The organism is Cytobacillus sp., assembly GCF_964223445.1.
Taxonomy (GTDB): domain Bacteria; phylum Bacillota; class Bacilli; order Bacillales; family Cytobacillaceae; genus Cytobacillus.
Genome location: NZ_CAXQGS010000124.1, coordinates 1 through 57,671 on the forward strand (window position 1 = coordinate 1; position 57,671 = coordinate 57,671).

General features: G+C 42.2%; 50 protein-coding genes (1 of these 50 running past the window's edge). 11 read left to right on the forward strand and 39 right to left on the reverse strand.

What is annotated here, in order from left to right:
- The 18 genes from ACEQ1T_RS20725 to ACEQ1T_RS20810 form a co-directional block, all read right to left on the reverse strand.
- Window positions 1–291, reverse strand: a 291-nt coding sequence (locus ACEQ1T_RS20725; RefSeq protein ID WP_372530254.1) for an MBL fold metallo-hydrolase, incomplete at its 3' end; no start/stop codon positions are given.
- Between the two features lie 109 nt (window positions 292–400).
- Window positions 401–2,011 (reverse strand): glycoside hydrolase family 43 protein, encoded by a 1,611-nt coding sequence (locus ACEQ1T_RS20730; RefSeq protein ID WP_206836951.1) that lies wholly within the window; start codon window positions 2,009–2,011, stop codon window positions 401–403.
- Between the two features lie 28 nt (window positions 2,012–2,039).
- A complete protein-coding gene (locus ACEQ1T_RS20735) occupies window positions 2,040–2,702 on the reverse strand; it encodes a YesL family protein (RefSeq protein WP_370224548.1) in 663 nt (220 codons plus the stop codon).
- A gap of 27 nt (window positions 2,703–2,729) precedes the next feature.
- Window positions 2,730–3,629: a carbohydrate ABC transporter permease gene (locus ACEQ1T_RS20740; protein WP_370224550.1), complete on the reverse strand. Its 900-nt coding sequence runs from the start codon at window positions 3,627–3,629 to the stop codon at window positions 2,730–2,732.
- Between the two features lie 18 nt (window positions 3,630–3,647).
- Complete coding sequence (locus ACEQ1T_RS20745; RefSeq protein WP_370224551.1) at window positions 3,648–4,523, reverse strand: carbohydrate ABC transporter permease; 876 nt, start codon at window positions 4,521–4,523, stop codon at window positions 3,648–3,650.
- 76 nt (window positions 4,524–4,599) lie between these two features.
- Window positions 4,600–5,913, reverse strand: coding sequence for an extracellular solute-binding protein (locus tag ACEQ1T_RS20750; protein WP_370224552.1), 1,314 nt, complete (start codon window positions 5,911–5,913; stop codon window positions 4,600–4,602).
- Between the two features lie 100 nt (window positions 5,914–6,013).
- Window positions 6,014–6,805 carry a response regulator gene (locus ACEQ1T_RS20755; RefSeq protein WP_370224553.1) on the reverse strand — a complete coding sequence of 264 codons (792 nt, stop codon included), beginning with the start codon at window positions 6,803–6,805 and terminating at the stop codon, window positions 6,014–6,016.
- Window positions 6,774–8,558, reverse strand: coding sequence for a sensor histidine kinase (locus ACEQ1T_RS20760; protein WP_370224555.1), 1,785 nt, complete (start codon window positions 8,556–8,558; stop codon window positions 6,774–6,776). The genes ACEQ1T_RS20755 and ACEQ1T_RS20760 overlap by 32 nt, the downstream gene beginning before the upstream one ends.
- 196 nt (window positions 8,559–8,754) lie before the next feature.
- On the reverse strand, window positions 8,755–9,228 hold the full coding sequence (locus tag ACEQ1T_RS20765; RefSeq protein ID WP_206836929.1) for a RidA family protein: 474 nt from the start codon (window positions 9,226–9,228) through the stop codon (window positions 8,755–8,757).
- A 307-nt stretch (window positions 9,229–9,535) separates the two neighbouring features.
- The gene (locus ACEQ1T_RS20770; RefSeq protein ID WP_206836926.1) at window positions 9,536–9,886 is read right to left on the reverse strand and encodes a 2Fe-2S iron-sulfur cluster-binding protein; all 351 of its coding nucleotides are present in this window, start codon (window positions 9,884–9,886) and stop codon (window positions 9,536–9,538) included.
- A 93-nt stretch (window positions 9,887–9,979) separates the two neighbouring features.
- A complete protein-coding gene (locus tag ACEQ1T_RS20775; protein ID WP_206836923.1) occupies window positions 9,980–10,666 on the reverse strand; it encodes a GntR family transcriptional regulator in 687 nt (228 codons plus the stop codon).
- Window positions 10,667–10,690: 24 nt separating this feature from the next.
- Window positions 10,691–11,221, reverse strand: a complete 531-nt coding sequence (locus ACEQ1T_RS20780; RefSeq protein WP_206836920.1) for a chromate transporter — start codon at window positions 11,219–11,221, stop codon at window positions 10,691–10,693.
- Entirely contained in the window at window positions 11,218–11,814 is a 597-nt protein-coding gene (locus ACEQ1T_RS20785; protein ID WP_370224556.1) for a chromate transporter, read from the reverse strand. Before ACEQ1T_RS20785 ends, ACEQ1T_RS20780 begins: the two co-directional genes overlap by 4 nt.
- 84 nt (window positions 11,815–11,898) lie before the next feature.
- Entirely contained in the window at window positions 11,899–12,297 is a 399-nt protein-coding gene (locus tag ACEQ1T_RS20790) for a heme-binding protein (protein WP_370224557.1), read from the reverse strand.
- 99 nt (window positions 12,298–12,396) lie between these two features.
- The gene (locus tag ACEQ1T_RS20795; protein WP_370224558.1) at window positions 12,397–13,869 is read right to left on the reverse strand and encodes an aldehyde dehydrogenase family protein; all 1,473 of its coding nucleotides are present in this window, start codon (window positions 13,867–13,869) and stop codon (window positions 12,397–12,399) included.
- 112 nt (window positions 13,870–13,981) lie between these two features.
- Window positions 13,982–14,713 carry a TenA family transcriptional regulator gene (locus ACEQ1T_RS20800; RefSeq protein ID WP_206836908.1) on the reverse strand — a complete coding sequence of 244 codons (732 nt, stop codon included), beginning with the start codon at window positions 14,711–14,713 and terminating at the stop codon, window positions 13,982–13,984.
- 225 nt (window positions 14,714–14,938) lie between these two features.
- Window positions 14,939–15,709 carry a creatininase family protein gene (locus ACEQ1T_RS20805; protein WP_206836905.1) on the reverse strand — a complete coding sequence of 257 codons (771 nt, stop codon included), beginning with the start codon at window positions 15,707–15,709 and terminating at the stop codon, window positions 14,939–14,941.
- Between the two features lie 61 nt (window positions 15,710–15,770).
- Complete coding sequence (locus ACEQ1T_RS20810) at window positions 15,771–16,103, reverse strand: 2Fe-2S iron-sulfur cluster-binding protein (protein WP_206836903.1); 333 nt, start codon at window positions 16,101–16,103, stop codon at window positions 15,771–15,773.
- A gap of 623 nt (window positions 16,104–16,726) precedes the next feature.
- Between ACEQ1T_RS20810 and ACEQ1T_RS20815 the strand changes: the two genes are divergently transcribed.
- Window positions 16,727–17,062, forward strand: coding sequence for a hypothetical protein (locus ACEQ1T_RS20815; protein ID WP_370224559.1), 336 nt, complete (start codon window positions 16,727–16,729; stop codon window positions 17,060–17,062).
- Between the two features lie 558 nt (window positions 17,063–17,620).
- A complete protein-coding gene (locus tag ACEQ1T_RS20820) occupies window positions 17,621–19,003 on the forward strand; it encodes a hypothetical protein (RefSeq protein WP_370224560.1) in 1,383 nt (460 codons plus the stop codon).
- A 25-nt stretch (window positions 19,004–19,028) separates the two neighbouring features.
- Here ACEQ1T_RS20820 and ACEQ1T_RS20825 read toward each other — a convergent pair whose 3' ends face one another.
- Together ACEQ1T_RS20825 and ACEQ1T_RS20830 are read right to left on the reverse strand one after the other, a co-directional pair.
- Window positions 19,029–19,709 (reverse strand): NAD(P)-binding domain-containing protein, encoded by a 681-nt coding sequence (locus ACEQ1T_RS20825; RefSeq protein ID WP_206836895.1) that lies wholly within the window; start codon window positions 19,707–19,709, stop codon window positions 19,029–19,031.
- A gap of 95 nt (window positions 19,710–19,804) precedes the next feature.
- A complete protein-coding gene (locus ACEQ1T_RS20830; protein WP_206836892.1) occupies window positions 19,805–21,250 on the reverse strand; it encodes a hypothetical protein in 1,446 nt (481 codons plus the stop codon).
- Window positions 21,251–21,805: 555 nt separating this feature from the next.
- Between ACEQ1T_RS20830 and nadX the strand changes: the two genes are divergently transcribed.
- The gene (gene nadX / locus ACEQ1T_RS20835; RefSeq protein WP_370224562.1) at window positions 21,806–22,612 is read left to right on the forward strand and encodes an aspartate dehydrogenase; all 807 of its coding nucleotides are present in this window, start codon (window positions 21,806–21,808) and stop codon (window positions 22,610–22,612) included.
- A 29-nt stretch (window positions 22,613–22,641) separates the two neighbouring features.
- Here the strand turns inward: nadX and ACEQ1T_RS20840 are convergent, their stop codons facing one another.
- Together ACEQ1T_RS20840 and yyaC are read right to left on the reverse strand one after the other, a co-directional pair.
- Window positions 22,642–23,316, reverse strand: coding sequence for a GntR family transcriptional regulator (locus ACEQ1T_RS20840; protein ID WP_206836886.1), 675 nt, complete (start codon window positions 23,314–23,316; stop codon window positions 22,642–22,644).
- Window positions 23,317–23,407: 91 nt separating this feature from the next.
- Complete coding sequence (gene yyaC, locus ACEQ1T_RS20845) at window positions 23,408–24,028, reverse strand: spore protease YyaC (protein ID WP_370224563.1); 621 nt, start codon at window positions 24,026–24,028, stop codon at window positions 23,408–23,410.
- Between the two features lie 353 nt (window positions 24,029–24,381).
- Between yyaC and ACEQ1T_RS20850 the strand changes: the two genes are divergently transcribed.
- Window positions 24,382–25,287, forward strand: a complete 906-nt coding sequence (locus ACEQ1T_RS20850) for a DMT family transporter (protein WP_206837672.1) — start codon at window positions 24,382–24,384, stop codon at window positions 25,285–25,287.
- Between the two features lie 34 nt (window positions 25,288–25,321).
- Here the strand turns inward: ACEQ1T_RS20850 and ACEQ1T_RS20855 are convergent, their stop codons facing one another.
- The 4 genes from ACEQ1T_RS20855 to ACEQ1T_RS20870 all read right to left on the reverse strand — a co-directional run bounded on the left by ACEQ1T_RS20855 (window position 25,322) and on the right by ACEQ1T_RS20870 (window position 34,152).
- Window positions 25,322–26,569 carry a helix-turn-helix domain-containing protein gene (locus ACEQ1T_RS20855; RefSeq protein WP_370224564.1) on the reverse strand — a complete coding sequence of 416 codons (1,248 nt, stop codon included), beginning with the start codon at window positions 26,567–26,569 and terminating at the stop codon, window positions 25,322–25,324.
- A gap of 110 nt (window positions 26,570–26,679) precedes the next feature.
- Window positions 26,680–30,864, reverse strand: a complete 4,185-nt coding sequence (locus tag ACEQ1T_RS20860; RefSeq protein ID WP_370224565.1) for a S8 family serine peptidase — start codon at window positions 30,862–30,864, stop codon at window positions 26,680–26,682.
- 630 nt (window positions 30,865–31,494) lie between these two features.
- Entirely contained in the window at window positions 31,495–32,439 is a 945-nt protein-coding gene (locus tag ACEQ1T_RS20865) for an alpha/beta hydrolase (RefSeq protein ID WP_370224567.1), read from the reverse strand.
- A gap of 66 nt (window positions 32,440–32,505) precedes the next feature.
- Window positions 32,506–34,152, reverse strand: a complete 1,647-nt coding sequence (locus ACEQ1T_RS20870; protein ID WP_370224568.1) for a flavin-containing monooxygenase — start codon at window positions 34,150–34,152, stop codon at window positions 32,506–32,508.
- A 172-nt stretch (window positions 34,153–34,324) separates the two neighbouring features.
- On the opposite strand from ACEQ1T_RS20870, the gene ACEQ1T_RS20875 reads away from it, so the two are divergent.
- Entirely contained in the window at window positions 34,325–35,020 is a 696-nt protein-coding gene (locus tag ACEQ1T_RS20875) for a response regulator transcription factor (protein ID WP_206836871.1), read from the forward strand.
- Window positions 35,021–35,084: 64 nt separating this feature from the next.
- Here the strand turns inward: ACEQ1T_RS20875 and ACEQ1T_RS20880 are convergent, their stop codons facing one another.
- From ACEQ1T_RS20880 to ACEQ1T_RS20900, 5 genes are all read right to left on the reverse strand, one after another.
- On the reverse strand, window positions 35,085–36,359 hold the full coding sequence (locus ACEQ1T_RS20880; protein WP_370224569.1) for a serine dehydratase subunit alpha family protein: 1,275 nt from the start codon (window positions 36,357–36,359) through the stop codon (window positions 35,085–35,087).
- A gap of 138 nt (window positions 36,360–36,497) precedes the next feature.
- A complete protein-coding gene (locus ACEQ1T_RS20885; protein ID WP_206836864.1) occupies window positions 36,498–36,845 on the reverse strand; it encodes a hypothetical protein in 348 nt (115 codons plus the stop codon).
- Window positions 36,846–36,953: 108 nt separating this feature from the next.
- Window positions 36,954–37,814, reverse strand: a complete 861-nt coding sequence (locus ACEQ1T_RS20890; protein WP_206836861.1) for a carbohydrate ABC transporter permease — start codon at window positions 37,812–37,814, stop codon at window positions 36,954–36,956.
- A 23-nt stretch (window positions 37,815–37,837) separates the two neighbouring features.
- A complete protein-coding gene (locus ACEQ1T_RS20895; protein WP_370224571.1) occupies window positions 37,838–38,725 on the reverse strand; it encodes a carbohydrate ABC transporter permease in 888 nt (295 codons plus the stop codon).
- 87 nt (window positions 38,726–38,812) lie between these two features.
- The gene (locus ACEQ1T_RS20900; protein ID WP_206836856.1) at window positions 38,813–40,081 is read right to left on the reverse strand and encodes a sugar ABC transporter substrate-binding protein; all 1,269 of its coding nucleotides are present in this window, start codon (window positions 40,079–40,081) and stop codon (window positions 38,813–38,815) included.
- Between the two features lie 465 nt (window positions 40,082–40,546).
- Here ACEQ1T_RS20900 and bglX point away from each other — a divergent pair, with 465 nt between their 5' ends.
- The 4 genes from bglX (at window position 40,547) to ACEQ1T_RS20920 (ending at window position 48,851) form a co-directional block, all read left to right on the forward strand.
- The gene (gene bglX, locus ACEQ1T_RS20905) at window positions 40,547–42,718 is read left to right on the forward strand and encodes a beta-glucosidase BglX (protein ID WP_370224584.1); all 2,172 of its coding nucleotides are present in this window, start codon (window positions 40,547–40,549) and stop codon (window positions 42,716–42,718) included.
- Between the two features lie 91 nt (window positions 42,719–42,809).
- Entirely contained in the window at window positions 42,810–46,148 is a 3,339-nt protein-coding gene (locus ACEQ1T_RS20910) for a GH36-type glycosyl hydrolase domain-containing protein (protein ID WP_370224573.1), read from the forward strand.
- A gap of 53 nt (window positions 46,149–46,201) precedes the next feature.
- On the forward strand, window positions 46,202–47,818 hold the full coding sequence (locus tag ACEQ1T_RS20915) for an alpha-glucosidase (RefSeq protein WP_370224574.1): 1,617 nt from the start codon (window positions 46,202–46,204) through the stop codon (window positions 47,816–47,818).
- A 67-nt stretch (window positions 47,819–47,885) separates the two neighbouring features.
- Window positions 47,886–48,851 (forward strand): LacI family DNA-binding transcriptional regulator, encoded by a 966-nt coding sequence (locus tag ACEQ1T_RS20920; protein ID WP_206836848.1) that lies wholly within the window; start codon window positions 47,886–47,888, stop codon window positions 48,849–48,851.
- A 70-nt stretch (window positions 48,852–48,921) separates the two neighbouring features.
- On the opposite strand, the gene opuFB is transcribed toward ACEQ1T_RS20920, so the two are convergent.
- From opuFB to ACEQ1T_RS20940, 4 genes are all read right to left on the reverse strand, one after another.
- Window positions 48,922–50,439 carry an osmoprotectant update ABC transporter permease/substrate-binding subunit OpuFB gene (opuFB, locus tag ACEQ1T_RS20925; protein WP_370224576.1) on the reverse strand — a complete coding sequence of 506 codons (1,518 nt, stop codon included), beginning with the start codon at window positions 50,437–50,439 and terminating at the stop codon, window positions 48,922–48,924.
- On the reverse strand, window positions 50,436–51,389 hold the full coding sequence (locus ACEQ1T_RS20930; RefSeq protein WP_206836843.1) for an ABC transporter ATP-binding protein: 954 nt from the start codon (window positions 51,387–51,389) through the stop codon (window positions 50,436–50,438). Before ACEQ1T_RS20930 ends, opuFB begins: the two co-directional genes overlap by 4 nt.
- Window positions 51,390–51,565: 176 nt before the next feature.
- The gene (locus ACEQ1T_RS20935) at window positions 51,566–51,862 is read right to left on the reverse strand and encodes a hypothetical protein (RefSeq protein ID WP_206836841.1); all 297 of its coding nucleotides are present in this window, start codon (window positions 51,860–51,862) and stop codon (window positions 51,566–51,568) included.
- Between the two features lie 138 nt (window positions 51,863–52,000).
- Window positions 52,001–53,206, reverse strand: a complete 1,206-nt coding sequence (locus ACEQ1T_RS20940; protein ID WP_206836838.1) for an NADP-dependent malic enzyme — start codon at window positions 53,204–53,206, stop codon at window positions 52,001–52,003.
- A 143-nt stretch (window positions 53,207–53,349) separates the two neighbouring features.
- Between ACEQ1T_RS20940 and ACEQ1T_RS20945 the strand changes: the two genes are divergently transcribed.
- Window positions 53,350–54,243, forward strand: coding sequence for a LysR family transcriptional regulator (locus tag ACEQ1T_RS20945; protein ID WP_206836835.1), 894 nt, complete (start codon window positions 53,350–53,352; stop codon window positions 54,241–54,243).
- Between the two features lie 48 nt (window positions 54,244–54,291).
- On the opposite strand, the gene ACEQ1T_RS20950 is transcribed toward ACEQ1T_RS20945, so the two are convergent.
- Window positions 54,292–54,996, reverse strand: a complete 705-nt coding sequence (locus tag ACEQ1T_RS20950; RefSeq protein WP_370224578.1) for a gamma-glutamyl-gamma-aminobutyrate hydrolase family protein — start codon at window positions 54,994–54,996, stop codon at window positions 54,292–54,294.
- A 150-nt stretch (window positions 54,997–55,146) separates the two neighbouring features.
- Window positions 55,147–56,796 (reverse strand): catalase, encoded by a 1,650-nt coding sequence (locus tag ACEQ1T_RS20955; RefSeq protein WP_370224579.1) that lies wholly within the window; start codon window positions 56,794–56,796, stop codon window positions 55,147–55,149.
- Window positions 56,797–57,032: 236 nt separating this feature from the next.
- Between ACEQ1T_RS20955 and ACEQ1T_RS20960 the strand changes: the two genes are divergently transcribed.
- Window positions 57,033–57,158, forward strand: coding sequence for a hypothetical protein (locus ACEQ1T_RS20960; protein WP_258549827.1), 126 nt, complete (start codon window positions 57,033–57,035; stop codon window positions 57,156–57,158).
- 335 nt (window positions 57,159–57,493) lie between these two features.
- Here ACEQ1T_RS20960 and ACEQ1T_RS20965 read toward each other — a convergent pair whose 3' ends face one another.
- Both ACEQ1T_RS20965 and ACEQ1T_RS20970 read right to left on the reverse strand, forming a co-directional pair.
- A complete protein-coding gene (locus tag ACEQ1T_RS20965; protein WP_280516057.1) occupies window positions 57,494–57,616 on the reverse strand; it encodes a hypothetical protein in 123 nt (40 codons plus the stop codon).
- A protein-coding gene (locus ACEQ1T_RS20970; protein ID WP_206836826.1) for a glucose-1-dehydrogenase crosses the window boundary here: on the reverse strand, window positions 57,613–57,671 show its end. 727 nt of this gene lie beyond the right edge of the window; 59 of the gene's 786 nt are visible here — the last part of the coding sequence; the start codon falls outside the window, past its right edge; the stop codon is at window positions 57,613–57,615. Before ACEQ1T_RS20970 ends, ACEQ1T_RS20965 begins: the two co-directional genes overlap by 4 nt.

Below are 57,671 nucleotides of genomic sequence, written 5' to 3' on the forward strand. Positions count from 1 at the left end.
GATACTGGTAGGTGACTGGAGTTCAGACGTGTGCTCTTCCGATCTAATATCCAGTGCAGGCAGGCCGAAAATATGATCCCAGTGCCAATGAGTCAGAACCACCATCGTGGGTGAAGGTATTCGCTGCTTCTCCAGCTCGCTTAAAAACAATTGGGCATGAGCTTCAGAATTGCCTGCATCAATCATCATAGTCATTCGATCTCCAACCACTGCCCCTAAAATGGGACGGTCTGTTTCGGAAACAGGAGTTTGATACCAAACCCTGCGATTAAGTTTTTCAAATGTTTGCATAAAATCCTCCCTATGTTTCTTCGTACATTAATTCGGTAAAAATGAAAAGATTCCTTTTTCTCTATTATATAGAAAAAAGCTGCTCAATACCTGAGCAGCCCAATTTACATTAAGATTCGCCTCTATATACAAAATAATCAAAATCAGCAAACTGATTTTGGCCGGAAGTGTCCTGACATTGCATGCCGACGAATGCGCCTGTAAAAAACCCGCCGCCCTTTATGTAATCATCCGATAACTTATGGGATTGGAAAGGAACTGCAAGTTTGGTCCAATTCTCACCGTCGAATGAATAAGAATAATTATATTCATGTATATGGACATTAACACGCAGGTAAACATATTTCACTTCTGCCGGGATTTCTATTTCATTCCCTTTTAACGGCTGAGAGAATGTCAAATTATCGCATGAAACTAATTCAAGGATTCGTCCTTTATCTTCATTCCAGCTGACCTGGCAGGATGTCCAGTTTTCAGTATTATAATAATTGACGAGCCCGGCAGATTGCTGGAAGGTTTGGGGCTCAAATGCCACCTTAGTTTCAGCAGTAAAAGAAAAGTGCTGCCATCTCCTCGCTATGAAAGCCTGTGTAAATTTGGATGTTAAGCTTTCTTTCCCATATAACCGAAGATGGCCCGGGTTATCCTTCAATGAAACAATATGGTCTCCAAGTGGAATCCTTAAATTCTGGAAATGAAGGTTTAAAGTTTCACTATCAAAATCGTCTTTTTCTGGAAAATCTCTTTCCCACTTTGCTTCCTTAATCTTTGGACCTTCTATTTCAAGGGAAGGCTCGTTCCCGCCAGTTACATAAGGCCAGTCATTCTTCCATTCCAGCCTTTGTATGGCCGTCTCTCTTCCTAGAGGACAATAACCGCGCGGGTCAAGTAAGGGATGACCCTCTCTCGTTAAGGGGCGTCCTGTAAGATGGACAAGAAACCATTCACCTGTGTGAGTTTGTACCATTGAGGCGTGACCGGCCTTTTGCAGAGGGTTCCTCGGTGACCCGAAAGATGAAATAAGCGGATTTTCAGGGTGTACTTCATATGGCCCCCTTATATTTTTTGATCTCGCAATGGTGGCCTGGTGATCATATTTTGTTCCGCCCTCAGCAGTCAGCAAATAATAATAACCATTGATTTTATACAAATGCGGAGCTTCTGTCAGTTTGATATCAGTCCCCTTGAAGATTACCTCCGCTTTCCCTGTCAGCCTTTGCTTCCGTTCGTCATATTCCTGCAAAGCGATTCCGTAAAAATTGTGATGGCCGGCACGGTGATCCCACACCATGTTGACCAAATATTTTTTCCCGTCCTCATCGTGGAACATAGAAGGGTCAAACCCTGAACTATTTAAATAAACAGGATCAGACCATGCCCCTTCAACGCTATCACATACTGAAAGGTAATTATGGCAATCCTTCCACTGGCCATCCACCACTTTTACATCCGTATAAATAAGCCAGAACTGACCATCATGATAGGATAAAGCAGGTGCCCAAACCCCGCCTGAATCCGGATTTCCTGTCATATTCAGCTGGCTTATCCGGTTTAATGGCCTTGCAGCCAGACGCCAATTTTTCAGATCCTTAGAATGATAGATTCCAACACCTGGAAACCACTCAAAAGTGGAAACAGCAATATAATAATCTTCTCCCACCCGGCATATGCTCGGATCAGGATTAAATCCTGTTAAAATCGGATTGCGTATGAGTGCCATTTGTCCACACCTTTCATTTTATAATTGCTTAAATATGTCTGCTTAAGCCCGAATACCTGAACGGTTCAGGCTGCCGGTGATTTTGCCTCGCTTCAATTTTCCTAAAACTGGACATTCCCCCATACATCAGAATCCAAGTAATGGAAACAGCGCTAAAGAAGGGAATAAATGCAGGACTGTTCAGCAGCAGAAAAATAATCGATCCGGCAGAGGCTGCTAAAATTAGGGTAAGAGGCAGGTTCAGGATTCCAAACAGACATGAATTTTTTATATATTCGGTTACTCTTAAATCGTAATGTACATAAACCGGAAAAAGATACATCAGAGTAATGAAATAGAGAGCAGATATAATCAGCAGCGGTACAAATAATAGCAGCTGCAGACCCCCTTCTAATCCATTTACAAAAAGTAAATCCAAAAGAATGATCCCCGCGCAGATGACAAGTATGAAACCAAGCAAATTAGATTTAGCGAATTCCTTTTTATAGATTGATAGGAAGGTATCCCAAACAGGCACTTCTGTCTGTTTCATCTGCCACTTGCGTACGATAGTGAAAAGGGATGCGGTTGCCGGCATAAAGCCAAATACAATTAACCCCGCCACCGTAAATAAAAGCCAGAGCAAGTTAACATAAGCAAGCTTCATGATCCATTCGCATATTGTAAATAGCTTGCCCAGAGTATTATGCATTTTTATGACCTCCTCTGCTTTTAATCATTAGCCTTTAACCGAGCCAGATGCTATCCCCTCAACGATGCGATTGCTTAATATCAGAAAGGCGATTAATATTGGCAGGATGCTTATGACCAGCGTGGCACCGATAGCCCCCCAATCCGTAGTATACTGGCCAATGAAATTCTGGATTCCAACAGTGAGTGTCTTAAAGCTATCCGAACTGATAAATGTATTCACAAAAACAAATTCATTCCAGTTATAGATCATATTAATAATCGCAGCCGTTGCCATTACCGGCATCGTCATAGGCAGTGTTATTTTAAAGAAAATGTGATGAATGGATGCCCCATCCATAACTGCAGCTTCTTCTACCTCCCTTGGCAAAGCTTCATAAAAGCCCAATAAAATCATAATGGTGATTGGAAGGTTAAAAGCTGTGTAAGTTAGAATAATGGATAGCGGATTATCAATCAGATTGATAGTGGTAAAAGTGCTGAATAAAGGAATCAATGTTGAATGGACCGGTATCATTAAACCGACCATAAACAGTCCCAGCACCAGTCTGCTGCCTTTCCAATGCATTCTTGTAATGGCAAAAGTGACCATGCTGGCTAAAACAACAGTCAGAATGACAGCTGCAAGGGTGTACGTTACACTATTTATAAAATAGAGGCTGATGTTTCCTTCCGTCCAAACCTTTGCGTAATTTTCCCATTTAGGGCTTTCAGGCAATGAGAATGGAGACCTATTGAATACTTCCTGGTTGTTTTTCAAGGAAAAAAGAAATAGCCAGATAATCGGGAAAATCTGAAACACGGCGACAAGAACCAGGAACACATACATAATGCCATATGCTATACGGTTCATGATCGGTTTTGAGACAAGCTTTGTGACAAGTCCATTTCCTAAACGCGGAGTGCCATCAGGTTTTACTGTTTCCATACCTTTTCCTCCCTTCCATTAATAGATATCTTCATTAGCAGCTGTAAATCTGCGGATGATGTAGGTAACAACAAGACAAATGACCAGCAGAAAAAATCCGATGGCACTTGCATATCCAAAGTCAAAGCCTTTAAATGCTTTTTGATACATATAAGACGCCATTACTTCGCTTGCTCCATTCGGACCGCCTCCAGTCATGACATAGATCAGGTCAAAGTATTTCAGCGAGCCTACGGCTGCCAAAACAATTGTTACTTTAATTACATTTAGAATCAAAGGAAGCTTTATTTTAAGGGCAATCTGCCAGGGAGAAGCCCCGTCAATTCTTGCTGCTTCAACAAGTGTTTCTGGAATATTTTTTAATGCTGCATAATAAATGAGAATGTAAAAACCGGCGTATTGCCATATAATTGGTATAATGATGGCATAGAGTGCGAGATTGGCGTCCGCAAGCCATGCAGGCGGATCTTCAATACCAATAGTCATTAACACTGTGTTCAGCATGCCATTTGAAGGGTGGTATATCTTCATCCAAAGCTGTGCAATTGCGACTGATGCCAGCAGCATGGGGATCAGGTATATCTTCCTTAATAAATCTGCACCTTTGATTTTTGAGGCGAGGATAATCGAAATGAACAAGTAACCAATCAGACTTAATGCTGAAAACAGGGCCAGCAAAAAGGAATGCAATGCACTTTTCCAAAAGAGTGCATCTTTCATCAATACCTTGTAATTCTTTAAGCCGATGAAGTCCATTTCTCCAATGCCATTCCATTTCATTAAACCATAGTAGCCTGTCTGCACAATCGGCACATAGATCAGCGCAAGGACCAGGAAAAGGGCAGGTGTGATGTACAGTGCAATGACTTTTTTATTGGACAGCACTTTATTCATTTCATTTCAGCTCCTTCCTGTTAAAATTAGAAAGGATATACCCCATCAGCAGATATATCCTTTTCCGGGAATGCTGTTAATTTCCTTCCTCAGCTTTAAGAGCCTCTTCATGCTGTTTGGCATAATCAGCTGGTTTTACTTCATTGCCGAACAGTGATTGGATAAGGTTTAAATGTGTTTCTGCAACCGAAGCACTCATTTGGACATCAGCAAATAAGGTTAAGCTGCTGGCTTTATTTAACTCGTTTAAGACATCAATATACAGGTCCGGAAGATCCACTTTACCGGTATCAACCTTCGTCGCAGGAATTACACCCGCTTTTTCAACAGATTGCTCTCCCCACTTTTCAACAAAGAACTTTACAAATTCTTTTGATTCATCTTTAACCTTTGAATTCTCAGCTACGAATAACCCTACTCCCGGGCCGCCCACCCAGCTGTCGATATTTCCTTTGCCGCCTTCAACGGTCGGGAATTTAAAGAATCCAACGCTATCCCTGAAATCCTGGGGAATTTCTTCATTCGTCGTAAAATTAGGGAGCTCCCAGGTTCCCATAAGATACATTGCCGCATTGCCGTTCAGGAACTCAGCCTTTCCTTCGTCATTTGAAAGTCCATTATAGCCTTTATTAAATGCGTTCTCTTTGACAAGGTTTTGAATTTCTTCAGCTGCTGATACCAGTGCCAGATCTTCGAACGAACCGGAGCGGTCAATGGCTTTATTAAGAACTTCAGCCCCGCCAATTCGGTCTGCCAGATACATGTACCACAAGGACCCTGTCCAGCGGTCCTTATTTCCAAGTGCAATCGGGGCAACACCGTTGTCTGTCAATGTCTTAACAATGTCTTCAAATTCACTGTAAGTTTGGGGGACATCAAGATTATATTTCTCAAAAATTTCCTTATTGTAGTAAATAGGTGCAATGTTCAGCTCAAGAGGCAACCCATAGGTTTTTCCATCGAGAGCGTAGGCTTCCGTAGTCCCACTGACAAAAGACTCCTTCAAACCATCATTTAATACATCATCCAGCTCTGCAAATAGATTGCCCTTTACAAATGGAGTCATATATCCCGCTGCCCAGGTAAACCCTACATCCGGCAATTCATTAGAAGATGAAAGGACCTTGATTTTATTTTTGTACTGTTCATTTTCCAGAACTTCGACTTCAATTTTCACATCTTCATGCTCAGCTTCATATTGATCAATAATGTCTGTGACAATCTGATTTTGCTGCTTGGAGCTTCCTGCCGGCCACAAGTGCATGAATTTAATAGTTTTTTTGGAACCGTTATCACCGCTGGCAGTATCGGTGTTTCCGCTGCATCCTGCCAGTGCTGCTGCCAGGATAAGCACTCCAATAAGTAATAATGAATGCGCTTTCTTAAACATTTCCCAACCCCCTATTTCTCGATTATTCTAACAATTCTAATGATAACACCACTAAAAAATCGCGGTAAGGTAACCGCGATTGGGAAAAATTCCACTATTTTTAGATAGGAGTTTCATCAAGTTCGGTCATCTTCCGGTATTTTCCTGGGGTCACACCTTCCGAATCCTTAAAAAGCTTAATAAAGTACTTGGATGTTTGATACCCAGCTTGCCTGGCCACTTCATCTATCGGCAAAACCGTGGTTATGAGCAGCTTTTTCGCCAATTGCAGCCTTTTCCTTGTCAAATATTCACTAAAGGTAATGCTTGTCTGCTCTTTAAACATTACACTGAAATAACTGGCATTCAGGTGCACGGCATCAGCGACTTCTTTAAGAGAAATTTGTTCCGGAAGGTTTTCGTTCACATAAGCAATGGCCTGTTTGACAGATGAATTTACATACTCTTTTTTTGCTTCCAGTTCTAACAGGCCCTGGTCTGCGACTTTCTCCAAATAATCTGCCCTGGCCATATGTTCTTCCGTTTCAAGTGCCTCTTCAATAGCCTTTATAAGACTTTCCTTCCGCAGTGGTTTGACCAGATAGTTGAGAACACCGAGCCGGATGGCTTCCTGGGCATATTCAAAATCAGGATAGCCTGAAATAATCATGACAGCCGGCTTGTATCCTTGGTTTCTAATGTTTTTCAGCAGTGCCAATCCAGTCATTTCTGGCATGCATATATCTGTAATAAGCAGGTTCACTTTGGCCCTCCTGAATAACTCTAAAGCTTCATGCCCATCAGCTGCGCTTAGAATCTCACATCTCCCTGCTGACCATCCTTCTAGTGTCTTTTTCAGCCCCTGTCTTGTTGTTTCTTCATCATCCACAATTAAGATTATCTTTGTATTCACATTTATTTCCCTCCCCCGCAGGTATCTCGAATACAACTTTAGTGCCTGAACCCAACTCACTTTCCAGATGAAGTCCGCCAAGAGAATAGGCATCATAATAAAGGCTAAGCCTTTTGTTAACGTTTGTCAGCGCCATCCCGATCCCTTTAAATGAAGAAACATTCTCTTTTTTTATCTCTTCGTTTAACTGATGAAGCTCGGTCTGATCAATACCCGGGCCGTTATCCTGCACCGTAATTTTGATTGAGTCCCCACCGGCTGATTCTTCTAATTTGATAAGGACAGTTCCTTGTATTCTCTTATTTTCAATTCCATGCTGTATAGCATTTTCAACTAATGGCTGTAAAATCAGTTTTGGTATTTTCACACCAAGGAGCTTGGGCGGTGCAGCAATTTTCCATAACAGTCTTTCGCCAAGCCGCATTTTCATTAGGCGCATATACCGTTCAATATGATCAAGTTCATCATGTATGGTAACCCATTCAGCTGAGCTGCGATTCCCGATTGTATATCGGAAAAGTTCCGACATTGAAATAACAATCTCAGCCAATTCCTCTTCCTCTTTCTCCTCCAGGGACCAGTAAAGTGCGTTTAAAGTATTGTAAAGAAAATGCGGATCAATTTGGGCCTGCAGTGCCTTCAGTTCAGTTCGGGACCGGAGCAATTCTTTTTCATATACAACTTGTATTAAGTGGTTGGTCCTTTCAACCATTTTATTGTAGGTGTTATTTAATTCAATAAATTCAAGTGAGGAATTACTCTCAGGATTCAGTTTTAATTCATCCATTCTGGCATTTTTCATCGTTTTAGTCAGTTTCTTAATCGGTCTGGTGATCATGGTGGCAAGCACTATGGAGGAAATGACAAATAAAAAGAATCCAATGGAAACTGCTAAAATGATTACAGCACGAACTTTTGAAACGCCCTGCAGCAAAAAACTCATCGGCTTCAGGATGACAAAAGTCCAGCCTGTCAGAGCTGACTTTTCGGTAACAGCCATATATTCCTGATTCTGGATCATAATCGATTTTTCCTCTTGCTGGATAATGCTTTTTATGTCAAGTCCATAATCATAGGTAATAGGGGTTAAGTCACGATCAAGAAGCATCATATAATCATTATTTCCGTTTTCTTCCTTATTTCCCTGTACCTGAAAATAACTGTTGGAAATACGTACGACAAGATAACCGCCATTCGTGAACCAGCGATCCATCAGACTGACTCTCCGTATGGCAGCAGAATAGCTGCTGTTCCCCTGATCCTTCCCTGTCCAAACAAGCTTCCCCTTTTCCTTGTCAGCCGCTTTTACCCACTTTGACTCGACGACTTTAAAAATATTTTTCCCATCGAATGGATAAATCCTTTTGCCTTCTGCATTATACAGTTCAATTGATGATATTCCATCTGAGTATGCATATGTATTATTGATGATTTTTATCAGGGATTCCAATTTTCCATAATCCATGCTTTCCCCTTCAAGCATCTTTAGCAGCATCTGCTGAACAGTACTATTTGTCATGAGCTGATTAGTCAGAGTATCAATTTGTTTATAAAGCGTTTCCATTCTTCCGTTGGCTTCTGCAGCGGTTTGCTGAACCTGGCGTTCTGCATTTTGCCTGAAAAAGCCGCCTAATTGGTCATAGACAACGATTGAAACAAATGACAGGACAAACAGCATGACGCTTAAAAACACTGCTAGAATCTGGTTCCGGAGTGTATTGAATTTTTTAAAATAAGAAAGAAAGCTCTTCATATGAATCACCTATTCTCAGGTTATCTTATATATTTATTTAAATATAGCAGATTTAAAGCTGGATAACATGAAAACCCTTACATATATTTATTTGAGCTTACATCCTCCTTTATCCTTTTTGAAAACATACTAGAATTTTATTTATGGAGCATAAATAGAAAAACTGCTCAATACATGAGCAGCCCTTGTTTGGAAGTTATTCTATTTCAACGATCATTTCAATTTCTACAGGGGCTCCGCCTGGAAGGGATGCTAGCCCCACTGCTTTGCGGGCATGTCCATTTTCCTTGCCGAAAATGTCATGAAGCAAATCTGATGCAGCATTAATGACCATAGGATGATAATTAAAGTCGCTTGTTGAGGCAACGTATCCATCCATTTTGATGATTCTTTTTACTTTATTTAAATCTCCAATGATTCCTTGAAGGGCTGCCAGCAAATTCAGCGTACAAATACGTGCCGCATCCTTTGCTTCTTCGATCGAGATGTTTGCCCCGACAATACCTGCATACTTTTGCGCACCATCTACTCTTGGTGTTTGTCCGGATAAAAAGACTATATTGCCAGAGATAACGCCCGGTTCAAAAGGCATTCCGATATCAGCTAAGACAGGGAGCTGGATATTCAGCTCTTCCATTCTTTCTTCTATTCCCTTTTTTACCCCTTTCATGGCTATGCCTCCTGGGAAACACTTTGTTTTAATGAAGAATATAGTTGTTTAGTGAATTTAAATGAGCGGTGAGTATAATAGACTTTGGCGAAAGCATGATTTTCACAAAGTGAGCATTTGATTTCATATGGAGCTTTTCGAATATGAGGAGTTTTTAATATTTGCATGGCTTCTTTCAAGTGTGTACTGCAAACCCACATAATTTCACCTTCTTCTATTTTATTGGGATTCTATATACTTTACATTCTGTAACGGGCTAACGCCGTTGGTTTCGTTTCGTCCATTACAGAATGCAGTATCTGTAATCTCATTTTCCTGTTGTAACGGTTTGCTTTAATTTATCCGGCTTTCTCTTTTTCACCTGATCTGTCACTTCATCGTCCCATGAAATGGTGATATCCCCGTTTGTAACAAATGTCTGGCAGCCTAAACGATAGCCTTTCTCCAGCCACTCTTCACCCAGCTTTCTTCTTTCCTGGATTTTTACGTTGTCCAGGTTTTCTGCTCCTGCTTCGGTTTTAAAAACACAAGTGCCGCAAATTCCGCCGCCGCAGCGATTTGGCAGATCTCCATCATAGCGGAGCGACATTCGTAATATATTAGAATCCTCAGGCACTTCCAGAGTTTTGTTGCTGTTGACAAAATGGATGTTCGGCATGAATGAATTCCTCCCTGTAATTTCGCTTCTTGGTTCTTGGTATACAATATACCATAAATTTAATATTCAGACAATACTAAACTTTTTATTTTTTTAGTTTTTAATAGTCCCTCTCTTTTTAATTCGGTTCACATAGGCCATGTACGCCTTTTTCGAATTCTCAATATGAATCCTCATCAGGTATTCAGCTATTTCGGCATCTTTATCGCGCAGTGCCCTCATTATATCGATATGTTCTTTTAAGGAGTCCTTCCTTCTTCCTGGTGTTTCATATCCCATATTGGCCGCCATATGAATAAAATCGATCAACCCTGATAGGATTTCATATAGTTTTGGACTTTTGGATGCCTTATTAATCAGCCTGTTCATTTGAATATGTTCGGAATTGAAGTTTTCTTCATCCTGTTCACTTAACTCCATCAGTTCCTTAATTTTGAGATCCAGTTCTTTTTGAGTAGCTGTATCCATTCTTTGTGCTGCCAGCTTTACAGCCAGTACTTCCAGGGAAGAAAGAATCGTAAATACCTCCAATACTTCATCCTCTGAAATATTGGAGATGACGACCCCTTTTCTGGGAACTGTTTTCACGAAACCTTGAGATTCCAGCCTGAACAGAGCCTCCCGAATCGGTGTGCGGCTAATGTTGAGCTTGGCTGCAAGCTCTCTTTCTACCAGTCTGTCTCCTGCCTGGTATTCTCCTTCTAAAATGAGTTTTTTCAGGTACAAATACGCATGTTCGCGTATGGATATTAAGTTGTTTTCCTCCCATGTTCTATCCATTTTTTCACCTCCTATTTTTATAGGTTAAGATAAAAAGATCCCTCCATAAAATAAAGCTCCAAATATAACAAGCGAAGGATGAACCTTGAATTTGATTAATGTTAAATAGCTAACCGCTGCAAGAAGTATAAGATGCAGCATTCCGCTGTTTTCAAAGGCTGTCAAAAAGAACTGGTAGGCCATGACAGCCAGGAGGACAGCAATGATCGGCTGTACGGATTTGGTCATTAGCTTCACTTTAGGGGAATCTTTGAATAAATTAACAAACTTAAACAGCGCAATGACAGCCAAAGCGGATGGAAGGATGGTAGCTGCTAAAGCTGCTGCCGCTCCTAAAACCCCGCCTAATTCATAGCCGATGAATCCGGCCATTTTCGTTGCTATGGGACCCGGCAGCGCATTGGCAATGGCGAGAACATCCCCAAATTCAGAGAGTGTCATCCAGTTATTGTTGTTCACTACTTCAATTTGAATGAGGGGAATCGTTGCTGGTCCCCCTCCGTAACCTAATAGATTCGCTACAAAAAATGCCCAAAAGATCTCCCAATATATCATGAACTTTTCTCCCTTACTGGCATGTACTCTTCAGTTGCCTTTTTATTCGCCTGTTCCTTCTGATGGGCAATATAAAATGCAGTGCTTAAGACTATCGCAATTAAAATACCGGGATGCCATTCCAAGAACTGAACAAATACCAGTGATACGGAAGCCAGTATGAGATTTTTCGGCACCCCTAAGCCCTGGCTTCCTTTCTGGTAAAAACGGTATGCCATCTCTGCCAGCATAAAGCCGATGACAGGTGTCACACCCTGCACCATTCCGTTTACAATCGGGGACTGGCGGAATGAGTATAAAACGCCAAGCAAAGCCAGCATGGCAATAATGGAGGGCAGGATATGCGTAAGGATGGCTACAGCGGCACCAATGCTGCCTTTCACTTTATAGCCGATATAGGCAGCCATTTTCGTAGCAATAGGTCCTGGCAGCGTATTAGCTAATGCCAGAATCTCCCCGAATTCCTCCTCCGTCATCCATTTATATTTCTTAACTGCTTCAAATTCAATCAAAGGTATTGTCGAAGGACCTCCTCCATACCCTGTCACACCGGTGCGTGCAAAACCAATCGCCAATTCAAGATAAGGCTTCATGCGTTCCTCCCCTTATTTAGGTGCTTTTGACTGAAGAAGGACCTCATTCCGCTATCTATTAACAGCGAATGAGGTCCCTTTCTATTATTTTTTAATATCTGCCTCGGTTACGACTTCATAGCCGTCTTTCTCCAAATAAGATTGAAGGGCTTTTAATGCAGCGGTCCCAACAGCCGTATCCTGCTCGCCATTTCCTCCGCTGATGCCGATTCCGCCAACGACTTCACCATTAACCACAATCGGGAACCCTCCGACAAACACAGCAAATTTGCCATTAAGCATATGCTGGATGCCAAATGCCTCATTGCCTGGAAGAGCAGGCCCATTCGGTTCTTTGTTGAATAGATGGGTGGAGCGTTTATGGCCTGCTGCTGTGTAAGCTTTAGCAATCGCAATTTCAGGCCCGGTAATTCTTGCACCATTCATGCGCTCCAGGGCAATCACACTTCCGCCGTCATCGACAATTGCAATGTTTTCAAACAAATTAATTTACGCAGATTTTTACTTTGCTGCTTCAATCATCAATTTTGCTTCTTCTAATTCAAGTTTTAGAGCAGTTTTCATCATCGTTCTCCTTTTGATTTAATAGCCAATATAAACGGTTTTCACCTGAGTGAAAAATTCCAGGCCGACTCTTCCTGACTCCCGGAAAGTAGCCGTGCTGGATTGCTTTAATCCTCCAAACGGTGCATTGATTAAGTTGCCGGTTGTTGTCCGGTTCACTTTTACGGTGCCTGCCTGAATATCTTTCGTAAACTGGCTGGCTGTTTTTAAGTTATTTGTCACAATAGAAGCAGATAATCCATAGTCAACGTCATTGGCAATCGCAATGGCTTCTCCATATGTATCTGCCTCGATCACGGCAATGACAGGGCCAAAAATTTCTTCCTTGGCAATGCGGTGATTTGGTTTAACATTAGTAAAAATGGCTGGCTGCACAAAATATCCTTTTTCATATTCACCTGATGTGAGGTGATCACCGCCATATACGAGATCAGCACCGTCTTCCTTGCCAAACTCAATATAATTCAGGACATTTTTCAGCTGTCTTTCATTTGCAAGCGGGCCGATCTTAACTCCTTCTTCAAAACCGCTGCCAATTTTAAGGGCGCTGGTTTTTTCAATCAATTTCTCCAAAAATGCTTCTTTTACTTCCTTCATCACGATCACTCTGCTTGTTCCTGTGCATGCCTGCCCAGTCAAAGAAAACCCGCCATTCACTGTTAATGTAGCCGCAAGGTCAAGGTCAGCATCGTCCATAACTAAAAGCGGATTCTTTCCGCCAAGTTCCATTTGAGTGCGGGTGGTGAATGAGCATTTACTATGGATGTCCTCTCCTGCAGCTGTAGAACCAGTGAAAGTGACAGCCTTGACTGCAGGATGGGTGACCAGTAAATCACCAACATCAGATGCTTTCCCAGTAACAAAGTTCAAAACGCCATTTGGTATACCGGCCTCGTGCAGCGCTTCAACAAGCCGAACGGCAATTAGAGGGGTATCTGAAGAAGGTTTGAACACAACTGTGTTTCCAGTAATTAAAGCCGGAGCAATTTTTCTCGCAGCAATGGAGATTGGAAAGTTCCATGGCGTGATCACACTTACCACCCCAAGCGGCTCTCTTTCCGTCGAAACTTTCATATTTGGATCATCATTCGGGAAGGTTTCACCTGTAAAGCTTTGTCCCTCGACCGCATAATAGCGAAGTGTCTGTGCGGAGCGCAGCACTTCATTTTTCGCATCATTGACATGCTTTCCTTCTTCCCTTGTCAGTTCTTCTGCATACTGGGCCACATTTTCTTCGAGATGTGCTGCGGCCTTGTTTAAAATGGCAGCGCGCTTGGATGGAGCGGTTTTTGCCCAGCCAGGGAAAGCTTCACTGGCTGCTTCAATTGCCTCGTTCACATCGTTTTCATTGGATGCCTGAAAAACACCGACAACATCTTCCGTATTTGCAGGGTTCACACTATAAAACTTCTTCTGGCTCGCGGATTCCTGCCACTCGCCATTAATATAGTTTTTAAATGTTTCTACCTTTGTTGTAATCAAACCTATCACCTTACTCTCTGTTAAATTCTCCCTTTCCTGCTCCAGCTTCTCCTATTATAGAAAGGGCCGCCACATAGACCTCGATGGACAAGATTTAGTGTGACGGCCTGGATAATACTTATTATTTTGTTTCTACTAGAGATCCAAGATCCTGTTCAAGATATTCTCTCCATAGGCCATCCATGTACATGCGGCGCATTTTCGCACCTGTGCGGACTACTTCAAGGCAGCGCTGCTGTAATTCAGGAGTATCTGCATGGTCCAAAACAATCTTGTAGCCGCGTTCTCCATGGATTTCGTCAGATACAATGTGCAGATCGAAGAATTCGATTTCTTCATCTGTGAATCCGTATTGTGCACGGAGAGCTGGAGTCTGCTTTCGATAAATGTCCGGAACCTGGGACTCGAGGCCGACAACCAGAGCAGCCGTTGCAACAACGAAGTTTTCACGGGCAGCTACTGCATAGCACCAGCTTTGCAGGCCTAATGTGGTTGGAGCCATGTTTTCTGGGTCAATCACTCGTTCGCGGGTTGTTCCACATGCTTCAGCAAAGCGAATCAGCAAGTCTGTATGACGGTCTGCCGCAATTTCTTCTTCATACATGTTTTGAAGTGTAAAATCTTTTGCTGCTTCGAATTTCGGGTCGGTTGGAGTGTTGTGATAGATGTACGCTAAGTAGTCAGCAAAAGGTCCAACATAGTGATAATGGTTTTCTGCCCATTTGGCAAAGTGCTTTCTTTCCAGTTTTCCTTCAGCCCATGCTACAGTGAATGGAGCTTTCTGGCTATGGTTTCCTTTAATGGCTTCCTCTAGTTCTTTGCGAAATTCATCTTTCGATAATAACTCTGGCATTTGTAAACTCCTCCTCGAAATTTATGTAACCAATTGGCACTTGATATTTTGTATACCAAAACTTATTAAAAAATAATAGGTTGCTAATTTACAACCCTATTTAATTCTGTTTTTTTGGTCTTTGGTATACCTTAAGGAAATCATAACCTATTCTTTTTAAATTGTAAACATAATTTTTAGAATTTTTTAAAGATTATTTTTTCTCTGATGATAGATTCCAATAAATTAATAAAGCAGCTCCTCTTTCAGATCAAGCAGTTCGGAAAGTTCTTCAGAGAGATTATCCAGGGCTTCTTCAACGATTTGCTCTCCAATTTCCCTGCTCCCTTGCCGGCCATCACCAATACAGCCGTTTCCAGTCATTTCTTCATAGAAATAAAACCCCTGGACAGCTCTCCCAGGCCGAAGTCTTTCCCATCTTCCCCCTTCCTTGATATCTCCTTTTTCCAAGAGGTCCTCTCTTACCAGTTCAGGAGCAAGATACAGGGCTTCAGACACTTCACGTTCGCAGCTGTGGCCAAATAAAGGAGATTTTACATATTTCCCGATAGATTCCTTTGCAGATGCAGTGGTCTTTGCATAGTAGACTTCTACTTCCAATTCCTTTGTAATGGTCATGGCCGCAAGATTCAGTGCAGATTGGTTTCCGCCATGTGAATTCAAAAATAAAAACCTCTTAATGCCATGCTGTTTCAGTGAAGAAACCATGTCTGTAAGAATTGCAATCAAAGTAGCAGGCTGAAGTGCAATTGTTCCTGGAAAATGGATATGATGCTCGGAAACCCCCATGTTAACAGCCGGCGCCACAATAGCATATGGAAACATTCGCTGCCCCAGCTTAAATGCCATTCTCTCCGCAAGCACCGCATCACAGCTTTCCACCATATGTGGACCATGCTGCTCATGTGCTCCCACAGGAATAATGGCAAACTCTACTGTTTCCAGTGATTTTTCGACTTCCTTCCATGTCATCTTAGTAAGATCAAAACAATTCATTTTCTTGATACCCCGCTTGTTTTAGGTATTTTGTATACCATCTAATAATAAAAATAAAAAACTACTTTGAAATAGCTGCAGTTGTTTTCTTTGGCGGCATTATAGAGATGTTTTCCTGGGATATTTCAATGTCGTTTTGGATGGTCATTTGACAGGTTAACCGGTACCCTTCCTTCACTTTGTCGCCAAGCATTTTTTCTTCCTTCCAATTTGGCGGAGCGAGATCATCTCCCCCATTTAATACAATGCACGTACATTTTGTGCATCTTCCCATGCCGCATCCATATTTTAATTCCGGAAACTGGCGGATCCCTGCCAGAACAACCAAATTAGCATTATCCTTTACCTGCTTTTCCACAATCTCCCCATCCACATGAAGCGTAACCTTCGGCATAAAATTACCCCTTTCAGTTTATTCTAAAAATTTAGATACTTTTTCAAAGTATACAACCTTTCGGGAAGATTAGCAAACTCGTTTTTTATTTTTCTGTGTTTGGCGAATTTAGGAAGGTGTCTTTTACTGGATTGACTGCCATTCTTCCTTGAATGCGATTAATTTCGCCGTTATCCAGCCCCAATTAGTACCGTTTTTCCTTGTGTGCGATTAAATTCGTCGTTAATCAGCTCGGTTAACTACCATTTTCTTTGAGTTTTATTATTTTCGTCGTTATCCGGCCGCATTAAATACCTTTTTCTTTGAGTTCGATTAATTCCGTCGTTAATCAGCGGGATTAACTGCCATTTTCTTGAGATCATTATTTTTGGTCGTTAATCTGCCAGATTGACTCCCACTCTTTTTACTCACCTCTATCTTTTTAAAGAAAAGTAGAACTGATTTTCACCGAATTATTAAAAAATTTAGAATATATTATTGAATATTTCAAAACCATAGTATAAAATAAACGTAAGTGGAATGGTATACAATATCCCAAAGAAGAGGAGGTTGCCTCACGAGCTACATATGATCAATTCTGGATTTTGTAACTAATTTCAAACAAAACTAAGGGAGTGTTTTAATTGGGTAAATATATTGTATTAACAAATAAAGATACTTTCCAGACGATACTTGAAAACGAGGGTCTAAAGCCGGTTGAGACATATCATTTTTATTTCTTCGATAACCTGAAGGCAAAGTACACAATCGCGGAAGTTTTGGATGAGAATATGAAAATCCAGCTTTATGAAGAGTATGATGGTAAAGAGTATGTGAATCATATAGGTGTTAAATTTTTTGAACGGTTTGAAACGCTGGAAGCTGCCAGAGAAGAATTGGATGAAATAGTAAAAGCTTCAGGCAATAGCGAAGACTCCATTCATTCCAAACTGGTAAAAACCGATGAAGCAGCAGTATAAATGTCATTACTAAACCCGGAGGAAGCCGCTCTTCTTCCGGGTTTTCTGTTCACATGTAAAGGGGTAGCGAGTTGCCCAAGAAGGAACGCTGACTAAGAACGCCATCTCCTCCCAAAAGCTACCGCTTTCGGTCGTGCGATGTTTAAGGCTGACGAAGCCTTCCTTGTCCTGGTGGCCTCACCTGGAGGGGTAGGGTGTTTGCGCTATACAGTTTTCTGAGTTCAAAGTTTCTAACTTTCTTATTCTATAGAAAAAACCGCCAAATAATGGCGGCCTGACTAGAATTTTAATGTTCTTCTTAAACGGGCTAATTTTCTTTCTGTTTTCTCAATTGCATATTTGGATCCAAATAAAAAATGGAACATGGGGGCAGCCTCCTTTTTTCTCTAACCTGTTATTTTAATTATATTATGGATTTTAAAAATTTACAACAAAATTGTATACCAAATACCAAAATTTCATATAAAACGCGGCTGAATTTTGAACAAATAAAGAGATTATTGCAATTTGGTATACAATTCAATATTCACTTCATTAAAGATCGCGAGGGTGTCTGATATGCTGAGAGTTTTATTTTTGACTGTGATTGGTTTATATTTGCTGTCCACTTTGCTTCCGCAATGGAATATCGATCCCCTCCTCTCTGTCCTGAGTTTTATCATAGTCGTTTTGACCTTTAGGCTTGCGAAGAAATTTGTTCAGATTCTGGGTGGCGTGTTCCTGGCTTTTGGTGCTGTCCTGCTTTGGACAAGCGGCTCAGAGTGGCAGCAATATATTCTTGCCTTTGGGCCAATGCTTGATTTGCTTACCATGTTTACGTTAATACCGATCCTGGGCATCCCGATTAAAGTTGGGCGGTACGGGGAAGGCATCCAGGCTATCATTCAAAAACGAATAAAAACATCTGGTCATTTATATATGATGACTTCGGGAATTTCTTACTTTTTTAGCATTTTTATGAATCTTGCCACTCTTCCCATGACGTATTATTCAATCCGGCCGGCACTCGGGGGCTTTCCCGTGAGAAATAAAGAACGATTCATGAGCAGAGCGATTTCCAGGGGGTTTGCCATGCCTTTAATTTGGGCGCCAGTAACGCCTATTGTGGGAATAGTGATTACGATGACGGGAGTCAGCTGGGTATCCATCCTCCCCTATGTCATTCCGCTGAGCATATTGGGCTTAGCAATGGATTGGTTTATTGGTTCCCGTCAATCCCAGCCTATGAAACTCCAGCACGCTGGAGAAGAATCTGTGCACGAAACAGCGGCAGCCCTGGAAGTGAACAATGCCGGCCGGCCGGGCAGAGTTTTTCAAATCCTTTTTGCCATCGCTATTTTTAATGTTCTTGTTTCCCTTGCTGAGACGCAGTTTTCTTTGCCTTTCTTAATCCTTGTTTCTTTGATCGTTATTCCATTTGCATTCAGCTGGTCCCTTATTTTAAAAAAAGGGAGAGAATTTGGCGATCAGCTTGCCAGCCATTTCAATTCCTTCGCCATGAGCATGAAGGATCAATTTTTCATCTTTTTATCAACTGGCTTTTTTATCTCAGCTATTAACTTTTCTAAGGCAAATGAAGTCCTTTATGGCTGGATTGCAGCTTTTATAAACGTTGCAGGGGTCGAAGTTTTCCTGATTATCCTGCCTTTGATTCCTTTAGGGCTTGCCTTTCTGGGGCTTCATCCAGCTGTCTCACTTGCATTGATGATTGAAGGCGTAAACCCGGCAGCCATCGGGATTTCCCCTCACATTCTGACAGTTGCCATGCTGTCAGGGGCTGTTTCCGCCTTCTTAGTGGGTCCATATAATGCCACTCTTGGACTCATGTCCAACATTATCAAAGTAGATTCCTATAAAGTCTCCAACTGGAATATGCCTTTCGCGGCAGTTTATGTTGCTTGTGTGATGCTCTATTTGTTTTTACTGGAAAGATTGTTCTAATAGAAAAAGCTGCTGATCAACTAGTTTAATCAGCAGCTTTTTTAGTGGACTTTTGTATTTCATTGACAATCTCCTGTGCAAAATGCCCCAAGGTGCCTTCACTGTAAGAGCGGATAACTTCAGGTGCCAGGGAGGCGAGAGCTCTTTTGATGTATGCAGGGGGATAATTTTTGCGGATAAAATCATCCTCGATTTCGACTGCTGTCTTGACAGCAAAAAATGTAGCCAGTTTGTTTATTTCTGATAATCTGTCTTCACTGTCCTTTACTATTTCCCCCAAAGGCTTGAAAAGATCCACTATCGGATCCGGCAGCTGGTCCTCTGAAATAAACAACCCATTTCCATTCTCCATTAAATCTCTCGAATGCCCCATGTATTTTAATCCGTATACCTTGCAGGAAGGGAATCTTCCTCTAATACTGTTCGTTGAAAGCGCAGTCGCCATGTTGATGAAATCGATAGAAGATTCCACAGGAAACATACTTTCTATAAAAGAAATCACTTTTCCGGCAGGTAAAGCGAGCAGAATCACATCCATTTGCTTCAGCTCGTCATCGGTTAAAGGGCATCCGTTTGGGAATTTTTCAGCAAACTGTTCTGCCTTTGACCTGTCGGGATGATAAAAGCCGATTGAAAGATTAGATTTATGCCATTGAGTCATCATGGCAGTCCCCAATTTTCCAATCCCTGCTAAACCTATTTTCATCATGTGCCTCCTATTCTGTCTGAAAAAAAGACTATCCCCTAAGTTAGTATATTCTAACTTTGCAGGATAGCCTTTTATTTTTCAAGATTACTGTTTTACCAAATTAATATAGCAATTAATGTGGCAATAAAAAGACTGGCGACAACAGGAATAAAGTTTTTCCTGGCCAGTTCCAAAGGTGAAAGCTGGAGGAACCCTGCTACTGCCACAAGGGAGGACCAGGCAACAATCGTTCCTCCACCCCAGATGGCGCCCATCTGCCCGATCGCTGCCAATGTGGAAGGGTCGATATGGCTTCCATTTGCCAAAGCACCGGATAAGGCACCTGTTAACGGCAGCCCAGAAAAGCCTGAACCATCCAAGCCAGTAATTAAACCTACTATCAAGAGACCAAAACCGGCAATAAAGGCATTTTCAGGAATATAAGCCTGGCCTGCCTGTATCATATCGAACAAAAACGCAGGTTTGGAAGCGTTTTCATCTAAGGATAGTATCGTGCCGGTGAAGTCTGAGCTTCCCATAAAGAAGAAACCTGCTATTGGAATAACCGGGGCCATCGCTCTAAAGGCAAATACAAACCCTTCGGTTAAATGCTCGCTTATTTTATCCAAGGCATGGATGCGATTAAATGCCACGGTGGCAAGCACTAATAAAAGTGTCGCTACCCCGCCGATAAAGGCAGCTCCATCTGTTCCTTCAAATCCGGATCCGCCTGTTAACTTTGTTGAGAACATATACACCATAACAGCCAGCATGGATAAAGGCACTAATACAGCAAAGACCTTACCCCATGTGTTTTTTCTCTGGATGGTTTCAGCACTTTCTTCAGCAGTGGCCGCAAGTTCATTGGCTACACCAAAATATGCTGAATCCTCAGGATTTAGCGAGGAGTCATGGTGGCCATTTTTGACAATAGATTTTCTATGCGCCAAATAAATATAGGCCAATGCGCTTACTCCTGTAATGAGGGAAAGAACTAATGTCTTATCTGCAACCAGTGCTTTATCAATTCCAGCCGCTTTGGCACTTAGCATCGGTGCTACCTGCATGATATAATCAGAAGAAAGCGCCATTCCCTGGCCAGCAATGACTATAACCATGGCAGCCGTCATCACAGGCAGGCCAGCCCTGACCGCTGCCGGGACCAGCAATGCACAGATAAGCGGGACAGCAGGAGTAGGCCAGAAAAAGAGTGAAATAACATAAGTGGTAACCATTAATACTAAATAGGACACATGCCCGTTGATCATTACCTTCTCAATTGGTCCGATAAGCCTTTTATCAGCTCCCAGATCTTTCAAAGAATTAAGAAGCGCAATCATGAGGGAGATGATCAAGAATATACTGAATAGCTCTTTTGCCGCAAGGAGATTAGCGTTAAAGACCGCCTGGAAGCCAGCGATCAGACTTCCTTTATAGATGACTGCCACAAAGAAAGTTCCGATGATAACAGGCAGGACAACGCCTCTTCTGAAAAGCATCGTTGCGATTACAGACACAGTAACAATTGCATATACCCAATGAGCAAATGTTAACTCCATATATTCCCCTCCGTTTTTCGTTATAAAAAAATCTCTTTATAAATAGATTGCAAAAGACAGATTGCAGGAGGCATGATCTGTTTTTCTACAGCTGACTATGTAATACCTCAACACTTGGCTTATTCAGGAGGTTTTGAAACTTTTTCCAAAAAGCATACTGCATTTGGTGGATTGTATACCAAACTAAACAAAAAACAAAAAGCGATAATCTCTGATGTGTTTGTTATCTGCGTGTACGCCATTCGAATCATACTATACTATTTTCTTATGCTCCTTCAGAAGTTCTTACCAAAAGATCAGCCTTTCTTCCTCTGGTACATGAGAATTTTGACCACCTCCCTTTTTCACTATATTTAACTTGTATACTATAATAACACTAAAAAAGAATATTGTGCAAATAATTTTGAAAATTTAGATGTTTTAATATTTTCTATAAAATATATTGCTCTCTTAATAAATTTAAGTTAAAATCTAGAATAAAATTGCACAAAGTATATCGTATACCAAATTCAAGACTCCTATTGTTAGGGGTGATCCCATGAAGGAGTGATAAATATGCTTAAAGCTGGAATAATCGGTTATGGAACGCTGGGGAAGACTATTGCAGAATTAATTGAAGCCGGCCATGCCGGTGAAGTGGAGTTAAAGTCTGTGCTTGTTAGAAGAAAAAAGAGTGCAGAACATGCAGACAAACAGACATTTGCTTTTATATCAAATGAAGCAGAATTTTTTAATGGGGATTTAGATATTATTATAGAGGCAGCGGGTCATCAGGCTTTACACATGTTCGCGGAGAAAGTGCTGGCAAATGGGAGCCATCTTGTAGTACTTTCCGTTGGAGCATTGGGAGACAACATTTTTTTTGAACAGCTGCAGACTGTGGCCATGCAGCAGAACCGGCAGATCTTTATTCCCTCTGCAGCTATCGCGGGCCTGGACCGGATTGCGGCAGGTGCATTGGGGGAAATTGAAGATATTACCTTAATTACTAGAAAGCATCCCCGCAGCTGGAAAGGTACGATAGCAGAAGAAAAAGTGGATTTACATACTCTGACAGAACCATTTTGTATTTATGAAGGCAATGCACGCGAGTCGTCCAAGCTCTTTCCGCAGAGCGTGAATGTTTCAGCGGCCCTCAGCCTTGCAGGAATCGGCTTTGAAGACACAAAAGTAAAAGTGTATGCTGATCCAACTATCCAATCGAACACTCATACTATTAAAGCAAAGGGTTATTTTGGCGAAGTTGAGATATCCGTTTCGAATATTCCTTATGAGGAAAATCCAAAATCCAGTCCGATTGTCGCCATGAGTGTGGCCAAGGTTTTAAAAAATTTTACTTCGCCAATTGTGATTGGAGTGTAAAAAAATTAAGAAAGGGCTTCTGCTCTTTCTTAATTTTTCTTTTCACTTTGCTGCACCGCTTCAATATATGCTTTTTTTGAATTCTCAATATGTATTTTGGTCAGATATTCAGCCATTTCCATTTCTTTATTGACGATTGCTTCCATGATTTTCAAATGCTCCTCCATTGACTGCTTTGCCCTTCCCGGATTTTTATGCCCGATTTTGGCAAATGCGCGAATGTAATCGGATAATCCGCTCAGCATCTCATAAAGCTTCACATTTTTGGCAGAGCTATATAGGAGATGATTGAGCTCCCTATGTAATTCAGAAGCATCCTCTTCAGGATTGTTCAGGTATTCCTCGACCTTTCTTATGCTATCAGTGAATTTGCTTTCCATTTCTTTATCGAGCTTTTGAACAGCCAATTTTGCTGCCAGAACTTCAAGTGATGATAAAATGGTAAACACTTCGATAATTTCCTTTTCAGAAATATCAGCAACAATTACGCCTTTTCTTGGGACTGTCTTAACAAACCCCTGGGATTCCAGGCGGAACAGCGCTTCCCGAATGGGTGTCCTGCTGATGTTTAATCTCTCAGCAAGTTCTCGTTCCACCAGCCGGTCTCCCGCTTTAAATTCTCCGTCCAAAATAAGATCCTTAATATGCAGATAAACCCTCTCGCGTATCGAGATCAGATTATCTTCCGTCCAGTTATTCCCCATCCCTTTCCCTCTTTCTCTTTAGTATCCTTAGCTCATTATAACTTACCTATCGGGGTACAGCAATTTTTTGGCTGATTTACCCATTTCATGTTTACGGAACATTCATTTTTTCAATCATTCCTCTGGAAGTACGGTCATTTGCCGCTACACGCGAAATGATTTCCGCAATGATTTCAGCCAGTTTTAAAACCATGTATAATCTCGTGCTATTTAAGGAATGAACAGGTGATAATGGATCCAGCGTGTTTACAATTGCCTTCAAATGATAATCACCCACACTTGGAAGAGCCCGATTCACTGCATTTCCCGGGATAAATGACCCTTCCCTTATTAAAAGATAGCCGATTTGCCGCTCGTCTCCAAGGCAGGCATCTATGCCAAATATAAACGGATCATGGTGGGTTTCTTTGATTTCATTAATTACTTTCTTGATATTCAATGCGTGAACAGGCTCCTGCAAAGTCCCATAAACTGGATAAGTAATGTTTTTTTCCTTGAGAATTTTTCCTGCCAATGGCCCAAGAGAGTCTCCTGTTGAGCGGTCAGAACCAATGCACAAAATAACAATGTCCCTGGATGTGCTGTAAAAAATCTGTTTCAGCTTAGTTACCATCTTTTCGATTTCTGCTTCTTCGGTCGTTTCTTTAATGGAAATATAACTGGCTGCATCGACGACATTTTTGTTCTGTTTGCTTGATGAAAATGGCCACATCTTGGTCCCTCCTTTCCGGTAATCGATATTTATATTCCGAATCTTATTTATTTTTTAATTGATAATCATTCTTAGTGTATACAATTAGAGCGGCAATTGTAAATTTATTTAACGAATATATTAAATGTACTACCCCCTCATTAGGCGGCTTATCCGAAATTTTTAATTATCTTTCTACAATCATAATCGAAGCCCAAGCTAAAGTTCATCTTTTTTATCTTCCACACTTTTTGAAAAATCCCAGTAAAAATTAACTATTTCGCCTTTCGAAAAAGGTGTTATAATACTATTTATAAAATTTTACAGAAATGAAGGCGAGTAGTTTGAAAAAGAGATTATGGCTTATTTATGGAATGCTGACTTTGGCTACTGCTACATGGGGCAGCGCATTTATTGCCGGCAAGTTTGCTGTTCAAAGCTTTGAGCCTGCAACAGTTGCTTTTTTGCGGTTTTTTGGAGCTGCCATCCTGCTTTTTCCGCTCATGTGGATCATGGAGAAAGACCGGAAACGACCGAATTTAAGGGATCATGGATTGTTTGCTCTTTTGGGCCTGACTGGAATTGCGCTGTATAATATTTGTTTTTTCCTGGCCACAAAGCATGCGCCAGTCATTAAAAGCTCATTATTTATTGCTTCAAACCCGGTGCTGATCGTCCTTTTATCAGGATTATTCTTAAAAGAAAAAATTACAAAGAATCATATCATTGGAATGGCCGTTGCTTTGACAGGTGTAGTGTTTATTATTACAGATGGCCATTTGCTCACTCTTTTCCAATACGGCTTTGAACCGATTGACTTCGTATTGCTGGGTGCTGTGATCAGCTGGGCCATCTATAGTGTTGTGGGGAAAGTGGTATTGAAAAAATTCAGCTCAGTGGAATCCACTACTTATGCAGTTGCCTATGGAACCTTATTTCTATTGCCATTCGCTTCGGCTGAAACATCGTGGATGGATATCCGGCAAGCCAGCATGACGACATGGGCCGCGATCGCCCATATGAGCATTTTTGTTACAGTGGTTTCATTTGTGATGTACTATAACGGGATTAAAGAGGTCGGTGCGGCCAAGGCCTCCATTTTTATTAATGTGATGCCTGTATCTGCCGTTATAATGGCTACGGTCTTTTTGGGTGAAACGTTCACCATGGCTCATGGAATAGGGGCAGCATTTGTTCTGACTGGTGTTTATATAGGAACAAATGCGAAAATGTTTCAGAGAAAGCTGCCTAAACAGTCAATGAAAAATGAGACAGCATAAAATGCAGTCTCATTTTTTTTTGCTCAAAAAAATTCTACTCGTGATCATAATAGCTTTTCTGTTTATGTATAAAAGAACGTGCGAGCTCTATCGCTTTTTGAGCCTCGCCTTTTTCTGAGTAAAAGTGGAAAAGCTTTTTCTCATAATGGTCGATTAAAATGCCATAGCCAATTTTTTTAAAGTACGGCAAGGCTGTTTCCTCTATAAATTGATAGTATTGCTGTTCTTCCTTTTTCAATAGATGGAGATGAAGCTGAAAATAAATCCAGGTATATGAATCAGCTGCTTTTGCCCTCTCCATGCCTTCTTCAGCTAATTTTATTAGCGCACTGCCGGCCTGAAGTTTTCCTTTATAACAGGTATGGATGTATCCATCTAAAGCAGTTAAATAGTGAGGAGCATTTTCGGCCGTAAGCTTCAGTGCTTCCTCATAAAGGCCTGCTGATTCCCTGTATTTCTTTCGGCGAAAATATTCAAATGCCAGATTATGATAAAGCTTGGATTTTCGGTCACCTGAATTACACGCATCACATAGCTTAATTAACTGTTCATATTTTTCCTTGGTATCATTAAAATCATGCAGTTCCTTGGCATTTAGCTGAACAATCAGCAGCATTTCTGTGTCGATAATGCGGAGGATATTTAAGGTTCTTTGAAAATATTGAAGAGCCTTTTTGCCATAATAATAGGCTGTGATATTTGAATGGATGGAATGGTAAGCAATTGCTAAATGGTAATAGTATTCATCATAGCTGTACTGATCTCTGTCAATAGAAGCTAAACAGCTGATACAGTCACGGTATTGGCCTGTAAGAAAGTAATAGATGCCCTGGATATGCTTCAACAGATTCGCATCATGAGGTGAAAAGGCAGGAGAAGTTTTACTAAGATCCGAAATCAACTTTGATGCTGACTCCAAACCACTTACAGATAAATAGTATCTGGCTGAAAGCAGGCCATATAGAGTCTGAAAATCAGGCATATGAATCAGTTTTTCAACCTGCAGTTCCTTTTTTATCTGTTCAGATTCCTGTACACGCTGCATGATCATGCTCTCATGCCATTCATTCAGCCTCTTTGCAAGCTGCTGATATCGCAGTATTTCCTCTTCGGCATTAATGCCGAGCCTCCTGGCCAGAAGATGTGTTATTTCTCCCGAGTATTCGGTAATTCCCCGTTCAATTTTACTCAAATGGGTTACCGAACAAATCCCTTCCCCCAGCTGACCCTGAGTCAGGCCTTCTCTTTCCCTGTAAAACTTAATTATTTTCCCAATGATCATGCTGCACCTCGGTATTAAAGTTTCTATTATTATAGTGAAATCACCAGTAATTTTCTATAGGTTAATAGAAACAGGCAGGAGAACGTTTCTCCCGCCTTTCTGTGCAATTCTTATTTTTCTTTTGGCTCCAATCCAATCATTTTCAGGAAATCTCCAAGGCCTTTTTTCCCTATTGTTTCTTTCGGCTGATTTCCTTTTCCTGCTAATGAGCCTTTCGTTAAGAAATTCTTTTCAATCCATCTGACATCTGTTTCATCGACCACCCCATCCTGGTTAATATCGAGATGGGAATTTTCAGGAGCTTTCTTGCCATAATGATCAACAGCTTCTTTCAGATCCCGGATATCAACAATCTGATCCTGGGTAACATCCCCTGCAAGGTTATCTTCGGGTTTAATTCTCACATACAGGCCTTGCTGCTCTCCCTCTTTTTCAATGCTTGCCATTACATTCTTATATTCAGCCATATGGCCAGGCACCTCGACATAGACGGTATAGGCTTTTTTATCTGCTGGTACAATCACTTCAAAGAGGCCCCTGCTGTCCATTGTTCCCTCATATATCTTTCCATTTGCAGCTTTAGCGAAGACTGTTGCCTTAAGCTTGGTAAAATCGTATTTGTTATCAATCCAGCCTCCGGAGGTTAAGAAAGCTTCCGGTGCTATATTCCCGGTTATTCTTGAATGTGAGGAATTGAATTCAAAATGATTCAAGCTATATGCCGGAATTTTCTTTTCTTCACTTTCTCCCTGTTTTTTATAAGATAACTCCTTTAAACCAATGGAAGAGTATCTCGAGTAATTCGTATCATCTGCGACCTTAAAAGTGACATCTAGGAATGGCATATCCCCATTGATGCCTTCGAAATCAGCTTTTGAAAGTGATGCTCCGACCTTAACTCCTGATTGGGCAACAACAGGTTCATCCAATTCTATAGAAATTCCTTCTTCATCAGCAAATTTTTGAAGCTTTGAATTCACCTTAACTTCCTGGAATTCAAAGAAATTAAGGAAAGGCTGCACCTCAAATGAGCCTGAAACAAATTTCTTCACATTATTTAAATCAAGGGTCATGGTAATCTCATCATTCAGCTTTACACTGCTCTTATCAAATCGGCTGGTTGCATGTTCGGTGCCTTCCTTCATGAACACATATTGAGGACTTGAAAATGTGTTTGCCGCTGTGCCCATATCCCAAGGGAACAGCTTTAACTGATAAGGTCTGGCTTCATATTCTTCCGGCAGCACACCAAATTTTGAAGCTCCATCATCTTCAAGCTTGAGAAATCCGCTAATAAATGGGCTGCCATTTTCATAGTAAGCAGCTGTATTGGTTTTTTGAGTAAAATCCATTCCTTTTGACTGCAGCAGGTCAACTGTTTTATCTGTAATATTTCCATGTACCCAGAATGCGTGATGGCCATCTTCATCAGTTAACATGCCATCATTTATTTCGATGACTCCCGGTTCAATATCCAGATCCACTTCCGGCGGGGTATTATCTACGATACCGACACTCTCGTAGTGATAACTTTTCCCTTCGGCATCCCGGCTGATCAGATCAAGTACATAATCGCCCTCTGGCAGTTTTTGAATGTAATCAGCTATTGGCTGCTTCTTATTCCCAGTGAATGGATAAACAAGTCCCCTGTGTCCAAAAAAGATCAGGTATTCCTTGTCAGGGACTGCCTGGCTGCCGTCATAGCTTCCTACGAGCCCTACAGCCTTGCCTGTTTTGGCATCTTTGACAATCAGGTCGAACGTTTCCATTGGACTTTTAAACTTAAAGACAAAGTGAGAACCTGGTGCATAGTATTGATGGAATGGCGTATCTGTTGTAACAGAAGGTGAGAGCGGCTCGGCATAGGAAATCCCTTTGTCTGTAACTCTTATAGCAAAAGGAATTTGGTAGCGGTCATTTGGATTTGCCTGATTAACCACATGAATATAGCCTTCATAACGGCCGATTTCAGCCGATTTTGGAATGACAATTCCAGCCTCAATTTGCTCTGTTTTCCCTGCTCCAATTGTCAGCGATTCAGGGATATGGACTTTAATATTATTTTTATTTCCATCCTGTACGCCTTCCCGTGCTGCATGATATTCCACTTCTACTCTAAATGATTGATCCTGTTTGCTATTATTCGCCACTTGTATGCTTCGGCTGTCCTCAATATCTGCATTGTCCAGATAATGGCTGCCGTAGCTGATGGAGCCTGTAATCTCATCTACTTGGATGTATTCTCCGTTTTCTATATGATCGGTTTGATCCTTTACTTTGAATGATATGTCCGAATGAACAGCCTGATAGGCATCTACCCGGCCAGCCCCCACTTCATATACTGAGTAATCGCTCTTTAAATCATCAGATGTGTTCATTAGAGATGTTTTTACAGTGAAAGGGTCCATGTCTGGATTTTGCTGAAGCATAAGTGCCGCCACACCCGCAATATGAGGAGTCGCCATAGAGGTTCCATTCAGTCTCGCGTAGGCAGAGCTATAATCCTGCCCCTCTTCCGGGTGGTTCATGAATTCCGGATAAGTGGAGAATATGGACACTCCTGGTGCCACAAGATCCGGTTTTATATCATAATTACTGTTAACAGGCCCTCTTGAGCTGAAGTCTGCAAGAGAATCTCCTTCTGTTTTAACCTGGGTAAGCTGATCAAATGTAATAGTTGCTTCAGGATTCCCTTTTAAAAAGTCTCCAGCTGCTTTCGTAAGCTGGAACGTTGGAATATATTTGGCGTTTTCTCCTATATAGGCAGGTATTTCACCTTCAGTGTTATTAAAAATAATGACAGCTGCTGCGCCTGCATTTTTAGCATTTTTCACTTTCTCCTCAAATGTAAGCTCTCCTCGTTCAATTAATGCAATTCTGCCAGCTAACTCTTTCCCTGTAAAATCTCCTGTTTTACACAATCCAGTAAACACAACAGGATACGATTTGCCTTCCAGAATTTTTAAGTCATCAGAAAAATTCTTGGCAAGTAATTTCATAGATTCAAAAACCTTGTCGCCTGCACTGGCTTTAAAAGCCGGAATGGAAATGGCTGCATCACTCGCACCTACTGTAATCCCAAACGCGCTCGTACCTGGCGACCCAAGAGTCTTTTCACTTGGGCCCGCATTTCCGGCTGCCACAACGGAAACGACACCTGATAGCATCGCATTATTTATCGCCACTGATGTAGGGTATAAAGGATCGTTTACACTGGCACCAAGGGATAAATTAATCACGTCCATGCCATCCTCAACAGCTTTATCAATGCCTGCAAGCACTCCATCTGTCGTACCTGAACCATACGGGCCGAGAACTCTGTATGCAAATAAATCTACATCAGGTGCAACTCCTTTTACAGCATAATCAACTGCATTGTCTTTTTGCGCAGCAATTGTGCCGGAGACATGCGTACCATGGGAAGTATAATAGGCAGAGCTATTTAGAAACTCAGGCATACTCGCTGCTTTCCATTCATCATAGGTCGCTTCCATTGGGTCAGCATCATTATTGATAAAATCCCAGCCTTTCACAGAGGCAGGATCGACTGCTTCTGGATCTTGTCCGTTTTCAGCACGGTATCCTTTATAAGAATCTTTTAAGTCAGGGTGGGTATAATCAATACCTGTGTCCAGTACTCCAACCTTGATTCCTTTTCCGGTAACCCCTTCATCGTGAAGCTTATCCACACCGATTTGGGGAATGCTGTCTGCCATCTTCGGCTTCATTTTAGTTTCCTCTTCTGAAGGAAGATCCAGCTGGACCTGGGCATTGCTCCAAATCCGCTTTACTTCGCCTGATTGCAAGAGTTCCTCCACCGCTATACCCGGCAGTTTCATTGAAACCCCATTGAATGCATTTTTGTATTCGCGTTTCACTTCAATTTTACTGGCTTCATACAATGAACTGCTTTTCCTAGCCCTCAGTTTGCTAATATGGGCTTTGAATTCACTGTGGGATTTTTCTACTTTTTCTTTAGCTGAGTGAAGAGAGAGTTTTTTGCCGTTCAAAGCTTCTTTCTTTACCTCCACCTTTGCAGGAGCCTGGTTAAATTCCACAATGACTTCGACCAGCTCAGGAGTGGTTGTATTTACTTCAGGGGAAATAATAAATCCCGGCCCTATCTCAAGCTGTTCTAAAGATTCCCTTTGTTCTTTCGAGAGGCCATTTAGGATTTTTTCCGCTTCATCTACTGTGACTTCCGGCTTCTGTGCAAGCACATTAAATGGAATGGCAGCAGAGAACAATAAACTTGCAGCTAGTGCCCCTTTTAATAGATTATTGCGTGACTTCATATTTTTCCTCCTGCTCTTTAATTGATGGAAAAGTAAGAATACTTACTATATTTATCTTAAAGGGGATAGTTGTGAACAGTAAATTGGGGTAATTAAAGAGGTACATTACTACTAAATTTCTTGTTTTCTGCTGATATTTATCTTGAAAATAGGATAAAGAGCACCTTGATAGGATAGAGAAAAATATAAATTTGGAAGAATGGGATATTGATTACCCCAAATGGGTGATCGGGGGCAGGTTTTTGAAGGGAAACTTTTATTTCATTGGCTTTATGACGAATTTCTCTATTCCTTAATTCTTTATTTGCCGTGGGGTTCATATCTTTCCTCGCCTGCATTTTCGTCGACATGAACACTCCTTGGCGACTGTTTTCCTTTCCCCCCTTCCGGTTTCGTCTTCATGAAAGCTCCATGACGACCGTTTTCTTTTCCCCCCTTGCATTTTCGTCTTCATAAACACTCCTTGGCGACCGTTTTCTCTTCCTCCCTTCTGTTTTCGTCGTCATTAGCACTCCTTGGCGACAGTATTACTTCCCTATAATCGCCATGACTCTTCAGAAAATCTATTAATGAATTTAAAAACAAAAAAGGACACTCCCCCAATCAGAAGTGTCCAATCTGCGATATATATTACTTCGAAGCAACACTGCCCTGGAGGACACGCCTTAAAGCATCTGCCGCCTGCTCAATCGACTTTCTTCCCTGATCCAGTACACCAGGCATCCAGAAGAAGCCATGGATCATGCCATCATAACGTTTGGCTTCAACCGGGACACCGGCATCCTTTAAACGCTCAGCATAGGCCTCACCCTCATCGCGCAGCGGGTCAAATTCTCCCGTTAACACCAATGCCGGCGGCAGTCCGCTTAGGTCTTTTGCCTGCAGTGGAGAGGCATATGGATTTTTCCCATCCTCTTCATTCCGCAAATAATGATTCCAGAACCATTCCATGCTGTCTTTCGTAAGCAGATAGCCGTCTGCGTTTTCAGTATAGGATTCTGTTGCATAGGAATGGTTGGTTACAGGATAAATCAGCATCTGAAAGGCGAGTGAGATTTCACCTTTGTCTCTTGCCATGAGGGCAGCAACGGCTGCAAGGTTCCCGCCTGCACTGTCGCCTCCGACGGCAATGCGGCTCGGATCCACTCCAATGGAAGCTGCATTTTCAGCCAACCATTTGACTGCAGCATACGAATCATCCGCAGCCGCAGGAAATTTATGTTCCGGAGCCAGTCTGTAATCCACAGAAACGACCACGTAATTCGCCAGATTCGTTAAAAGACGGCAAGGAACCTCTACTGTCTCCAGGTCACCGATTACCCAGCCGCCGCCGTGATAATAGATGAGTGCTGGAAAAGGTCCTTCTCCTTTAGGAGTATAAATTCGGACAGGTATCTCTCCTCCAGGTCCCGCAATTTTTCTATTTTCAATCTTCCCTACTTCCTCCGGTTCTCCAGCCAGAGCGCTGAAATCTGTGGTAAGTCTGGCTTCCTCCGGTGATAGCTGGCTCATCGGCGGAGCTCCTGCTGCCTCCATCTGTTCCAATAAAAATTTTGCCTGCGGATCTAATGCCATAATTATTTCCCCCTAATAATATATTTATAGACAGGGCAGGAGTAAGCCTGCCCTATCAATCCCCACTTAATTCACAGCACTTTTTTCAGAGGCTGTCAGGCTAAAGCCTTCATAGCCTTTTTCGGCGACTTCATCACAAATCCTTCTGTAGGTTCCAACACCGCCTAGATAAATTTGGAAGCCGCGGGCTTTTCCTTCAATATTGGCACCCATGTACCATGAGTCAGTTTTGGTAAATAAAGTCTGATCGGCGATTTCACGGCAGTGCTTGCTCCATGTATTTTCCGCCTCTTCTTTTACTTCAATGACAGCCTGGTTTTGGTCGCGCATATAGCTGATGCAATCAAATACCCACTCCACATGCTGCTCAATCGAAACCATCATATTGCTTAATACGGAAGGACTTTCAGGTCCTGTCAGCATGAACATGTTCGGGAAACCTGCTGTGCCTAAGCCTAAATAGGTTCGAGTATGTGAGCCGCCAGTCCATTTCTCTTTCAGGGAGACGCCGTCTTTTCCCCGGATATCGATCTTAAACAGCGGTCCAGTCATCGCATCAAAACCTGTGGCAAACACGATCATGTCAAGGTCATATTCAGCATCTGCAGTCCTAACCCCTGTTGCGGTAATCTCCTGAATCGGCGCTTCTTTCACATCCACCAGCGATACGTTATCGCGGTTATAGGTCTCGAAATAATCTGTATCAATGATGGTGCGTTTGGTGCCGTAATAGAATCTCGGAAGGAGCTTTTCAGCCACTTCTGTCTTTGCGACTGTTTCGCGGATTTTAGAGCGGATGAACTCCGCCACGATGGCATTAGCTTCAGGAGTAATGGACAAGTCATTATATGTGTAAGTAAGATTTAGCAGACCTCCTTTTTGCCAGGCTTCTTCAAAAACTTTTTGCCGTTCTTCAGGAGATTCATCAAACACGGAAATGTTTCTTGGCTCCTCCGGTATGCCTGTAACGGAATGGCGCATTTTCTCTCTGATTTCCCTATAATTTTTCCGTATATTTTTCAGGTGTTCAGGATCATTCGGCGTATTCCTGGCTGGACTGCTGTACTGCGGGGTCCGCTGGAATACGGTCAGGTGCTTGGCTTCTTTTGCAATGACAGGGATTGCCTGGATACCGCTGGACCCTGTGCCAATGATGCCAACGCTCTTGCCTTGGAAATCCACTCCTTCATGCGGCCATTGCCCGGTATGATGCCATTCGCCCTTAAAGTTTTCCAGCCCTTTAAATTTAGGTACATTGGACGCTGACAAGCATCCTACAGCTGTAATAAAATATTGGGCAGAAACCTTTTCACCGTTATTTAATTGAACGTCCCACCTATTTTTCTTTTCGTCAAATTGCGCGGATTGCACCCTTGTATTGAACTGCACATCCCGCCGCAGTTCAAACTTATCCGCTACATAATTTATGTAGCTTAGTATTTCAGGCTGTTCTGCGTATTTTGCCGACCAGCTCCATTCTTTCAATAGTTCCTCAGAAAAAGTGTAATTATAGTAGATGCTTTCAACATCGCATCTTGCGCCTGGATACCGATTCCAATACCATGTCCCACCGACATTATCGCCCGCTTCAAATACCCTCGTGGAAAAACCGGCTTCCCGCAAAAGATGCAGCATATACAATCCAGAAAAACCAGCCCCTACAACGACAGCATCAAAATCCGTGAGAGAGTTCGATTTTTGAAATGTTGACATACTTTCTTCCTCCTCATGATATTAATTTAGTTGAAAGCGATTACATTTTTCTTGTTAAAAGTACCTCCTCTCCAGGACATATATTTTAATCTATTTTAAGCTTACTATCATTCGTTTATATTGAATATTCACAATTTTCTATATATAATATCCCTATAAGGAAGGTGTTAATATGGCAATAGAATCTACCATTTTGGATAATATCCAGAATATAGAAGATATCGAGAGTCATGAAGAAAAACTGTATAAAATTCTAGAGGTTTATATGAACATTTTTCCTGTTCAAAACGCCTATTTATTCCGGTATTCACCCTTAGGCTTTATTGGTGAAGGAATCATCGCTATTACGGGCCAAGGATTAATACATATCAGAGATATCAGGGATGATATTCGTTCATTGCCGCTTATTTATTCTGCCCTTTATGAAAGGAAAGCAAAATATTGTTCGGGGATCGAATACCTGAAGCAAATAAACATCAAATACATTACAACTTCCAATGTCAACTCCTTCCTGGCTATCCCCATCTGCTTTGGCGCTGTTCCCATCGGTTATATTTGCACGAACGAATTTGATGATCATATAAAAATTTCTGATCAGCAGCTTTCTTCTTATACTCAATTTGGTCAACAGGTAGGAAAAACCCTTGAAAAAACGGAAGGAAAAGAAGATACCCGGCTATTAAGCAAAAGAGAAATGGAGGTCATGAAGAGGATTTCCTGGGGGGAAAGCATTAAAGAAATGGCTGATTCCATGTATATCAGTGAAGTCACCATCAACCAGTATATTAAAACAGCTATTAGGAAACTGGGAGCTCAAAACCGGTCACAGGCAATTGCGGAGATGTTTCGACGAGGAATGATTTCGTAATTTTCACCTATTCATATTGCACGCCAAAAAGGCCCTTTTCATAAAGAAAGGACCTTTTTTCAGTTTATTTTTCCATCATTAATTTTAAAATGAGCTCATCCGTATGACGGGTTCCTTCATTTCCTAATTTACAGAAACTCTCGATGCTCTTTTCAACGTCATCGTGAATAAATCCATCGGTTGATTTGATTTCCTGATCGTTGAGAGCAAGGAGGGCAGACTGCACTGCTACATTGGAGCAGGTAGATACTTTCATGGCACACCCGGCTTTTGCTCCGTCACAGATCATTCCGGAAACATTTCCGATTGTGTTTTGAATGGCTGCTTTGATTTGCTGAAGCTGTCCATCCAGCAAATATACGATGGCTGCACTTGCGCCCATACCTGCAGCAGTTACACCGCATAAAGCCGAGAGCCGGCCAAATTTGGATTTTATATGAATGGTTATCAGATGACTAAGTGCAACTGCCCGAATCATTTTTTCCTCTGCAACCTTAAGTCTTTCTGCAGCTGCAACAACTGGAAGTGTGACTGCGATTCCCTGGTTGCCGCTTCCGGTGTTTGCCATAACTGGAAGTGTGGATCCTGCCATTCTCGCATCTGATCCGGCTGCAGCCAAAGACATAGCCGCAGTAGCAATATCATCCGATAAGATGCCCATTTCCACATTCCTCTTTATCGTTTTCCCTACCTTTAGGCCATACTCGCCCGATAGGCCTTCCATTCCAATGACCCGATTGAGCTCAATACTCTTTTTTATCAGTGATAAGGAGCTGACTTCCACACTAAGCACCCATTCATATATCTCCTCAATGGTGAGTGCAATTAATTCATCTTCTTCAGATTGGATTCCTAAATTTTCACATCCGCCCTGGTAGATAATCTCTCCATCAACCTCTATTAAAGTAATGTTGCTGTGGTTATCAGAGATTACCACTCTGGAAGTCTGCATATCTGTTTTTAATACCGCTTCGATATAAAGCCTTTTTGGTGTCTCCGCCTGAAGGGAAGTTACTTTTCCTTCTTCAATAAGTTTCAGCGCCAGGAGCTCATCTTCTGGCTTCACTCCCTCTAATACTTCGAGCTTTCTTGCAGGGTTCCCTGCCACAGCGCCGATTGCCGCTGCGAAATCAAGACCATAGGAATTCATGCCGGGAATTCCGACTGATTTTGCATTTTTGATGATGTTTCCGCTCGCTTTTAAGCAAAGCTCTTTTATTTCCCCTTTTACATGGCTCTTTGCCATTGCTGCAGCAAGTGCTATTGCAACAGGTTCCGTACATCCAAGGGCAACCACTAATTCTTTTTCCAGAACTCTTAAGATCTTGTGCTTCTCCATTTTCATACCCCTAATTGTTTAAAATAAATGAATGAACTTTAACTATTATAATTCAAATAGTGAAAAATGAAGAGAGGCAATATTTCCTTTCGATACGAAAACTCTTTGGAATCATGAAAATAGGCGCAGCTCTGACTGTTAATCTTTGCTGAATAATGCACTGAGATTCTTCAATGTATATAGCCTTCCAGTCACCATAAAAAGGCTGTTATAGTTTCTTTGTACATACTCATCAATAATGGTAAGCCCTTTTGCAAACCGGTCCACCAAATAATTTGTGTATTTTGGGTCCCAGACAAAACGATTGATTCTGAACAGCTCATCTGAGAGGATATGAAATTTATAGTCTTCAGCAATCAATTTTATTTGTTTTAATTTGTCAGTGTCCAAATAGAAAATATTGTTATCAAGGTTCTTATTCAGAAAGGTTAGAAAATCCCTAATATTTTCAGCGAGTAAAGTTGCTTTTTGCATTTCAGGTTTCACATTTATACTCCCCTTCATAGATAGTTCTGCTTACAAAGAATCTATGAGAGAGAGTATTATCTTAACACCAAAAAAGCCAGGAAACTGAAATTCCTGGCCTTTTGCGATTTACTTCATCCCCGAAATGGTATAACCATCAATAATATATCGCTGGAAGAGAATGAAGATGATGATAATTGGAACAACCATGAAGGTTGATCCGGCCATCTGAAGGGCAAAGTTTCCGCCATATTGGCCTTTTAATAATTGGAGTCCTACCGACAGAGTATAAAGGCTTTCATCGTTGGCAATGATCAGCGGCCACAGGAAACTGTTCCATCCTGCAATAAAGGTTAAAATCCCCTGCACCGCCATGACCGGTTTAGCCATCGGCAAGACAATCTGCCAGAACACCCTTAACTCACTGGCACCATCCAGTCTTGCTGCTTCCAGCAATTCATCCGGTATGGTAGTCATAAATTGCCGGAACAGGAAAATCCCGAATGCGCCCACCAGGCCAGGAAGCACAATGCCCGCCATCGTGTTTGTCAATTGCATCTGATTCAGAATCAGATATACCGGAATCATGGTTACTTGCCCGGGGATCATCATGGTTGCAAGTACGAGAAAGAACAATTTATTGCGTCCTTTAAATTCAAATTTGGCAAAGGCATAACCGGCCATCGCATTTAAGAATAAGCCTACAAACGACCAAAGAACGATGATAAGTGTATTTTTCAAATAGAGAGCGAAGTTCATATTCACAAAGAGGTTCTGGAAGTTTTCCAATGTGAAATCTTGCGGCAGCAAAGTTGGTGTCAGCTGCATAACTTCACTTTCAGGCTTAAAGGCAGAAAGGATCATCCAAATAAATGGAATGGAAACCAGCACTCCTCCAATTGTAAGAATAATAGCTGCTGCCAATTGCTGAGCTCTTTCCTGCTTAACACTGCTGCTTAATGACTGTTTTTGAACTGCATTGGATTTCATTTTGTTTTTCACCTCAGCTTTCATCAATAATCCTGCCCTTTTTTCTGAAGCCTAAATTGAATCATTGTTATGAATATGATGGCAATGAACAATATGAAAGATCCTGCTGCTGCATAACCAAAGTTGCTGAATTGGAATCCATTCCGGTAAATAAACAGTGCAACTGAAGTCGTACTGTCTAATGGACCGCCATTTGTCATGACAAATGGTTCTTCGAAAAATTGCAGCCAGCCGATCATAGTCGTGATTGAAACAAAAAAGATTGCGTATCTCAAAAGAGGAATCGTAATCTTGAACATCTGCTGCCAGTTGTTGGCTCCATCAAGCTGTGCTGCTTCATAGTAAGTTTTTGGAATCCCCTGAAGCGCAGCAAGAAAAATAATCATATTAAGGCCAATAGCTCTCCAAAGTGCAAGGGCTATTAACGAAACCTTTGCCATTGTTGGATCCTGCAGCCATGGAACAGGCGGCAAGTTAAGAAACTCCAGCAGATGGTTAAACAAGCCTAACTGAGGGTTATACAGATAGCTCCAAACAACAGCAACCGCAACCACGTTTGTGATGGAAGGCATATAGAAAACAACCCGGAAAGCTTTAAAGATGCGGGCTTTCCCAAAATTGATCAGGAGCGCAATTCCCAGGGAACAAACGATAACCAGCGGGACACCAAAGACCACATAAAACAGTGTATTAAAAATGGATTTTACAAATATCGGATCACTTACAACTTCTTTATAATTCTCTAAACCAACAAAACTAATGGATGACCAGTCTGCTATCCCAACCAGATCCAGGTCAGTAAAACTGATGATCAGCGCCACAAATATAGGAAGAATGGAGAATAATGTAAGTAAGATAAGTGCAGGAGCTATAAAAAAGTATGGAGTTTTGTTTGCCATAAAGCTTTTCATTGTAGGTCCCTTCCTTCTTAGTCCAATTATTCCGGACTATTGCAGGCAACTGGCAGACACCCGCCGGCCAGTACCTGTTGTTAAAAATTACTTGGCTAAAATTTCTTCAGACTTTTTATCAAAGTCGTCCATTTCGGCCTGAATATCAGCTCCGCCACGATAAATCTTTTCAAATCTGCTTAAGAAATCCTGTGCAATTTTCTCAAAAGGTTTGATGACAGGCATTGGCTGTGCATTTTCTAATTGTTCTCCAAATACTTTATAATACTCATTTTGCTGAAGCTGATCATCATTCCAAGCCTCTTTGCTTGCTGGTAAAGAGTTTGTCAATTCAAGCCATTTAACCTGAGTTTCAGGTTTACTCATATAAGAAAGGAATTTAAGTGCCTCTTCTTTATTTTCAGTATGCTGGAATACGGATAAATTGGATCCGCCCAGTGTAGATGTGTTTGTTTCCTTAGCCGGAAGGACTGCTGTTGCCCACTTGCCTTCAAGTTCCGGTGCCTGGTCATTGATTAGCTTGACCATCCAAGGTCCGCTGATAAACATCGGCAGGATTCCATCGCCTCTGAATGCCTGGACGATATCAAGTCCAAGATCTACAGGAGCAGATCCATCTTTGAAGAATCCATTTAAATACTCGACTGCTTCAACAAATTCCGGTTCATTGAAATAAGACTGATTGCCTTCTAATAATTTGGATCCGTTTTGACGAGCTAACATAAATGATAAGCTTTGCTCATTTGTATCGATGCTGATTCCATATTTATCATCACCGCGGTCAGCCAACTTTTTGGCTGCATCCTTTAATTCATCCCAAGTCTTAGGTGCTTCCTTATAGCCAGCTTCTTCCAATAAATCTGTACGGTAAAAAAGTACACGTGTATCAACATACCAAGGCACGCCAACCACTTTGTCTTCATATTTTGTTGTTTCCACTGACCCCTCGAAGAAATTATCGGCTTTAAGCTCAGGGTATTCTTCAGTATGCTCAGCTAAATCAAGCAACGCATTCGCAGATGCAAACTCAGGAATCCAAGTCGTACCCATTTGCACAACATCAGGACCTTTTTTAGAAGCGACTGCTGTCAATAGCTTATCATGCGCCTGATCCCAAGGGATGGCTTGAACTTTCACATCAATTTCCGGGTTTTCTTTTTCAAATTCATCTGCAATCTTTGGAAGTGTTTTTGCCTCTTCTCCCATGCCCCAAACCGTTATCGTTTTTTGCCCTTCCTTCGCAGAAGATCCGGAATCAGAAGAACAGCCTGCCAATGCCCCTGAAACCACCATTGTACCTACCATTGCAGCTGCTGCAAATTTTTTACTGAAAACATTTAACAACTTTTGACTCATACGTAAAACCCCCAATAATTTAATAGGCTTTGCTTTAAGTTTCCCGCTATTGTGCTGCAACATTACTACCTTAAGAACAAACGCAAAAAATCTGCCATCTGGTAAATGGCTAACGAATTCCCCCTTGCAGTGAAACGTTTCGATATTTGATAAAAAAATATTAATCTGAAACTATAGAAACGATTCAACATTATTAAATCAGAATAACAAATCTCCTAATTAAATTGATTGAAACGTTTCGATAGGGCTATTATATTTCAATGTGTAATCGTTTTCAAGTAAAATTTTTCAGTAAATATTTAAAATTCCTTATAGAACTTACAAAAGTGAATAACCAGAAATAGAAACGTTTCGATTTTAAATTGACTCATAAAAAGAAAGCGCTTATAATGCAGTTGTATCCTAATTCGAAACGTTTCTATAATTTTTATGATTTTACTATAAAAAACTGGGGAGGTCACCCTGATAATGAATCAAAAGCTACAATCATTACTTGAAGAAATGACACTTGATGAAAAAATTGCCCAATTAATGCAGCTGGCCACGCCATTTTTTGAAGGTTCAAAGGATGAAGGGCAAATTACAGGCCCTCTTGCCTCAATGAAAGTCACTGAAAATAGCATCCGCAGCTCCGGATCGGTTCTCGGAGCCTCCGGCGGCGCGAAAGAAGCAATAAGCATACAGAAGGCTCACTTAAAAAATAATCGATTGGGCATCCCTTTATTATTCATGGCAGACATTATTCACGGATATAAAACTATTTTTCCAGTCCCTCTTGCAATTGGCTGTTCTTGGGATCTGGATGGTGCACAATTGAGTGCCGAAATTGCCGCTAAGGAAGCGGCTGCATCCGGGGTACATGTAACCTTTGCCCCCATGGTTGATCTTGTCCGTGACCCACGATGGGGCCGGGTCATGGAATCTACAGGTGAGGATCCATACTTGAACAGTGAATTTGCCAGGTCCTTTGTCCGCGGTTTCCAGGGTAAAGACTTAAAAAATAATAAGGAATCTGTAGCAGCATGTGTGAAGCATTTTGCAGCGTATGGAGCTCCGGAAGGCGGCAGGGATTATAACACAGTGAATATGTCGGAACGGCAGCTGAGGGAATCCTATCTGCCAGCCTATAAAGCCGCTCTTGATGAAGGCTGCGAAATGGTTATGACAGCTTTCAACACGGTCGATGGAATCCCCGCAACCGGCAATCGTACACTGATGCGCGGACTGCTTAGAGACGAATGGAAATTTGATGGAGTTCTAATTTCTGACTGGGGTGCAGTGAAGGAACTGATCCCTCACGGGGTTGCCGAGGACGAAGCAGAGGCTGCACTAAAAGCCATCCAGGCTGGTGTGGACATTGAAATGATGACTTCCTGCTATATCGATCACTTAAAAGAACTCGTGCAGAATGGAAAAGTGGATGAAGAACTAATTGATGAAGCGGTACTTAGAATCTTAAGCCTGAAGGATAAACTGGGGTTATTTGAAGATCCAACGCGTGGTGCTGATGAAGCTCTTGAAAAGGAACTTGTCCTCAGCGAAGCCCACCGAGAAGCATCCAGAGAGCTTGCAGTAAAATCCTCCGTATTATTAAAAAACAACGGCGTTCTTCCTATTCAAAAGGAAAAGAAATTGGCGTTGATCGGACCATTCGCACAAAGCGGCGATATCCTTGGCCCATGGTCGTTTCTTGGATCAAAGGAAAAAGCTGTTCAGCTTTATGATGGCATAAAAGCAAAAGTGGGTTCCTCTCTTCTTGCAGCCGCAAAGGGGTGTGACATTGAGTCCGGCACAGAAGAACAAATAAATGAAGCTCTTAAAACAGCTGAGGATGCAGACATTATCATCCTGGCACTTGGGGAAGATTCTGAAATGAGCGGAGAAGCAGGCTGCCGCACCGATATCCGGCTTCCTGAAGCCCAGCTTAAACTGGCAGCCAAGGTGAAACAGCTTGGCAAACCCCTCATCGCCGTCCTCTTCAATGGCCGCCCGCTTGACTTACATGGTATCTGGGATGAAGCTGACGCCATTCTGGAAGCATGGTATCCAGGTACGGAAGGCGGAAATGCTATTGCGGATCTATTGCTGGGCGATGCAAATCCATCAGGAAAACTGACTATGTCTTTCCCTTATTCTGTTGGCCAGGTGCCTGTTTATTACAATCATTTTAATACCGGACGCCCTAAAGGAGCTCCGGATGCACAGGAAAGATACGTATCCCAATATTTAGATAGTCCAAATGACCCTTTACTGCCGTTTGGGTACGGATTAAGCTACACAACCTTTGCTTATGCTGAAGCGAAACTTTCAGATTCCATGCTGTCCCCTTCAAAGCCGATTTCGCTTTCTGTACAGGTAACCAATACCGGAAGCTATCCGGGAGAAGAGGTTGTCCAGCTCTATATCCGGGACGTTTCAGGAGAAGTCGTCCGTCCTTTAAAGGAACTAAAGGGTTTCAAAAAGATTGCCTTGGATTCAGGCGAAAAGGCAGCTGTAACCTTTGAAATTAAGGAACAGCAATTGCGTTATTATCATACCGATTTATCATACAAGAGCGATAGCGGGAAATTCATCGCGTATGTCGGCGCAAACAGCAGAGACGTTATCTCGCTGCCATTTGAATTGATGAAAGACTGAAATACTTATAATAACTATTAACATGCTCCTAAGCTAACTAAAACCAGTGTATGAGGTTTTAATAAACCTAAAAAGGAAAGAGTTGACAACGATGACCCGGTCAAAGTTCACCATTCAGGCTAATGATTTATCATTTACGTTTTTGAATAGCGGCGATATATTCGAAATCGCCCATCATTCTACTATGATCAACCAGTGGCTTTCCAATCCTATAGATGGTTCATTAAATAATTTGTTTTTACGCGTTCACGACGATACTGGCATCAGGGCCTTCCCCCTGCTTGGAGTCAAGTCCCAAAGCAGGATGCGAACTGCAGATAACCAGGTTGTCTGGGAAGGTGAAGCCGGCGGGATTTCCTACCAGGTTACGTTTACATTGACTGAAAAAGCAACCTGGTTCTGGAATATTGAATTACATGGAGATGGATATTTAGCTGACGTAATCTACGGACAGGATTTAGGTCTTGCTGACAAAGGTGCCGTCCGAACGAATGAAGCTTACATGTCTCAATACATTGACCATAAAGTATATAACGGCACAAAAAATGGGTATGCCGTTTGCTCAAGGCAAAACCAGCCAACGAGCGGCGGCCGCTTCCCTTATATACAGCAGGGTTCACTTACGAAATCTATTGGTTACTCCACCGATGGATTCCAATTTTTTGGATTGTCCTACAAAGAAACAGACATCCCTGAAGCGTTGGACAGAGTCTCCCTTGCAAACGAGATCTATCAATACGAATTCGCCTATACTGCACTTCAATCAGAAAAAATCGAACTGACTGGCAAGGCACAAGTAATATTCTATGGTATATTCAAAGAAAATCATCAAGAGGCAATTACAGATTTGGAATTTGAGAATGAGATATTGGAAGCCTGGGAGAAGGTTCCAAACGCAGCAGAAATACAAGTAAAGAAGTTAGAACCAGTCCGCTTCTCCCCTGCTTTCGGAAAGCCGCTTGAAACGGTTTCGATGACCAAAGCAGAAATCAATGTGCTCTTCCCTCGCCGCCATCAGGAAGAGATTTCTGGAGATACACTGTTATCTTTCTTTACAGAACAGCATGAGCATGTAGTCTTAAAGGAGAAAGAACTGCTGGTTGAACGTCCCCATGGACACATCATCATGACTGGGGAAAATGTTGAGAATATCAAAAACGTGCTTACTTCTACTTTATATATGTACGGAATTTTTAACTCTCATATTGTTATAGGCAATACATCCTTTAATAAAATGCTTACCAACGCAAGAAATGCTTTAAATATCATGAAAACCTCGGGACAAAGGATTTATGTGGAAGTAGACGGTCAGTACCGGCTGCTGACTATGCCTTCCATGTTTGAAATGGGATTTAATTATGGCAGATGGTACTATAAAACAGCAGATGACTTGCTTGTTATAACTTCTTATACCTGTGCGGATGCTTCCCAGTTGGAGCTTCAGGTCCGCTCGGATAAAGGAAAAGCTTACCGCTATCTCGTTACTAACCAAGTATCTATGAATAATAATGAGTACGCTCAGCCATTCAAAATAGAGCATGAAGGAAATGAGCTTATCTTCAAGGCAGGCGAAAACTCAGACAGTTCAAGGGTTTTTCCTGACCTTACGTACCGCATGCAGATAAACGGTGCTGATTTTAAATTGAAGGACTCCAGTTTCTTCGGAGAAAACCTGGAAGATGATGCTGCTTCACTTGCAGTTTTAGAAATGGATACAACTAGCGAATGGAGTATGGCAATTCAAGGTTTGCTTGATGGAAAGGAACTTGCCATCAAGCAAACCAATCTTGAAACTGAAAAGAAAAAGTATCACGGATTTCTAGCTTCAACAATGAACGGCTTCCGCCTTGCCAAAAATGGAGCAGCGACAGAAGAATTAAATAAAATTAATGCTCTTGCATGGTGGTATACCCACAACATGCTCGTCCACTACTCTGCACCGCATGGACTTGAGCAGTACGGCGGGGCAGCCTGGGGAACACGCGATGTCTGCCAGGGGCCAACTGAATATTTTATAGCAACACAAAAATATGATTCTGTAAAAAATATTATCCTGACTGTCTATTCACACCAATACGCAGATGATGGAAACTGGCCGCAATGGTTTATGTTTGATGACTATTTCAGATTCCAGCAGGAAGAAAGCCATGGGGATATCATTGTCTGGCCATTAAAGGTGATTGCTGAATATCTGAAGGCAACGAATGATTTTTCTATATTAAACGAATCACTCCCTTTCACAGAAAAAGGCAGCTTTGAATTTACGAAAGAGAAAGCCTCTCTTTTGGATCATGTTAAAAAACAGATTCAGTACATGAAGGATCATTTTTTACACGACACGTATTTATCTTCATATGGAGACGGGGACTGGGATGATACACTTCAGCCGGCAAACGCGCAATTAAAGCAGTATATGGCAAGCAGCTGGACAGTGGCACTGACATACCAGGTAATCGGCCAATTCTCCTCATTATTAAAGCACAGCGATAAAAAGCTGTCACTTGAACTTAATGAAATGGCTGAGGGTATTAAAAAAGATTTCAACACTTACATGCTTTCTTCAGACACGATTCCTGGTTTTGTGTACATGGAAAATCCTGAAAAACCTGAATTAATGTTACACCCTTCCGATACGAAGACAGGCATACAATACCGCCTTCTCCCGATGACAAGAAGCATGATTGGCGAGCTTCTGACTCCTGAACAGGCAGAAGAACACTATAAGATTATCAGACAAAAACTGTATCACCCAGATGGAGTCCGCTTAATGGACCGCCCTGCTTCCTATAGAGGAGGAGTCAGCGCAAACTTCAAACGTGCCGAGCAGGCAGCTAATTTCGGACGCGAAATTGGCCTCCAATATGTTCATGCCCATATTCGATTTGTTGAGGCGATGGCCAAGCTCGGGAAATCAGACGAGGTTTGGACTGGCCTGCAGAAAATAAATCCGATTGGCATACAAAAAGTGGTGCCGAATGCAGAGCTCCGTCAAAGCAATTCTTACTTCAGCAGCTCGGACGGAAAATTCAATACCCGCTATGAAGCAGCCGAAGATTTTGATAAGCTGCGCGATGGCTCCGCCCCTGTAAAAGGCGGCTGGAGAATCTACTCCAGCGGTCCGGGAATTTATATGAATCAGCTGATTTCAAATGCCCTGGGAATCAGGCGTGATGGACAGAATTTAATTATTGATCCGGTCCTGCCTGAAGAAAACGACGGTATGGCTTTCCAATTCAGGATAGATGGAAAAGAAGTGACTTTTATCTATCATCTCGGCAATCATGGAAAAGCCGGAGTCATGATTAACGGCAGCAAGGCGGATGCAGAACAAATATCCAACCTTTACCGCACAGGCGGGTATCGAATCAGCAGTCCTGAACTTAAAAAGCATTTGAAAGAAAACAATAATTCGATCGAAATTTACTTGTAATAAAGGAGCAGCGGCCACTTAGGCCGCTTCCTTTTTATCCTGGAGGGCTGAATATGGAAATGAAATGGTGGCATAAGAGTGTAATTTATCAGGTGTACCCTCGCAGTTTCAAAGATTCTGATGGAGATGGCATTGGTGATTTAAAAGGGCTTATTACGAGGCTCGATTATATTGCGGAATTAGGAGCGGATCTGATCTGGCTCTGTCCTGTCTATGCTTCACCAAACGATGATAATGGGTATGACATCAGCGATTATTACAGCATAAACACTGAATATGGTTCTATGGATGATATGGATCGGCTTATTTCCGAGGCTGCCAGCCTCGGAATAGGCATCATGATGGATATTGTCGCCAACCATACCTCGGATGAACACCCCTGGTTTATTGAATCCAAAAGCAGTAAAGAAAATTCTTTCAGGGATTTTTATGTTTGGAAAGAGGCTCTTGAAGATGGCCCGCCTAGCGGCCTGCAGTCGATCTTCAGCGGAAGCGCGTGGGAATATGATCCTGCGACAGCACAATATTACCTGCACATGTTCAGTAAAAAACAGCCTGATTTGAATTGGCATCATCCCCCTGTCCGTCAGGCCATTTATGATGTGATGCGTTTCTGGATTAAGAAAGGCATTAAAGGATTCCGATTTGATGTCATTGATCTGATTGCAAAGGATCTGGATCAACATGTAATTGCAAATGGTCCCCTCCTCCACGAGTATCTGCAGGAAATGCATCGGGAAGTACTAGAGGGAACGGACGTTGTTACTGTCGGGGAAACCGGCGGGGCAGATCTCAATCAGGCAATGTTATATACTGATCCTTCGCGAAAAGAACTGGATATGGTTTTTTCCTTCGAACATATTGCATTGGATGAGCTGCCTGGAAAGCAGAAATGGGATTTGAAACCGCTCGAATTAGGAGATCTGAAACGTGTTTTATCAAACTGGCAGACCGGTCTTTCAGATAAAGGATGGAATAGCCTGTTCTGGAGCAATCATGATCAGCCGCGCATTGTTTCCAGGTGGGGCAATGATGTTGACTTCCGCTATGAAAGTGCCACCATGCTTGCCGCCCTTTTACATCTCATGAAAGGCACTCCTTACATTTACCAGGGGGAAGAAATCGGGATGACAAATATCAAATTCCCGGATTTGGACTCTTACAGCGATATTGAAACACTCAATATGTATAATGAGCGAATTTCAGCGGGCTATCCTCATGATTCTATAATGAATTCCATCTATGTGAAAGGCCGGGATAATGCCAGAACACCAATGCAGTGGAATGCAGACAAGAATGCCGGCTTTACATACGGTGTTCCTTGGATTGATGTGAATCCAAATTATATTTCAATTAATGCAGCTTGCGATTTAGATGCGCGTCAATCGATTTTCCGCTTCTATAAAAAACTGATAGAATTGAGAAAATCAAATGACATTATCTTATATGGCGACTATCGGCTGCTGGAAAGTGAGCCGGGAATCTATGCGTATGAAAGAAGATATAAGGGTGAAAAATGGTTGATAATCTGCAATTTTACAGAAAAAGAAGTGAGGTCTCTCCTCCTCAGCAGCATGAGTGGCAATCTGCTTATCCATAATTATCTTTCCCCTCCCGGCGATCAGAAGCTGCGCCCTTATGAAGCAGTTGTTTATAAAATGAAAAATTGACTATAGCTGGAAGCGCTCACAATGTATAATAAAAGGAGAGCCTACTGCGGAGACTGGAGAGAGAATCGTGACAAGTATTAAAGACATAGCAAAAAAAGCGGGTGTCTCCATATCAACTGTTTCCTATGCTCTGAACGGAAACCCCAAGGTTACAGAGGAGACTGCAGCAAAAATCCTGGCCATTGCCAAGGAGCTAAACTACGTGCCGAATGCTGCAGCACGATCACTAAAGAAAAGAGAAACGAAAATAATTGGCGTCTTCTTAACTAATTTTGGCGGTGCTTTTTATGGACAGCTCCTGCAGGGCATTCAGGACGCCCTTAACAGTAAAGGATACGAGATGATTGTTTGCGGAGGTAAAGAGTCACACCGCTTTATACCAGAACGCATGATTGACGGGGCCATCGTTTTGGATTTCTCCTTCTCGAGTGAGGAACTGCTGAAGCACGCAGACGCAGGACATAAGATAGTAGTGATGGATAGAGAATTAAACCATCCTAATATTAACCAGGTTTTATTGCATAATACTTCCGGGGCAACACTTGCTATTGATTTTCTGATTGAAAAAGGGCATCGCAAAATTTATGCTGTAAATGGGCCGGATGGCTCGTATGATGCAGCTCAGCGGATTGAAGCAGTCCGGCAGGCAGTCAAAAGATATCAGTATATCGATTACCACGAACTCCCGGGTGATTTTAATAAACATGCAGGCGAGAAGGCAGCTGCGCAAATCGTAAAAGAATTTACAGATCCCGCTGCGGTTTTCTGCCTGAATGATGAAATGGCCATCGGTATGTACAATTATTTGGCAAAAACACAGTATCAGATTGGGAAGCATATTCACATCATCGGTTTCGATAATATTGAGCTTTCTCACTACACCCAGCCCAGATTGGCAACTATCGATTATTCAGAGCGAAAATGGGGAGCTGTGTCTGCTGAACATCTCCTGAAGCTGATTACTGGTGAACCAGTGGAAAATGAGCGTATCTATGTAACACTCATTTCGGGTGATTCAGTCCAATCCATTTAGATTCATATGTAAATCAGAACAGCGCCTGTACGAATTCGTTCAGGCGCTGTTCTGATATTTTTGTTAATCTTTACTTCAGCAATCCTTCCTTCTGCAAATAGTCCCGGGCTGTTTCTTCAGTACTTGTTCCTTCAACATTGACTTTATAATTCATTTCACGCATTTCATCGTCACTGATTTTACCGCTCAGTTTGTTTAAGACTTTGACCAATTCGGGGTGTTCTTCGGCTGTTTCAGCTCTTAGCAATGGGGCCCCCTGATACGGAGGAAACAGATTCTTGTCATCCTCCAGGACAGTGAGATTGTACCTTGCGATTTCACTATCAGTAGAATATGCGTCCACTAAGTTGATTTCACCATTTTCAATTGCTCCATAGCGCAGCTTTGGCTCCATGGTTAAAACAGTTGGAAAATCCACGCCATAAAGATTTTGAATTCCTCGATAGCCATCTTCCCGGTCAGAGAATTCAAGGGTGAAGCCTGCTTTTATGTTTTGCTCGACTGATTTTAGATCTGAAATGGTTTGCAGGCTATATTCCTCAGCCAATTGTTCTGGCACTGCCAAAGCATACGTATTGTTGTAAGCCATCGGTTCTAACAGCTTCATATTGAATTGTTCCTTCATCCCTTTTCTCGCTTGCTCATAAACCTCTCCACTGTCTGTGCTTACCGCTGTCTCTTTTAAAAACTCCGCAATAGCTGTACCGGTAAACTCAGGATACACATCAATACTACCTGACTTCAGCGCATTGAAGACAAACGATGTTTTCCCTAATCCAGGCTGTAATTCCACATTAAGATCCGTTTCATTTTCAATCAGCAATTTGTACATATTGATTAGGATCTCCGGTTCTGAACCAAGCTTTCCTCCAATAACAAGATTTTCATCCGATTTATTTGTCAGTAAAGGAATCGCCATAACCAATATCATCGCCCCGATGAATACCCCCAGCGCAGTGAGGGATCTTTTAAATGACATATCCTCGAAGCGGCGCAGCAGCATATCAAAAAAGATCGCCAATATGGCTGCAGGTATGGCCCCCAGAACGATCAAGGCCGTGTTGTTCCGGTCTATTCCAAGCAGAATCAGGTCTCCCAAGCCTCCTGCTCCAATTAATGCAGCAAGAGTAGCCGTTCCAACGATTAACACCATAGCTGTGCGGATACCGGCCATAATAACTGGCATGGCGAGAGGCAGCTCTACTTTCGTGAGCCTTTTTCGCCTGTTCATTCCCATAGCCCGAGCCGCTTCGATTATGGAATCATCCACTTCCTTAATGCCTGTATATGTATTTCTTAGAATGGGCAAAAGAGCATACACGACTAATGCGATAATAGCCGGAACTTTCCCAATGCCGAATAAAGGAATCAAAAGTCCAAGCAAAGCTAATGACGGAACAGTCTGCAATACGGCCGTCACTCCAATGATCCCTTCTGCGATTTTTTGTTTTTTTGTCAAATAAATCCCAAGCGGAATCGCAATCAGTACTGAAAAAAACAATGCAATAAGCGAAATCTGTATATGCTCAATAAGTACACTTAATAATTGACCTTTCCTTTCATTAAAAACAGAGCTGAAGGTGTTCATGACCTCACCTCTTTCTGTTTGATGCCAGCCAGCTTACGAATAACAGCCTGCCTGTTAACCATTCCAATGATACTTCCGCCTTCTTCTACAGCAAGCTCATCATGAGAAGCCAATAAGCTAAGCGTTTCTTCCAGTGAAGCCGAGACGGAAATGATTGCCCCGTTCTGTTCGGTTTCTGAATTCGGCAGGAGAATATCATGAAGGCTGAATCCCTCTATGTACGGTCCCTGGTCTTCCCCGACAAACTGCCGGACAAATTCGTTCTCCGGGTTAGCCAGCAGCTCCTCTGGGGTGCCAATTTGGATGATTTCCCCGCACTTCATGACGCAAATGCGGTCACCGAGCTTTAAAGCTTCCTTCATATCATGTGTGACAAAGACGATTGTTTTCTTTATTTTTTTCTGAAGATGGATTAGGTCATCCTGAAGCTTTTCCCTGCTTATAGGATCCAGCGCACTAAAAGGCTCGTCCATCAGGATGATGGGCGGATTGGCTGCCAGCGCTCTTGTTACACCCACTCTTTGCTGCTGTCCCCCTGAGAGTTCATGCGGCTTTCGGCTGCGGTAGATGTCAGGCTCCAAACCGACCATTTCCAATAACTCATCAATCCGTTCTTTGATTTTCCCCTGTTCCCAGTTCTTTAGCTCCGGTACGATCGCGATATTTTCCCCAATTGTCATGTGAGGAAAAAGGGCAATCTGCTGGAGGACATAACCAATATCCCAGCGAAGCTCATGAATATCATAGTCACTTATCCGTTTGCCTTTAATAGATATCGTTCCTGAAGTCAAAGGAATCAGTCTATTAATCATTTTCAGAACCGTAGTTTTTCCAGAGCCGCTCGGACCAATAATAACGAAGAACTCGCCTTCATTTATATGTAAGTTAATTGAATTAACAGCCTTTGTTCCATCCCCATACTGTTTTGACACATTGTCAAATTGGATCATTGCTCCACCCCTCTAATAAGTTCACATCTGGATTATTCCCTAATTATTTTACTGAAAAACGGCGATGCCGAAGTTTTCTTTTTACCGTTATACCATCATACAGATAGATAGGATACTTTTCCATTATGAGGTCCTAAAAAAAGGCAGCCTCCATTAAAAATAGAGGCTGCCTGTTATTATGCAAGAGATCGGTTCAAGTTCTTAAATAGGTAAGGAAAGTCTTTTCTGATCGTTTCGCGGATATCTCCATATGCAAGATGACAAACAGGATAGGCTTTTACTTTTTTCAGGGTAGAATGCGGGTTGCCTTGAAAGACATTAACTGACTCTTCTAAAAACCTTTCCTGCTGAAACAGATGATTATTTCGATTTTCAAAGACCTTCTTTTCTGTTTGCTCATAAATAATGTAATAGTCTTCAATGATTTCACCACGGAACATTTCCAGCGCCTCAATTACTTCGTATACTTTCATCGGTATCAATCTCCTTTTTTAATGAATTCAGAGTGACGAAAGTGATAAAATCAATCCCCATGGCAAAACCAGCAGCTTTATATTTTGGATACTATGATTAACTTTGCTTGAACATGCCTCCGCATGCAAAATTTTATTCTATTGGCTTATGGTCTCGCTCTTTATGATTTCGATCCGGGCAGCACCGGTTTCCTGGGCGGCTTTTACTACTGCATCTCTTACAGCCGGGACAACTCTGCTGTCAAGCGGTCCTGGAATTACATAATCCGGTGATAAGTCTGTAGCATCGATTAATCCGGCGATGGCCTTGACAGCTGCCATCTTCATTTCTTCATTAATTTCAGTAGCCCTTACGTCCAAAGCTCCTCTGAAAATCCCCGGGAATGCGAGGACATTATTCACCTGATTCGGCAAATCGGAACGGCCTGTTCCAACCACCTTGGCACCTGCCGCTTTCGCCTCTTCCGGCATGATTTCAGGAACCGGATTGGCCATGGCAAAAATAATGGAATCCTGACTCATTGTCTGGACCATTTCCTTTGTTAAGGCTCCTGCAGATGATACCCCTATAAATACATCAGCGCCGATGATAACATCTTCAAGCGGACCCTGGCGTTTGGCTGAATTGGTGATCTTCGCCACAGACTCTTTGACAGGGTTCATCCGCTCCTGCCTTCCTTCGTAAATCGCTCCTTTTGTATCACACATGATGATATCTTTTACACCCATATTAAGGAGCAGCTTAATAATCGCGATTCCTGCGGCACCAGCGCCGTTAATAACGACTTTTATATCATTCATTTTTTTATCCACAAGCTTTAGAGCGTTTATTAAACCGGCAGCCGTTACGATTGCTGTTCCATGCTGATCATCATGAAAGACGGGGATGTTCATTTCCTGCTTCAGTCGTTCTTCAATGTAGAAGCAATTCGGTGCTGCGATATCTTCCAGGTTGATGCCGCCAAACGAAGGCTGCAGCAGCCTGACTGTTTTAATAATTTCTTCGGGATCCTTCGTATCAAGGCAAATCGGAACTGCATCAATCCCTGCAAAAGCTTTAAACAGGGCTGCCTTCCCCTCCATGACGGGCATGGAGGCTTCAGGACCAATATCGCCAAGACCGAGCACCGATGTCCCATCAGAAACAACGGCGATTAAATTACCTTTTATCGTATAATCATAGACTTTTTCAGGCTGGTCATGAATTTTCCGGCAGGGCTCTGCTACTCCGGGGGAATAGGCTAAGCTTAAATCTTTCATGCTGTTCAGCGGCATTTTCACATCGACTGTTAACTTCCCTTGAAACTTCTCATGAAGCAATAAAGATTCTTTCTGCAAATCCATCCTAACCATCTCCCCTTATTGAATATTGTTAATTTTCAGTATTATACTGTTGTAGAATATTATATAATGAGTGGTATCTATAAATGAAATACATATAATCTATAATCATTATGCCTTTTGGTTATATGACAGGAGTGAGATCTTTGGATATAAGGCATTTAGAATATTTTGCTGAAGTAGCCCAGCACTTAAGCTTCACAAAAGCGTCCCAGACTCTGCATGTCACCCAGCCTTCCATCAGCAAAGCCATAAAAAACCTCGAAGGCGAACTGGGAGTGCCGCTTTTTTACCGGTCCTCAAAACAGCTGGAATTAACAGATGCGGGAAAAGCGGTGCTGATCAATGCAAATAAAGTCCTGGACGCATTTAAAAACCTGACTTTGGAGTTAACAGATGTGACAGAGCTAAAGAGCGGCGAAATCAAAATTGGCATCCCTCCTATTGTAGGAGCAGCTTTTTTTTCGAAGCTCATCAGCCAATATAAAGAGAAGTTTCCATTGATCGAAATTAAATTGACAGAGGTTGGCACGAAAAAGATAAAAAAGGGAGTAGACGATGGCACATTGGATATTGGCCTTATTTGCACAGTTCCTGCACAAGGCAGCAGCTTTGAAATTATTAATGTTTTAAAGGACCCCTTAATGCTCATTGTCCACCGTGAACATCCTCTTGCTTCAAAAAGTGTGGTGCACTTTTCACAATTGGGTAATGAGCCCTTTATCCTCTATCGGAAAGATTTCACACTTTACGACCTGATTATTGAAGAGTGCTCGAAAAACGGCTTTCAGCCCAAGATCGTCTGTGAAAGCTCACAAAAGGACTTCCTCCTTGGAATGGTTGAAGGAAAACTTGGGATCACTATGCTCCCAAGCAAAATCTGTCAAAATATAAACTGCAAAGACCTGGTGATTCTGCCAATCTCTGAATCTGCTGTAAATTTGGAGCTCGGGATGATCTGGAAAAAGGATAAGTACTTATCGTATGCCGTCCGGGAGTTTATCGCCGGTGCAGAGACTTATTTGGAGAAAGGGCTATGAAAAGACCGCCGCAATTTAAAGAATGCGATGGGATTTTACCATCTAATTTTATTGTTTGCAAGCCTTTGTAAATGCTTCAAAAACAGCAATGGATGGGGCATCATTCTTTTGTGTCATGCATTCAGGGTGCCACTGTACCCCTAATACAAAGCTATGCTTCCTACTCTCAAAAGCCTCAATGACTCCATCATTTGCTTCAGCACATACGTCAAAGTTTTCAGGCATCTTGCGGACAGCCTGATGATGATAGCTGTTTACTTTAAAATTTTCCGCTCCAGTGGCTCTGTGCAGAAGAGAATTTCTTTTTACATTCACAAAGTGGGACCCATGCCACCGGGGTGCTTTTTGGCCATGCTGCAAAAGAGGGACGCTCATCTGGGAATAGATATCCTGATACATATCGCCTCCAGCAGCAATATTGAGGATTTGGCACCCTCTGCATATGGCTAAAATTGGTTTATCAAGAGCCAGCATTTTTTGAATAATGCTGATTTCAAACGTGTCTCTTTCCGGACAGATGCTTCCCAGATTTTTATGAGGTTCTTCACCAAATAGGGTGGGATCGATGTCCCCTCCACCCGTAAGAAGAAGCCCATCCAGCTCTTCAGCTAATTTTTCAATTTTGTCATCTTCCAGCAGATTAGGCACAACAATCGGAACGGCCCCAGCGTTTAATAATGAATAGATATTATCCATTGAAACAGAAAGCTGATTTTCATCTAAATTTGATGTAACCCCTATAATTGGTTTCATTTGGCACCTCTGGCTATATAGTTTAGGAGATTATTCTACACTGCCGGGAAAAAGTCCTACCTGCCTGCATTAGAAAAATGATAGAGCGAAGACAAAAAAAACTGTCCAGCAGTCAGGATCACTAACTTTCTGGACAGCCCTTGTTAATAATTAATATGGATCCGTTTCACGGCTTTTCTCAACGGCTTCTTTTGCTGCCTGGTTCTCAGCGATCGAACCCTGGCCATATTTAGACCTTCCGGCGTCACGGCCAGGAACTTGCTCTTCACCGTTCATTGCCAGCAATTCTTTCATGACTTTCTCGGTTCCTTCCTTCACGCGGCGGCCATATTCTTCATCAGCTTGTGTAAAATGCTCAAACATGGCATCCTGAATCCGTTTGTCACATACCGCCAGTGCTTCAGAAAGGTTTTTGATCAGTTCATCGCGCTCCCAGTCTTCAAAACTCCGGTAGGTATGGCCGGCCTGGCCATAATTGTTTGGACGATCGATAGGTGCGCTCATGGCTGCCGCATTATAAGTTGGCTGATGCGGTGTGCGCCCTTCTTCAGGTGCTTCCTTGAAGCCGCCCTTCATTGATGGCTCGTAGTTAATATGCGGATTTTCTCCAGACTCTTTTGGGTCACGAGTATCCATTTGCCCGCGCTGCTGGTTTGTGCGGACTGGTGCTTTCGGCGCGTTCACAGGCAATTTCAGATAGTTCGCCCCTACGCGATAGCGCTGGGTATCCGAATATGAGAAAGTCCGGCCCTGCAGCATTTTATCATCGGAAAAATCCATTCCGTCAACAAGTACCCCTGTACCGAAGGCAGCCTGTTCAATCTCTGCATGGTAATCTTCTGGATTGCGATCAAGAACCATACGGCCAACAGGAAGCCAAGGAAACTTATCCTCCGGCCAAAGCTTAGTATCATCAAGGGGATCAAAATCAAGTTCAGGATGGTAATCATCCTCCATAATCTGTACAAATAGCTCCCATTCAGGATAATCTCCCCGTTTAATCGACTCAAATAAATCCTGTGTGGCATGTCCGACATTTTTCGCCTGAATAATGCTTGCCTCTTCCTGTGTCAGATTGCGAATTCCCTGCTTCGGCTCCCAGTGGTATTTCACCAGTACCGCTTCTCCTGTTTCATTCACCCATTTATACGTGTTGACACCGGATCCCTGCATGTGACGGTATGTAGCGGGTATTCCCCATGGTGAAAACAGGAATGTTATCATGTGTGTGGCCTCAGGTGTCCTGGAGACAAAATCAAACATCCGCTCGGGATTTGACACGTTTGAAACCGGATCAGGCTTGAAGGCATGAATCATATCAGGGAATTTCATCGCATCCCGGATAAAGAAGATTTTCAGGTTATTACCGACTAAATCCCAGTTTCCATCCTCGGTGTACATTTTTACTGCAAAGCCGCGCGGATCACGAGCAGTTTCCGGTGAGTCTTTTGCCCCTGCAACGGTAGAAAAACGAACCATTAGGGGAGTCCTCTTTCCTGCACCGGAAAAAACCTTTGCGCGGGTATACTTTTCGGCCGGCTCATCCCCAACTTTTCCGTAAGTCTCAAAGTAACCGAATGCCCCGGCTCCTCTTGCGTGCACCACACGCTCCGGTACTTCTTCCCTGTCAAAATGGGAGATCTTTTCAATGAAATGGTAATTCTCCAAGGTCGCTGGTCCCCGGTTGCCAATCGTGCGGATGTTTTGGTTATCAGCAACAGGATGCCCCTGCCGAGTCGTCAGTGTCTCCCGCTTCACATCTTGCTCATTTGCAGAATTCAGATCTTTGTTCTCTTCCAAGATCGAACCTCCTTAATTTTTATGACCATATTTTACCTCTGCTTCAGAAATCTATACCCGAATTTACCTGCAATGTTATGTACTGGATATTCTTCCAAAACAAAAATACTGCCGGTGTTACGATACCCCAGTAAATGGAAATTAAACCTTTTTTCGGAAAAAGTCCCTCATTGATTTGTTCGAATAAAGTTCTTCCCTTTGTAAAAAAATACTCATGTCCAAAGGGAGGTGTAGACGTGCCGAATCTAAATGATAACAAGTTCAAGAAAATTCAATCCGAAAGCCAGAAGCAGGGTAAAACATACGAAGAGTATGCTGCAGAACTGGAAGCGAACAAAATGAAAGCTCAAAAAAGAAAATAAATGACTGAGAGGCAGGGAATATTCGCCTGCCTTTTTAGCTTAGCCGGGAAAAGGCAGAATTCTGGGCTGTATATCTTTTTATCACTATAAGTAATCTCTGGTATTGCTTTAAGCAAACTGCACCGCCTGTGAGACCAACTGAAATGCGACATTGCATATTTAATAATTTGTCTGCATCCTGTTCATAGTTTGTTAATATTTACGGATTACAATATAATTGTACCGAAACATCATACAGCCCTTTTTCTTTACCCCTTCAGGTCCGGCCCATATTAAGTGCCGGATTTTTTTATTGAAATGTATAAGTAAACGAGAAGGAAGGGTATATAGCCGGTTTAGTAAAAACCGGCGACGATGCCAAAATGGAATATGATTCCCCGGTCGGTAATACAGTGTTTTTTGATTTGAATTAAAACTTCAAAGCCCCTCTCATAATCGAGAAGGGCCTTTTCCATCATCCTTTTCCCGCCTGGAATCCGGGATATTGTGTCATGCCCCCGTCAGCGTATAATG

What these genes read in the sequence shown, in the direction of transcription:
- ACEQ1T_RS20805 (WP_206836905.1), bottom strand. Translation starts at nt 15,709, where the DNA reads ATGAATTGTTTTGATCTTACTAAGATGACATGGAAGGAAGTCGAAAAA.
- ACEQ1T_RS20850 (WP_206837672.1), top strand. Translation starts at nt 24,382, where the DNA reads ATGCTGACTTTGGCTACTGCTACATGGGGCAGCGCATTTATTGCCGGC.
- ACEQ1T_RS20780 (WP_206836920.1), bottom strand. Translation starts at nt 11,221, where the DNA reads ATGATATATTGGGAGATCTTTTGGGCATTTTTTGTAGCGAATCTATTA.
- ACEQ1T_RS20770 (WP_206836926.1), bottom strand. Translation starts at nt 9,886, where the DNA reads ATGCCGAACATCCATTTTGTCAACAGCAACAAAACTCTGGAAGTGCCT.
- ACEQ1T_RS20800 (WP_206836908.1), bottom strand. Translation starts at nt 14,713, where the DNA reads ATGCCAGAGTTATTATCGAAAGATGAATTTCGCAAAGAACTAGAGGAA.
- ACEQ1T_RS20740 (WP_370224550.1), bottom strand. Translation starts at nt 3,629, where the DNA reads ATGGAAACAGTAAAACCTGATGGCACTCCGCGTTTAGGAAATGGACTT.
- opuFB (WP_370224576.1), bottom strand. Translation starts at nt 50,439, where the DNA reads ATGAACACCTTCAGCTCTGTTTTTAATGAAAGGAAAGGTCAATTATTA.
- yyaC (WP_370224563.1), bottom strand. Translation starts at nt 24,028, where the DNA reads ATGTGGCCATTTTCATCAAGCAAACAGAACAAAAATGTCGTCGATGCA.
- ACEQ1T_RS20775 (WP_206836923.1), bottom strand. Translation starts at nt 10,666, where the DNA reads ATGGATAGAACATGGGAGGAAAACAACTTAATATCCATACGCGAACAT.
- ACEQ1T_RS20760 (WP_370224555.1), bottom strand. Translation starts at nt 8,558, where the DNA reads ATGAAGAGCTTTCTTTCTTATTTTAAAAAATTCAATACACTCCGGAAC.
- ACEQ1T_RS20965 (WP_280516057.1), bottom strand. Translation starts at nt 57,616, where the DNA reads ATGATGGAAAAGGCCCTTCTCGATTATGAGAGGGGCTTTGAAGTTTTA.
- ACEQ1T_RS20765 (WP_206836929.1), bottom strand. Translation starts at nt 9,228, where the DNA reads ATGAAAGGGGTAAAAAAGGGAATAGAAGAAAGAATGGAAGAGCTGAAT.
- ACEQ1T_RS20880 (WP_370224569.1), bottom strand. Translation starts at nt 36,359, where the DNA reads ATGGAGAAGCACAAGATCTTAAGAGTTCTGGAAAAAGAATTAGTGGTT.
- ACEQ1T_RS20865 (WP_370224567.1), bottom strand. Translation starts at nt 32,439, where the DNA reads ATGGCATTAGATCCGCAGGCAAAATTTTTATTGGAACAGATGGAGGCA.
- ACEQ1T_RS20910 (WP_370224573.1), top strand. Translation starts at nt 42,810, where the DNA reads ATGACCCGGTCAAAGTTCACCATTCAGGCTAATGATTTATCATTTACG.
- ACEQ1T_RS20915 (WP_370224574.1), top strand. Translation starts at nt 46,202, where the DNA reads ATGGAAATGAAATGGTGGCATAAGAGTGTAATTTATCAGGTGTACCCT.
- nadX (WP_370224562.1), top strand. Translation starts at nt 21,806, where the DNA reads ATGCTTAAAGCTGGAATAATCGGTTATGGAACGCTGGGGAAGACTATT.
- ACEQ1T_RS20930 (WP_206836843.1), bottom strand. Translation starts at nt 51,389, where the DNA reads ATGATCCAATTTGACAATGTGTCAAAACAGTATGGGGATGGAACAAAG.
- ACEQ1T_RS20745 (WP_370224551.1), bottom strand. Translation starts at nt 4,523, where the DNA reads ATGAATAAAGTGCTGTCCAATAAAAAAGTCATTGCACTGTACATCACA.
- ACEQ1T_RS20810 (WP_206836903.1), bottom strand. Translation starts at nt 16,103, where the DNA reads ATGCCGAAGGTTACGCTTCATGTGGATGGGGAGATTGTGGAAAAGCAG.
- ACEQ1T_RS20875 (WP_206836871.1), top strand. Translation starts at nt 34,325, where the DNA reads ATGGCAATAGAATCTACCATTTTGGATAATATCCAGAATATAGAAGAT.
- ACEQ1T_RS20735 (WP_370224548.1), bottom strand. Translation starts at nt 2,702, where the DNA reads ATGCATAATACTCTGGGCAAGCTATTTACAATATGCGAATGGATCATG.
- ACEQ1T_RS20825 (WP_206836895.1), bottom strand. Translation starts at nt 19,709, where the DNA reads ATGAAAATAGGTTTAGCAGGGATTGGAAAATTGGGGACTGCCATGATG.
- ACEQ1T_RS20940 (WP_206836838.1), bottom strand. Translation starts at nt 53,206, where the DNA reads ATGGATTTGCAGAAAGAATCTTTATTGCTTCATGAGAAGTTTCAAGGG.
- ACEQ1T_RS20840 (WP_206836886.1), bottom strand. Translation starts at nt 23,316, where the DNA reads ATGGGGAATAACTGGACGGAAGATAATCTGATCTCGATACGCGAGAGG.
- ACEQ1T_RS20870 (WP_370224568.1), bottom strand. Translation starts at nt 34,152, where the DNA reads ATGTCAACATTTCAAAAATCGAACTCTCTCACGGATTTTGATGCTGTC.
- ACEQ1T_RS20820 (WP_370224560.1), top strand. Translation starts at nt 17,621, where the DNA reads ATGCTGAGAGTTTTATTTTTGACTGTGATTGGTTTATATTTGCTGTCC.
- ACEQ1T_RS20950 (WP_370224578.1), bottom strand. Translation starts at nt 54,996, where the DNA reads ATGAAACCAATTATAGGGGTTACATCAAATTTAGATGAAAATCAGCTT.
- ACEQ1T_RS20895 (WP_370224571.1), bottom strand. Translation starts at nt 38,725, where the DNA reads ATGAAAAGCTTTATGGCAAACAAAACTCCATACTTTTTTATAGCTCCT.
- ACEQ1T_RS20860 (WP_370224565.1), bottom strand. Translation starts at nt 30,864, where the DNA reads ATGAAGTCACGCAATAATCTATTAAAAGGGGCACTAGCTGCAAGTTTA.
- ACEQ1T_RS20750 (WP_370224552.1), bottom strand. Translation starts at nt 5,913, where the DNA reads ATGTTTAAGAAAGCGCATTCATTATTACTTATTGGAGTGCTTATCCTG.
- ACEQ1T_RS20785 (WP_370224556.1), bottom strand. Translation starts at nt 11,814, where the DNA reads ATGAAGCCTTATCTTGAATTGGCGATTGGTTTTGCACGCACCGGTGTG.
- ACEQ1T_RS20730 (WP_206836951.1), bottom strand. Translation starts at nt 2,011, where the DNA reads ATGGCACTCATACGCAATCCGATTTTAACAGGATTTAATCCTGATCCG.
- ACEQ1T_RS20900 (WP_206836856.1), bottom strand. Translation starts at nt 40,081, where the DNA reads ATGAGTCAAAAGTTGTTAAATGTTTTCAGTAAAAAATTTGCAGCAGCT.
- ACEQ1T_RS20830 (WP_206836892.1), bottom strand. Translation starts at nt 21,250, where the DNA reads ATGGAGTTAACATTTGCTCATTGGGTATATGCAATTGTTACTGTGTCT.
- ACEQ1T_RS20890 (WP_206836861.1), bottom strand. Translation starts at nt 37,814, where the DNA reads ATGAAATCCAATGCAGTTCAAAAACAGTCATTAAGCAGCAGTGTTAAG.
- ACEQ1T_RS20935 (WP_206836841.1), bottom strand. Translation starts at nt 51,862, where the DNA reads ATGAAAGTATACGAAGTAATTGAGGCGCTGGAAATGTTCCGTGGTGAA.
- ACEQ1T_RS20855 (WP_370224564.1), bottom strand. Translation starts at nt 26,569, where the DNA reads ATGATCATTGGGAAAATAATTAAGTTTTACAGGGAAAGAGAAGGCCTG.